The 55,934-nt window shown below is 67.8% G+C and carries 52 protein-coding genes (1 of these 52 running past the window's edge); 19 read left to right on the top strand and 33 right to left on the bottom strand.

All coding sequences use genetic code 11. The annotated features are described in order from the left end of the window. A protein-coding gene (locus tag VPH47_RS19825) for a TonB-dependent receptor (protein WP_368851631.1) crosses the window boundary here: on the bottom strand, positions 1–1,758 show its 5' portion. 1,068 nt of this gene lie to the left of the window's left edge; the window shows 1,758 of its 2,826 coding nt (coding positions 1–1,758); it begins with the start codon at positions 1,756–1,758; the stop codon falls past the left edge of the window. 357 nt (positions 1,759–2,115) lie between these two features. Between VPH47_RS19825 and VPH47_RS19820 the strand changes: the two genes are divergently transcribed. After that, positions 2,116–2,415 (top strand): YrhB domain-containing protein, encoded by a 300-nt coding sequence (locus VPH47_RS19820; RefSeq protein WP_180855227.1) that lies wholly within the window; start codon positions 2,116–2,118, stop codon positions 2,413–2,415. Between the two features lie 73 nt (positions 2,416–2,488). Here the strand turns inward: VPH47_RS19820 and VPH47_RS19815 are convergent, their stop codons facing one another. The 4 genes from VPH47_RS19815 to VPH47_RS19800 form a co-directional block, all read right to left on the bottom strand. After that, a complete protein-coding gene (locus VPH47_RS19815; protein WP_368851630.1) occupies positions 2,489–3,811 on the bottom strand; it encodes an ABC transporter permease in 1,323 nt (440 codons plus the stop codon). 13 nt (positions 3,812–3,824) lie between these two features. Next, the gene (locus VPH47_RS19810) at positions 3,825–4,982 is read right to left on the bottom strand and encodes an ABC transporter permease (RefSeq protein WP_368851629.1); all 1,158 of its coding nucleotides are present in this window, start codon (positions 4,980–4,982) and stop codon (positions 3,825–3,827) included. A 14-nt stretch (positions 4,983–4,996) separates the two neighbouring features. Further along, positions 4,997–5,686, bottom strand: coding sequence for an ABC transporter ATP-binding protein (locus VPH47_RS19805; protein WP_071229387.1), 690 nt, complete (start codon positions 5,684–5,686; stop codon positions 4,997–4,999). A gap of 102 nt (positions 5,687–5,788) precedes the next feature. After that, positions 5,789–7,042: an efflux RND transporter periplasmic adaptor subunit gene (locus VPH47_RS19800; RefSeq protein ID WP_368851628.1), complete on the bottom strand. Its 1,254-nt coding sequence runs from the start codon at positions 7,040–7,042 to the stop codon at positions 5,789–5,791. Between the two features lie 202 nt (positions 7,043–7,244). On the opposite strand from VPH47_RS19800, the gene VPH47_RS19795 reads away from it, so the two are divergent. The 4 genes from VPH47_RS19795 to VPH47_RS19780 are packed head-to-tail and all read left to right on the top strand — an operon-like array spanning position 7,245 to position 10,734. Continuing rightward, positions 7,245–8,141, top strand: a complete 897-nt coding sequence (locus VPH47_RS19795; RefSeq protein WP_368851627.1) for an ABC transporter ATP-binding protein — start codon at positions 7,245–7,247, stop codon at positions 8,139–8,141. Then, positions 8,138–8,914, top strand: a complete 777-nt coding sequence (locus VPH47_RS19790; protein ID WP_368851626.1) for an ABC transporter permease — start codon at positions 8,138–8,140, stop codon at positions 8,912–8,914. Before VPH47_RS19795 ends, VPH47_RS19790 begins: the two co-directional genes overlap by 4 nt. A gap of 6 nt (positions 8,915–8,920) precedes the next feature. Beyond that, entirely contained in the window at positions 8,921–10,135 is a 1,215-nt protein-coding gene (locus VPH47_RS19785; protein ID WP_368851625.1) for a sensor histidine kinase, read from the top strand. Further along, positions 10,132–10,734 carry a response regulator transcription factor gene (locus tag VPH47_RS19780; protein ID WP_014035676.1) on the top strand — a complete coding sequence of 201 codons (603 nt, stop codon included), beginning with the start codon at positions 10,132–10,134 and terminating at the stop codon, positions 10,732–10,734. The genes VPH47_RS19785 and VPH47_RS19780 overlap by 4 nt, the downstream gene beginning before the upstream one ends. A 558-nt stretch (positions 10,735–11,292) precedes the next feature. On the opposite strand, the gene VPH47_RS19775 is transcribed toward VPH47_RS19780, so the two are convergent. The 9 genes from VPH47_RS19775 to VPH47_RS19735 form a co-directional block, all read right to left on the bottom strand. Continuing rightward, on the bottom strand, positions 11,293–11,829 hold the full coding sequence (locus tag VPH47_RS19775) for a cytochrome b (protein WP_012509795.1): 537 nt from the start codon (positions 11,827–11,829) through the stop codon (positions 11,293–11,295). Next, positions 11,826–12,929: a catalase family peroxidase gene (locus tag VPH47_RS19770; protein WP_368851624.1), complete on the bottom strand. Its 1,104-nt coding sequence runs from the start codon at positions 12,927–12,929 to the stop codon at positions 11,826–11,828. Before VPH47_RS19770 ends, VPH47_RS19775 begins: the two co-directional genes overlap by 4 nt. 135 nt (positions 12,930–13,064) lie before the next feature. Continuing rightward, complete coding sequence (locus VPH47_RS19765) at positions 13,065–14,432, bottom strand: M17 family metallopeptidase (RefSeq protein WP_368851623.1); 1,368 nt, start codon at positions 14,430–14,432, stop codon at positions 13,065–13,067. Positions 14,433–14,435: 3 nt separating this feature from the next. Continuing rightward, entirely contained in the window at positions 14,436–15,155 is a 720-nt protein-coding gene (locus VPH47_RS19760) for an HAD family hydrolase (RefSeq protein WP_110710790.1), read from the bottom strand. Between the two features lie 31 nt (positions 15,156–15,186). Next, positions 15,187–16,296, bottom strand: coding sequence for an AI-2E family transporter (locus VPH47_RS19755; protein WP_110710791.1), 1,110 nt, complete (start codon positions 16,294–16,296; stop codon positions 15,187–15,189). Positions 16,297–16,363: 67 nt separating this feature from the next. Then, positions 16,364–16,819 carry a protein sip-5 gene (locus VPH47_RS19750; protein WP_110710792.1) on the bottom strand — a complete coding sequence of 152 codons (456 nt, stop codon included), beginning with the start codon at positions 16,817–16,819 and terminating at the stop codon, positions 16,364–16,366. After that, positions 16,816–17,286, bottom strand: coding sequence for a phage holin family protein (locus tag VPH47_RS19745; RefSeq protein ID WP_004153834.1), 471 nt, complete (start codon positions 17,284–17,286; stop codon positions 16,816–16,818). Before VPH47_RS19745 ends, VPH47_RS19750 begins: the two co-directional genes overlap by 4 nt. 8 nt (positions 17,287–17,294) lie before the next feature. After that, positions 17,295–17,660 carry a hypothetical protein gene (locus tag VPH47_RS19740; protein WP_004153835.1) on the bottom strand — a complete coding sequence of 122 codons (366 nt, stop codon included), beginning with the start codon at positions 17,658–17,660 and terminating at the stop codon, positions 17,295–17,297. A 101-nt stretch (positions 17,661–17,761) separates the two neighbouring features. After that, positions 17,762–19,195, bottom strand: coding sequence for a Do family serine endopeptidase (locus VPH47_RS19735; RefSeq protein WP_110710793.1), 1,434 nt, complete (start codon positions 19,193–19,195; stop codon positions 17,762–17,764). A gap of 491 nt (positions 19,196–19,686) precedes the next feature. Here VPH47_RS19735 and VPH47_RS19730 point away from each other — a divergent pair, with 491 nt between their 5' ends. Together VPH47_RS19730 and VPH47_RS19725 are read left to right on the top strand one after the other, a co-directional pair. Continuing rightward, positions 19,687–20,580, top strand: a complete 894-nt coding sequence (locus VPH47_RS19730) for a histone (protein ID WP_094002342.1) — start codon at positions 19,687–19,689, stop codon at positions 20,578–20,580. Positions 20,581–20,687: 107 nt separating this feature from the next. After that, positions 20,688–21,374 carry a hypothetical protein gene (locus VPH47_RS19725; RefSeq protein ID WP_368851622.1) on the top strand — a complete coding sequence of 229 codons (687 nt, stop codon included), beginning with the start codon at positions 20,688–20,690 and terminating at the stop codon, positions 21,372–21,374. A 15-nt stretch (positions 21,375–21,389) separates the two neighbouring features. On the opposite strand, the gene VPH47_RS19720 is transcribed toward VPH47_RS19725, so the two are convergent. Beyond that, positions 21,390–21,749: a DUF1428 domain-containing protein gene (locus tag VPH47_RS19720; protein WP_049455507.1), complete on the bottom strand. Its 360-nt coding sequence runs from the start codon at positions 21,747–21,749 to the stop codon at positions 21,390–21,392. A gap of 91 nt (positions 21,750–21,840) precedes the next feature. Then, positions 21,841–24,243 carry a DPP IV N-terminal domain-containing protein gene (locus VPH47_RS19715; RefSeq protein ID WP_368851621.1) on the bottom strand — a complete coding sequence of 801 codons (2,403 nt, stop codon included), beginning with the start codon at positions 24,241–24,243 and terminating at the stop codon, positions 21,841–21,843. A gap of 210 nt (positions 24,244–24,453) precedes the next feature. On the opposite strand from VPH47_RS19715, the gene VPH47_RS19710 reads away from it, so the two are divergent. Both VPH47_RS19710 and VPH47_RS19705 read left to right on the top strand, forming a co-directional pair. Beyond that, positions 24,454–25,026 carry an Ax21 family protein gene (locus tag VPH47_RS19710; RefSeq protein ID WP_032130335.1) on the top strand — a complete coding sequence of 191 codons (573 nt, stop codon included), beginning with the start codon at positions 24,454–24,456 and terminating at the stop codon, positions 25,024–25,026. Positions 25,027–25,215: 189 nt separating this feature from the next. Next, the gene (locus VPH47_RS19705) at positions 25,216–25,887 is read left to right on the top strand and encodes a response regulator transcription factor (protein WP_049448702.1); all 672 of its coding nucleotides are present in this window, start codon (positions 25,216–25,218) and stop codon (positions 25,885–25,887) included. A 12-nt stretch (positions 25,888–25,899) separates the two neighbouring features. Here VPH47_RS19705 and VPH47_RS19700 read toward each other — a convergent pair whose 3' ends face one another. After that, entirely contained in the window at positions 25,900–26,289 is a 390-nt protein-coding gene (locus VPH47_RS19700; RefSeq protein ID WP_368851620.1) for a DUF6165 family protein, read from the bottom strand. Positions 26,290–26,468: 179 nt separating this feature from the next. On the opposite strand from VPH47_RS19700, the gene VPH47_RS19695 reads away from it, so the two are divergent. After that, the gene (locus VPH47_RS19695) at positions 26,469–27,167 is read left to right on the top strand and encodes a TorF family putative porin (RefSeq protein ID WP_197612369.1); all 699 of its coding nucleotides are present in this window, start codon (positions 26,469–26,471) and stop codon (positions 27,165–27,167) included. Here VPH47_RS19695 and VPH47_RS19690 read toward each other — a convergent pair. Then, complete coding sequence (locus VPH47_RS19690) at positions 27,164–28,312, bottom strand: MFS transporter (protein WP_153856794.1); 1,149 nt, start codon at positions 28,310–28,312, stop codon at positions 27,164–27,166. The two genes, VPH47_RS19695 and VPH47_RS19690, sit on opposite strands and share 4 nt — an antisense overlap. A gap of 144 nt (positions 28,313–28,456) precedes the next feature. Here VPH47_RS19690 and VPH47_RS19685 point away from each other — a divergent pair, with 144 nt between their 5' ends. Further along, positions 28,457–29,344 (top strand): LysR family transcriptional regulator, encoded by an 888-nt coding sequence (locus VPH47_RS19685; RefSeq protein WP_368851619.1) that lies wholly within the window; start codon positions 28,457–28,459, stop codon positions 29,342–29,344. Here VPH47_RS19685 and VPH47_RS19680 read toward each other — a convergent pair. Further along, entirely contained in the window at positions 29,313–29,780 is a 468-nt protein-coding gene (locus tag VPH47_RS19680) for a DUF1456 family protein (RefSeq protein WP_005411992.1), read from the bottom strand. The two genes, VPH47_RS19685 and VPH47_RS19680, sit on opposite strands and share 32 nt — an antisense overlap. Before the next feature lie 116 nt (positions 29,781–29,896). On the opposite strand from VPH47_RS19680, the gene VPH47_RS19675 reads away from it, so the two are divergent. Further along, positions 29,897–30,649 (top strand): SDR family NAD(P)-dependent oxidoreductase, encoded by a 753-nt coding sequence (locus VPH47_RS19675; RefSeq protein WP_110710800.1) that lies wholly within the window; start codon positions 29,897–29,899, stop codon positions 30,647–30,649. Positions 30,650–30,806: 157 nt separating this feature from the next. Here VPH47_RS19675 and VPH47_RS19670 read toward each other — a convergent pair whose 3' ends face one another. The 4 genes from VPH47_RS19670 to VPH47_RS19655 all read right to left on the bottom strand — a co-directional run bounded on the left by VPH47_RS19670 (position 30,807) and on the right by VPH47_RS19655 (position 34,923). Further along, positions 30,807–31,697, bottom strand: coding sequence for an SPOR domain-containing protein (locus tag VPH47_RS19670; RefSeq protein WP_368851618.1), 891 nt, complete (start codon positions 31,695–31,697; stop codon positions 30,807–30,809). 21 nt (positions 31,698–31,718) lie between these two features. Further along, entirely contained in the window at positions 31,719–33,407 is a 1,689-nt protein-coding gene (argS, locus tag VPH47_RS19665; RefSeq protein ID WP_110710802.1) for an arginine--tRNA ligase, read from the bottom strand. Between the two features lie 114 nt (positions 33,408–33,521). Then, positions 33,522–34,226, bottom strand: a complete 705-nt coding sequence (gene radC, locus VPH47_RS19660; RefSeq protein WP_110710803.1) for a DNA repair protein RadC — start codon at positions 34,224–34,226, stop codon at positions 33,522–33,524. 70 nt (positions 34,227–34,296) lie between these two features. Next, the gene (locus tag VPH47_RS19655; protein ID WP_110710804.1) at positions 34,297–34,923 is read right to left on the bottom strand and encodes a response regulator transcription factor; all 627 of its coding nucleotides are present in this window, start codon (positions 34,921–34,923) and stop codon (positions 34,297–34,299) included. Between the two features lie 228 nt (positions 34,924–35,151). Here VPH47_RS19655 and coaBC point away from each other — a divergent pair, with 228 nt between their 5' ends. Genes coaBC through VPH47_RS19640 form a run of 3 tightly spaced genes read left to right on the top strand, consistent with a single transcriptional unit; the run spans position 35,152 to position 39,239 of the window. Continuing rightward, positions 35,152–36,414, top strand: coding sequence for a bifunctional phosphopantothenoylcysteine decarboxylase/phosphopantothenate--cysteine ligase CoaBC (gene coaBC / locus VPH47_RS19650; protein WP_164162253.1), 1,263 nt, complete (start codon positions 35,152–35,154; stop codon positions 36,412–36,414). Continuing rightward, positions 36,411–36,884 (top strand): dUTP diphosphatase, encoded by a 474-nt coding sequence (gene dut, locus VPH47_RS19645; protein ID WP_110710806.1) that lies wholly within the window; start codon positions 36,411–36,413, stop codon positions 36,882–36,884. The genes coaBC and dut overlap by 4 nt, the downstream gene beginning before the upstream one ends. A gap of 12 nt (positions 36,885–36,896) precedes the next feature. After that, the gene (locus tag VPH47_RS19640; RefSeq protein WP_368851617.1) at positions 36,897–39,239 is read left to right on the top strand and encodes a phosphomannomutase/phosphoglucomutase; all 2,343 of its coding nucleotides are present in this window, start codon (positions 36,897–36,899) and stop codon (positions 39,237–39,239) included. Between the two features lie 95 nt (positions 39,240–39,334). Here the strand turns inward: VPH47_RS19640 and VPH47_RS19635 are convergent, their stop codons facing one another. The 8 genes from VPH47_RS19635 to pyrE all read right to left on the bottom strand — a co-directional run bounded on the left by VPH47_RS19635 (position 39,335) and on the right by pyrE (position 48,774). Further along, on the bottom strand, positions 39,335–40,048 hold the full coding sequence (locus VPH47_RS19635; protein WP_004153862.1) for a response regulator transcription factor: 714 nt from the start codon (positions 40,046–40,048) through the stop codon (positions 39,335–39,337). Next, entirely contained in the window at positions 40,029–42,689 is a 2,661-nt protein-coding gene (locus VPH47_RS19630) for an ATP-binding protein (protein ID WP_368851616.1), read from the bottom strand. Before VPH47_RS19630 ends, VPH47_RS19635 begins: the two co-directional genes overlap by 20 nt. A gap of 36 nt (positions 42,690–42,725) precedes the next feature. Beyond that, a complete protein-coding gene (gene kdpC, locus VPH47_RS19625) occupies positions 42,726–43,376 on the bottom strand; it encodes a potassium-transporting ATPase subunit KdpC (RefSeq protein WP_368851615.1) in 651 nt (216 codons plus the stop codon). After that, positions 43,373–45,430: a potassium-transporting ATPase subunit KdpB gene (gene kdpB, locus VPH47_RS19620; protein ID WP_368851614.1), complete on the bottom strand. Its 2,058-nt coding sequence runs from the start codon at positions 45,428–45,430 to the stop codon at positions 43,373–43,375. The genes kdpC and kdpB overlap by 4 nt, the downstream gene beginning before the upstream one ends. Positions 45,431–45,440: 10 nt before the next feature. Next, on the bottom strand, positions 45,441–47,147 hold the full coding sequence (gene kdpA / locus VPH47_RS19615; RefSeq protein ID WP_153856768.1) for a potassium-transporting ATPase subunit KdpA: 1,707 nt from the start codon (positions 47,145–47,147) through the stop codon (positions 45,441–45,443). Positions 47,148–47,159: 12 nt separating this feature from the next. Further along, positions 47,160–47,252 (bottom strand): potassium-transporting ATPase subunit F, encoded by a 93-nt coding sequence (locus tag VPH47_RS19610; RefSeq protein ID WP_005407770.1) that lies wholly within the window; start codon positions 47,250–47,252, stop codon positions 47,160–47,162. A gap of 174 nt (positions 47,253–47,426) precedes the next feature. Further along, the gene (locus VPH47_RS19605; RefSeq protein ID WP_368851613.1) at positions 47,427–48,095 is read right to left on the bottom strand and encodes a hypothetical protein; all 669 of its coding nucleotides are present in this window, start codon (positions 48,093–48,095) and stop codon (positions 47,427–47,429) included. Positions 48,096–48,114: 19 nt separating this feature from the next. Further along, positions 48,115–48,774, bottom strand: a complete 660-nt coding sequence (gene pyrE, locus VPH47_RS19600; protein ID WP_010486876.1) for an orotate phosphoribosyltransferase — start codon at positions 48,772–48,774, stop codon at positions 48,115–48,117. Between the two features lie 162 nt (positions 48,775–48,936). On the opposite strand from pyrE, the gene VPH47_RS19595 reads away from it, so the two are divergent. The 3 genes from VPH47_RS19595 to VPH47_RS19585 all read left to right on the top strand — a co-directional run bounded on the left by VPH47_RS19595 (position 48,937) and on the right by VPH47_RS19585 (position 51,347). Further along, entirely contained in the window at positions 48,937–49,737 is an 801-nt protein-coding gene (locus tag VPH47_RS19595; RefSeq protein WP_032128444.1) for an exodeoxyribonuclease III, read from the top strand. Continuing rightward, entirely contained in the window at positions 49,734–51,038 is a 1,305-nt protein-coding gene (locus VPH47_RS19590; protein WP_180855591.1) for an MFS transporter, read from the top strand. The genes VPH47_RS19595 and VPH47_RS19590 overlap by 4 nt, the downstream gene beginning before the upstream one ends. A gap of 78 nt (positions 51,039–51,116) precedes the next feature. Beyond that, positions 51,117–51,347 carry a hypothetical protein gene (locus VPH47_RS19585; protein ID WP_088023589.1) on the top strand — a complete coding sequence of 77 codons (231 nt, stop codon included), beginning with the start codon at positions 51,117–51,119 and terminating at the stop codon, positions 51,345–51,347. Between the two features lie 70 nt (positions 51,348–51,417). On the opposite strand, the gene VPH47_RS19580 is transcribed toward VPH47_RS19585, so the two are convergent. Both VPH47_RS19580 and VPH47_RS19575 read right to left on the bottom strand, forming a co-directional pair. Then, a complete protein-coding gene (locus VPH47_RS19580) occupies positions 51,418–52,545 on the bottom strand; it encodes an anhydro-N-acetylmuramic acid kinase (RefSeq protein ID WP_368851612.1) in 1,128 nt (375 codons plus the stop codon). 65 nt (positions 52,546–52,610) lie between these two features. After that, positions 52,611–54,083, bottom strand: a complete 1,473-nt coding sequence (locus tag VPH47_RS19575; protein ID WP_368851611.1) for a peptidoglycan DD-metalloendopeptidase family protein — start codon at positions 54,081–54,083, stop codon at positions 52,611–52,613. A 167-nt stretch (positions 54,084–54,250) separates the two neighbouring features. Between VPH47_RS19575 and tyrS the strand changes: the two genes are divergently transcribed. Then, positions 54,251–55,462 (top strand): tyrosine--tRNA ligase, encoded by a 1,212-nt coding sequence (gene tyrS, locus VPH47_RS19570; protein ID WP_049431058.1) that lies wholly within the window; start codon positions 54,251–54,253, stop codon positions 55,460–55,462. Positions 55,463–55,934: the final 472 nt, after the last annotated feature.

The raw sequence follows: 55,934 nt of genomic DNA, 5'->3' as shown, positions 1-55,934 counted from the left end.
GCTGTTGGTGGTCGAACCGAAGTTGTTGTAGTCCGAGTAGCGGCCGGCCACGTCCAGCGACAGCTCGCGGGCGAACGGCAGGTCGGCCAGCAGCGGCACCTGCAGCTCCAGGTAGACCTCGTTGAGCGAGTAGTCGCCACGCGTCGGCTGGCCGCTGGTGCCGGCGATCTCGCCCTTCTGCACCTTCATGTCCGGCGTGTAGCTGGCTTCTTCGCTGCGATGCTCGAAGCCCATCGCACCCATGATGTCGCCGGCCGGCAGGGTGAACAGCGAACCGGAGATGTTGGCGCTGGCGACCTTGGTGGTGCTCTTCATCTTGTCGACGAAGCGGGCGAACAGGTAGTCCTGCACGTCCTGGTTGCTCAGCGAGCCCGGGCCGGTGTAACCCATCGGTGCAGCCGGGTTCCACGGCACGCAGCCGGCGATCACCGCGCCCGGCGAACCGCAGCGGGCCACGCTGCCATCCATGAAGGACGGGCCGACGGCCTGGTTGACGTGCGGCTGGTACATGCTGCCGGTACCGATGCGCTCGCCTTCATTGCGGTTGTACATGTAGCTGACGTTCCAGTCCCAGTACCGCGAACCGGTTTCGAAGCTGCCTTCCAGGCCGACGCTGGCGCGCTTGGTTTCCAGATTGTTCTCGGTGCCGCGCGGCAGCTCCTCGGAGCGGTGTGCGAACAGCACGTCCTGGCCCCACAGGTTGAACGTGCTGTCCTTGGACAGCGCGGCACGGCTACCGTTGCGTGCCTGCGCGGCACTGACCGAGTACGGGTAACCGGCCAGGTGCTTGGTCGATTCGCGCTTGCTGTACAGCGCGTCGGCGACGATGCGCAGGTTGTCGGTGATCGAGAAGCCGCCGTTGGCGAACACCGAGGTGCGCTCCAGGCCGGTCAGCAGGCTCATGTTGGTCTTGCTGTTGGCACCATCGGCCGGATCCGGCGCATGGAAGTTGCCGGCCTTGCCCGGGTCTCCGCCCGGGCCCACGGTCAGGTTCTTGCCACCGACGGTGACGTAGCCCCACGGGGTGTTGCCGTTGAGGCCATCGGTCGGGTGGCGCGGGCCGTTGGTGTAACGGCTGAACTCGCGGTCCTTGCCCAGCACCTCGTCTTCCTTGGTGCGTTCGGCACCCACGGTGAACCAGCCGCGGTCGAAGGTCTTGCCGAAGGTTGCGCTGTAGGAGCGCTTCTGGCCGTCACCCTGGCCGTACTGGCCGACATAGACGCTGGCTTCGCCACCGTCGAAGTTCTTGCGGGTGATGATGTTGACCACGCCGGCGATGGCGTCCGAGCCGTACAGCGCGGACGCGCCATCGGTCAGCACTTCCACGCGCTCGACGATGGCCGACGGAATCGAGGCCAGGTCGGAGTAGCCGCCGGCGCTGACGCCCATGCGGCGGCCGTCGATCAGCACCAGGCTGCGTTCCGGGCCGAGGTTGCGCAGGCTGACGTACATGCCGCCGAAGTCGCGCGAGGAGGTCAGCGAAGACGCGCGGCTCATGCTCGGCGAACCTGCAGCGGGGATGTCCTGCAGGATGTCGGCGACGTTGACGTAGCCCTTCTTCTCGATCTCGGCGCGGTTGAGCGCGATCACCGGCTGTGCGGTCTCGACACTGGCCTGGCGGATGCGCGAGCCGGTGATTTCGATGCGGTCGAGGGTGGTGGTGGCGTCGCCGGTGCTCTGTGCGAAGGCGGGGGTGGTGCAGCTGGCGGCCAGCGCGATGACGATCGCGTTGCGCAGCGGAGTGGTTTTCAGGGACATCCGTGAAATCTCGTGTTTCATGAAAAACATGCGCCCGTTCTATGGGCGCGTGGGGTGCTGCAAACCAACGTGGGGGGCGCGATTCTAGAATGTTTCCATTCGTAACTGTTTGTCTCTGCGCCACGGATGTGCGCGAAAATGAATCGCAACCAACAATCCACAGATGCGCTGTGCGCAGCGTCACGCGCGCTGCGTTTGCGATGGGCAGAGGCATCGATAGCGGCGCGAACCCGGCATGCTTGAGTGGTTGCGACAACACGTCGCAGAGCGCGGCGATGCGCAGGTGCTCTTCCGTTGTGATGCGCCTGCGTGCATGAAATGCTCTTCGCGATTTCGTCGAACGCAGGAGATGAAGGAATGATCCAGCTCGAAGAAGCACGCCGCCGCGTGGAGGCTGCACTTGCCAGCGACGATGAGCCGGTTGCCATCACGCACGAGCATGAAGTGGTTGAAGGCTGGCTGTTCTGCTTCCAGTCGCTGCGCTACCTGCAATCCGGCGAGATCTCGGATGCGCTGGCCGGCAATGGACCGATCTTCGTCGACCGGCATACGGGCGAGCAGCACGCGTTGGGCACGGCGTGCGCGCCGGAGGAGGCGCTTCGCCAGCATCTGGCCCAGCGGCGCCCGCCGTGTGATGTCGCGGCCGTGGATTGCTGAGTCCGGCAACGAAAAAGGGACGGAGCCTTCGCTCCGTCCCCTGCTTGATGCGCGGTCTGTCGCTGCGTGATGCTCAGGTTTCGCGCAGCGCCGTGGTGATGGGCAAACGTGCCGCGCGCAGTGCCGGGAACAGGCCACCGACCAGGCCGATGCCCAATGCCCATTTCAGTCCGGTCCACAGCAGTTCCGGCGATACGTGGAACTTGAACACCACTGCGCTGAAGTTGCTGCCGATGGTGGACACGCTGTAGCCATTGAACAGCAGCCATGCCACTGCGCAACCGAGCAGGCCGCCGAGCAGGGCCAGCAGCATCGTCTCCAGCATCACCGCCGTCACCACCGGCAGGCCGCGGAAGCCGATCGCGCGCATGGTGGCGATCTCGCGCGCGCGCGTGGCCACTGCTGCATACATGGTGTTGAGCGCACCGAACACCGCACCCACCGCCATGATGGTGCCGATCACCTTGCCGAGGATGTCGATCAGCTTGGTCAGGCCACCGCCCTGCTTGCTGTAGTAGACGCGGGTGGTTTCCACGTCCAGTTTCAGGCGCGGGTCGGCAGCGACGGCGGCCTTGAACTGCTCGAAGCCGGGCTTGCCATCGGTGCGCACGCTGATCGACTGCCACGCACTGCGCTGGTAGGTGGTGGCCAGCGTGTCGGCGTCGGTCCACAGTTCCGAATCATGCGCGTCGCCGGTGGCGAATACGCCCACAACGGTCCAGGTCTGGTTGCCCAGGGTCAACGTCTTGCCCACCTCCATATCGCGGAACTGGCCCTTGGCGCCCTGGCCGACCACGATCTCGCGCAGGCCGGTGGCGAACTTGCGGCCTTCGACGATCTTGACCTTGTCATGCACCGCCCACGCCTGCGGGCCGACGCCGCGGAATTGCGCATTGACGTCGGTGCCGTCGGACTTCGACACCAGGTTGACCACCTGCGACAGCTCCGGTGACAGCAGCGGCCGGCCTTCGGCATCGCGGCTGATGCCGGGCAGGGTGGACAGCGTGGGTACCTGTTCGCGGGTGATGACCGAGTTGGTTTCGGCCTGCGAGCCGCCGCGCAGCACGATGGCGGTGGTGTCATCGCCGGTGTTGTTGAGCGTGGCCTGGAAGCCTTCGCCCATCGCCAGCATCGCCACCAGCACGCCCACCACGCCGGCGATGCCGACCACGATCACCGAGGATGCGCCCCAGCGCTGCGGCAGGCTGGCCACGCCGATACGGGTGGCGGCCAGCGCCAGCCGTCCGCCACGGGTCAGCAGCAGCCACAGCGCTACCAGCACGGCCACGGCCAGCACGCCAAACCACGGCAGGCTGATCCACAGCACCAGGCCGATCACCAGCAGCAGCGCCGTCACGCCGTTGCCCAGCCACTTCTTGAGTTTGCTCTTGAACATGTGGGTGTCCTCCTCAGCGGCCGGCCAGTGCGTCGACGATCTTCAGGCGCTTGGCACGCAGCGCCGGCAACAGGCCGACGATGATGCCGATCACCACGATCAGGCCCAGCCCCATCAGCCAGGTCGGCGTCGGCACGTGCGGCGGCAGCATGCCCATGCTCTTCGGCCCGATCGCCGGCAGGATCAGCGCAGCCAGGCCCATGCCGATCAGGCCGCCCAGGCCGATCAGCAGCACCGACTCCACCATCACCAGGGTGAGCACGGTGCTGTCCTTGAAGCCCAGTGTCTTCAGCGTGGCCAGTTCGGGTACGCGCTCGCGCACGGCCTGCGCCATGGTGTTGCCGGTCAACAGCAGCAGGGTGAAGAACACCGCGCCCATGATCGAGGTGACGATCATGCCGATGTCCGCGAACTGCTTGACGAAGGCCTGCTGGAACGCCGATTCGGTCTGGGTCTTGGTCTCGTGGTCGGAGTTGGCCGAGATCGCGTCGATTGCCTGCGCCACCCGCGAGGACTGGTCCGGGTTGTCCAGCGTCACCGTGTACCAGCTCACCTGGTTCTTGATGTAGTCGTTGGATTCATCGAAGTACTTCCAGTTCATCATCAGCTGGCGTTCTTCGTTGGCGGCCAGCGCACGGTCCTTGGAGCGGTAGATGCCCTTCAGTTCCAGCGGCCAGTCGTTGCTGCCGCCACGCGGGAAGATCGTTGCCTGCAGCGGGATGGTGTCGCCGATCTTCCAGCCGAACTGCTTGGCCAGGGTCTCGCCGACGATGGCGCCGGTGCGGGTCTGCTTCCAGTCGTCCAGCTGTGCCGGATCGATCTGCAGCTCGCGGTAGACATCGAAGTAGTTGGGTGAGACCGAGAAGTTCGGGAAGAAGTTCTTCGGGTCCTGGTAGATGCCGCCGAACCACATGCCGTAGGCCACGTCACGCACGCCGGCTACCTGCCGCACCTGGGCTTCCAGGCGGATCGGCAGCGACTGGGTGATCGACAGGCGCGAGGCGACCACCAGCCGGTTGGCGCCTTCCACGCTGCCGCCGGAGGTGAATGCCACGCGTACCGAATCGAGCATGCCGAACAGCAGGAACGCGGCCACCACCGAAAGCAGGGTCAGCAATGTACGGGTGCGGCTGCGGAACAGCTGCGCCCACACCAACGAGAAGTATTTCATCGCCGTGGCCTCCGTCAGTGGGCCAGCGGCGCGTCGGCCAGCTCGCCCTTGTCCAGGTGCACCGTGTGCGTGGCGTACTCGGCGGCCTTCGGGTCATGGGTGACCATGATGATGGTCTTGCCATGCTCGCGGTTGAGCTGCTGCAGCAGGCCGAGGATCTCCTCGGCGGACTGGCGGTCGAGGTCGCCGGTGGGCTCGTCGCAGATCAGGAAGGTCGGGTCGGAGACGATCGCCCGGGCGATCGCCACGCGCTGCTGCTGGCCGCCGGACAGCTCATTCGGGCGGTGGTTGCGGCGGTCGGCCAGGCCGACCAGGGTCAGCGCGATCTCGGCATTGCGGCGGCGCTGCGCGGCATTGAGATGGGTCAGCAGCAGCGGCAGCTCCACGTTCTTCTGCGCGGTCAGCATCGGCATCAGGTTGTAGAACTGGAACACGAAGCCGACGTGGTGGCTGCGCCAGGTCGACAGCTGGCCGCCGCTCATCTGGTCGATGCGCTCGCCTTCGATGCTGATCTCGCCGCCGCTGGGGTTGTCCAGGCCGCCGATCAGGTTGAGCAGGGTGGTCTTGCCTGAGCCGGACGGACCCATCAGTGCGACGAAGTCGCCGCTGGCGATGTCCAGGTCGATGCCGTGCAGCACCTGCACTTTCTCGGGGCCACGCTGGTAGGTCTTGGTGATGTTGCGCAGTGAAACCAGGGTCGACATGGGTGGTTCTCCACGGAAGGCGGGAAACGGGGAAGCGCCACGGCGGGGGCCGCAGGCGTGCGTCGAGCGGTGCTGCCGGCGGCGCCCGTGGGCGCCAGGCCGCTACTGCGCTTGTTTCTGTTGCACCTTGGCGCCATCGCGCAGGGTGTCGGGCGGGTTCACCACCACCGACTCACCCGCGCTGACGCCCTTGAGGATCTGGCGATCCTTGCCCATCGCCTGGCCGGCCTCGACCGTGCGCTGCTGCACGCGGTTCTGGTCGCCCAGCACGAAGGCCACCGAGGCGCCCTCGCGCTGGACCACGGCGCCCGCCGGCACGCGCACGCCCTGCGGTTTGGCCGCCGCCTGCGGCTGCGCCTGCTCCAGGAAGCTGACCCGCACGCCCATCTCCGGCACGATGCGCGGGTCCTTCACCTTCAGTGCCACGCGCACCTTCACCGTGGCCTTGCCGCGGTCGGCGGTGGGGATGATGGCGATCACCTCGCCGGGAATTTTCCACTCCGGATAGGCGTTGAGCGTGGCTTCCACCGGCATCTTCGGCTGCACGCGGCCGATGAAGGCTTCGCCCACCTCGACTTCGATCTCCAGTGAGTCCATGTCGACGATGGTGCCGATGCCGGTACGGGTGAAGCCGCCGCCCGCCGACAGCGGCGAGACGATTTCACCCGGTTGCGCGGCCTTGGCGGTGACCACGCCGGAGAACGGCGCACGCACGATGTTGTTGTCGACGCCCAGGTCGGCGATGGCCAGCTGGTCGTTGGCAACCTTGACGTTGCGCTGCGCGGTATCCAGCTGGGCACGCAGGCTGTCGCGCTGGGCCACGGCCTGGTCGTACTGCGAGCGCGACACCAGCTGCTGGCCGACCAGCGCCTGCAGGCGGCTGGCTTCGGCGGCGGCCTGCTTCTGCTGTGCCTCCAGACCGGCCACCTGGCTGCGTGCGGCCTGCAGCTGCGAGGCATACAGGCTGCGCTGCGCGTCGGCATCGATCGGGTCCAGCGTGGCCATGATCTGGCCCTGCTCCACGCGCATGCCTTCCTCGATCATCACCTCACGCACCTTGCCAGTGATCTTGGCCGAGACCGTGGCCATGCGCCGGGCGACCACGTAGCCGCTGGCATCGAGCACCGAACTGCTGGCGCTGCCCTGCTGGATGGCCACGGCGGGTGCGGTTTCCACTTCCACCGCTGGCGTACGCCCGAACAGGGCGAAGGCAGCAGCGGCCAGCAGCAACACGATCACGATGATCGCGATCCACAGCCAGCGGCGGCCACCACCACTGCCACTCCCTCCGGAGGCGGGCGGCGGGGACTTGCGGTCGATACGGAGTTCCTTCAACAGCTCGGCAGAAGCGTTCATTCGTTCCATCACAGACGTTCGGGCGGGTGTGGCCGGAAGAGCGGACGGCGGCGGTTCCGGCGGTGGAGCGTGCGGCACAGCATGAAGGCAGGCACAGCGATGACGGCAGTGACAGCTGTCACCCGATGACACTGACGGCGGCAACTGCGAAACGTGACCACGGCGGCACAGGATGGCAACGTCCCCGCTACCGGTACCGCCCATGGATCCGATCACCCCGTCGCTGGCCCGCCTGCAGCAGGTGCAGGTGCGCTACCGCGACCATACCGCCCTGCATGGCATCGACCTGCAGGTCCGCGCTGGCCAGGTGCTGGCATTGCTGGGCCGCAACGGTGCCGGCAAGAGTACCGCGATCAGCGTGCTGTTGGGCCTGCGCCGCGCCGACGCCGGCCAGGTCGAACTGCTTGGCGGTGACCCGCAGCAGCGCGCCAGCCGTATCGGCCTGGGCGTGATGCTGCAGAGCACCAGCCTGCCGCCGATGCTGCAGGTGGGTGAACTGGTGGCGCAGGCCAGCGCCTGCTATCCCGACCCGATGCCGTTGCAGGAGGTGCTGCAGCGCGCTGGCCTGCAGGCGCTGGCGCGCCGCCGCTACGGCCAGCTGTCCGGCGGCCAGCAGCGTGCCGTGCAGTTCGCCATGGCCCTGTGTGGCCGCCCGCGCGTGCTGTTCCTGGATGAGCCCACCACCGGCCTGGATATCCAGGCGCGGCAGGCGATGTGGCAGGCAATCCGGCAGCTGGTGGCCGAAGGCTGCGGCGTGCTGCTGACCACCCATTATCTGGAGGAGGCCGAAGCGCTGGCGCAGCAGGTGGTGGTGCTGGAGCAGGGCCGGGTGCTGGCCGATGCCCCGCTGAGCGAGCTGCGCCTGGCCGACCGGCCGCGTCGGATTCGTTGCCGCAGCGGGTTGCCCATTGAGGACGTGCAGCAGTGGCCGGGCGTACAGGACGTGCAGCGCGACGGCGAGCATCTGCAGCTGCTGGCGAGCCCGGCCGAGCCGGTGGTGGCCCGCCTGCTGGCCGCCGATGCGCAGCTGCGCGAACTGGAAGTACAGGGCGCGGCGCTGGCCGACGCCTTCCTCGACATGACCCGGGAGGCCGCATGAACACCCTGATCCGTACTGCCGGGCAACCGCTGTCTGTGTGGCGGCAGGTACTGTGCCCCTACCGTGCCGAACTGGTGGCCGAACTGCGCCGCGCCTGGCGCACGCCGGCGTTCGCAGTGCCCTCGCTGCTGTTCCCGGTGCTGTTCTACCTGCTGTTCGGCGTGCTGCTCGGGCGCGGTCACGCGCCGCTGTACCTGCTGGCCACCTACTGCGTGTTCGGTGCGATGGCCCCGGCCCTGTTCGGCTTCGGCGTGCAGCTGGCGCTGGACCGAGAAGGCGGCCTGCTGACCCTCAAGCGCGCGCTGCCGATGCCGGCGGCGGCACCGCTGCTGGCGCGGCTGGCGATGGCGGTGATGTTCGCGCTGCTGGTGGCGTTGCTGCTGATCGGCGTGGCGCATGTGCTCGGTGGTGTGCAGCTGCACACCCTGCAGGTGCTGCAGCTGCTGGCGGTGGCGGGCCTGGCGGCGCTGCCGCTGGGGGCGATCGGCCTGCTGATCGGCAGCCATGTCAGTGCCAGCGCGGCACCGGCGATGGTCAACCTGGTCTACCTGCCGCTGGCCCTGCTGTCGGGCCTGTGGCTGCCGCTGTCGGCGCTGCCCACGCTGTTCTCGACGATGGCCCCACTGTGGCCGACCTGGCATCTGGCGCAGCTGGCGCTGCCGGTGGTCGGGCTGCCGTCGGTGGGCAGCGTGGCCGGCCACCTGCTGGTGCTGCTGGCGGTCACGGTGGTCGCGCTGCTGCTGGCGCGCCGTCGCCTGCGCCGGATCGGCTGAACTGGCATGATCGGCAGCGATCGTCCCCGCCTGGATTCTCCCGTGTCGTCGAGCTGGCTTGCGTCCCTGCTGCGCCCCGCACCGGATTCGGCGGTGGCCGAGCTGCTGCGACGTGGCAAATCGCCCTGGAGCGGTGCGATCCACCTGCTGTGGTCGGTATGGATCTTCCTCACCCCGGTGCTGGGGAACGGCTTCACCCTGCGCTGGCTGTTGCTGACCCTGGTCAGCTATCCGATGTTCCTGCTGTTCTACGCCAAGGTGATGCTGGCGCCACGGCACCATGCATGGCGCTACGCGCTGGGCATGATCGTGATGGCCCTGGTACTGCTGCCGTGGTATCCCTCGGGACTGAGCTATTTCGTGTTCGGCTGCGTGATGATCCGCATGAGCAGCCGGGGCGGCTGGTGGCACTACCTGCTGCAGCTCACCGGGCTGAACCTTCTGTTCTGCAGCACCGCGCTGTACTTCGGTTATCCGTGGCAGGCCATGGTGTGGATGCCGGCGGTCTCGTTCATCGTCGGGCTGGTGGTGAACGTGGAGGCCTTGAGCCATCAACGGGACGTTGCCCTGCAGCTGTCCCAGGACGAGGTGCGGCGGCTGGCGACCACCGCCGAGCGCGAGCGTATCGGCCGCGACCTGCACGACCTGCTGGGCCATACCCTGTCGCTGATCACGCTGAAGCTGGAACTGGCGCGCAAGCTGCACGACCGCGGTGATGCGCGCGCGCGGCAGGAGATCGGCGAGGCCGAGGACATTGCCCGCGAAGCGCTGGCACAGGTGCGCAGTGCGGTGACCGGCATCCGCGCCAGCGATCTTGCTGGCGAGCTGGCATCGGCGCGTCTGCTGCTGGAATGCCAGCAGGTACATCTGCAGTACACGACGCCACCTGCGATGCCGGTGGACGTGGAACGTGGCCTGGCGTTGGTGTTGCGCGAGGCGGCAACCAACATCGTGCGCCATGCGCAGGCGACCCGGGTACAGGTGGATTTCATGCTTGAGGAACGACAGTTGGCGATGCAGATACGCGATGACGGCCGTGGCGGCGTGCAGGCCGAGGGCAATGGACTGTGCGGCATGCGTGAGCGGGCCGCAGCACTGGGTGGCCAGTTGACGCTGCAGTCGCCGCGCGGGGCGGGCACCGTGCTGACGGTGCGCGTGCCGTTGATGGCCGCGACCACGCCGCTGTCGCCTACGTCGTTGGCGCAGGACGGTGCCGCATGATCCGCATCCTGCTGGCCGAAGACCAGGCCATGGTGCGCGGTGCGTTGTCGGCGCTGCTCGGCCTGGAGCCGGACATCGAAGTGCTGGGCAGTGCTGCCGATGGCGAAACCGCGTGGCGGATGCTGCAGCAGCTGCAGCCGGACATCCTGGTCACCGACATCGAGATGCCCGGCTTGTCCGGTCTGGAACTGGCGCAGCGCATCGCCCGCCAGGAACTGCCGATCAAGGTGGTGATCGTGACCACCTTCGCCCGTGCCGGCTTCCTGCGCCGCGCGCTGGAGGCGGGGGTGCTGGGCTACCTGCTGAAGGACGCACCGGCCGAGAACCTGGCCGATGCCCTGCGCAAGGTGAAGCAGGGCATCCGCGCGATCGACCCGCAGCTGGCACTGGATGCGTGGTCGCAGGCCGACCCGCTGACCGACCGTGAGCGCCGCGTGCTGCGGCTGGCGGGCGAGGGCCGCACCGCCAGCGAGATCGCCGAGCAGCTGGGGTTGTCGCACGGTACGGTGCGCAACTACCTGTCCGAGTGCATCGGCAAGCTGGGCGTGGCCAATCGGATCGAGGCGTATCGGCTGGCGCGACAGAAGGGGTGGTTGTAGGGGCGGCCTGCCTTTCCCGGTGATGTCATTTCCGCGACCGCGGGTGGGTGTTACTTTCTTTGCTCGTGCAAAGAAAGTAACCAAAGAAACGCTCCGCCGGCCGCGAGCCGGCGTGCTGCGCACGCCGGTGCCCTGCGCTCCTCGGTCCGTCGAGGGACGGCGCGGGAACTCGCTGCGCTCAGACACCCGCACCTCTTCGCCCTCGCCGGACCTGCGGTGCTCGGCTCGCTCAAGGCGGACTTGAAGGGCAAGATCAACAGCTAGAGCATCCACGCATGGCGTGGATCTACTGGGTGCAGCTGTGGCATTTGACCTTGGGTCCGCCTTGAGCGAGCCGAGCATCGCAGGGGAATCAGGGGCGAAGAGGCGCCGGTGTTTGAGCGCAGCGAGTTCGGCGCCGTCCCCTGATTCACCGAGAAGCACAGGGCACCGGTGCGCAGCACCGGCTCGCGCTCTGGCGGCGCGTTTCTTTTGGTTACTTTTCTTTTCGCGCGAAAAGAAAAGTGACACCCCCCGCGGTCGCGGAAACAATCCGCCGGGAACGCCCGGCGAACCCGATCAATCCTTCCCGCGCGCCATCGCCTGGAACACGCCATCACGGCGCACCCACAGGTGGAACAGTGCCGCACCCACATGCATCAGCACCGTGGCGAACAACACATATGCCAGCAGGCTGTGCGCGTTACGCAACGCGGCATACAGCGCCGGGGTGTGCGGCACGATCGGCGGCAGGTGCAGGCCGCCCCACAGCACGATCGGGTAACCGCCGGCCGACAGCATCGCCCAGCCGATCAGCGGCATCGCCAGCATCAGCGCGTACAGCATCCAGTGCGAGGCCTTGGCCGCCATCACCTGCCACACCGGAAGATCCGCCGGCAGCGGTGGCGGACGATGGCGCAGCCGGTTGTACAGGCGCAGCAGCACCAGTACGCCGATCGCGATGCCCAACGGGCGATGCAGATCGATCAGCATCGGCCGCAGGTGCAGCGAGGCGACCATGGTCACGCCGATGAACAGCATGGCGATGATCATCAGCGCCATGGACCAGTGCAGCACCCGCGCCAGCAGGTTGAAGTGGCCGTTGCCGGTGCTCATCGTGCGACCTCCTTCGGTTGCTCGACGTTGCCGGTGGCGCGCTCGCGTTCGCGGCGGTTGAAGGATTGCGAATACACCGCCGAGCGGGCCGCCAGGATCGGATCGTCACTGCCACGCACGCCACTGGGCAGGATCAGCGGATCGAAGTTGATCTGGCCGCACGCGCCTTGTTCCTGCGACTGCATGCGGTCCAGGCTGAGTACGCCGGCCACCACCTGATCACGCGATTCGGGCCACGGTACCGACGGATCATCGATGGCATCGCCAGGCTCGGCGGTGGTCACGACCAGGTTCCAGCGCACCGGGCCGCTGGCCAGGCGCTGCTGCAGTTCCTGGCTGAGGAAATCGACGCTGGCCTGCTTGCGGGTTTCCGCATCCATCTCGACCACCGGCGCCTGCGGTTGCCAGCGCCAGCGCACCGCGCGCTTCTGGCCCTGCGCGTTGGTGAACCAGAAGCTGTTGACGCTGTTGAAAGTGGTGTCGGCCCAGCTGCTGGTCCACGGCGCGGTCTTGGCCCACTGCTGGAAGGCCTGCGCACTGGGGTACTTCGCCAGCACCGCGGCCATCTTCTGCGGGTCGGGCTTGCCGGTGGCCGGGTCGGGGATGGAGGCGTGCGTCTGCGCGTAGAACGCCTCGGCGTTGGGCACGGCGAAGAACGGGAAGCTGTTCATCGCCATCCGCCATTCCTGGCCGTCATCGCTGACCATCTGCACCGCGAGGCTGCGCACGCGTGCGGTGTTGTCGGCGCCGTAGGGATCACCGCCGCCGATCGACAGGCGGCCCATCACCGGTACGCGTGACTGCGAGAACACGCGGGCGCTGGACAGGGTAGGGGCCTGCGCACTGGGTTCGAACCAACCGCTTACGCAGATGCCCTTGCTGTGCGCACGACGGAACCCGGGATGGGCGGGGCCGGTAGCTTCGATGGTGTCGGTGAAGCGCTGCGCGGTCAGGCGGTCGCCAATCCAGCCGGCCAGCCAGGCGAAGGCCAGCGCCACCGCACCCAGAATGAGTGCGATCAGTGCGATCCAGGGCAGCGGCGAATGCCTGCGCGGTGCGCCCGGCGTCTGGCCAGCGCGGGTGTAGCGGAAGAGCGACATGGTCGGAGTCCTGCCTTCACGGAGCGTGTGGGTGGTCGACCCACACATCCTCGCAGAACCCTTCCAGGCCCGGTATTCAATTTTTCGTCAAGTTTGCCGGGGACGGCGTGCCGACCAAGGTCGGCACCCACCCGATCAGCTGTAGCGCTGCTTCAGCATCGCCCACGCCGAACGCAGCGCCAGCGCTTCGCCACCGGCCGGACGGCCCGGGCGTTCGCCGTCGTTCCAGGCGTACACGTCCAGGTGCGCCCAGCGCTGGCCGTCTTCCAGGAAACGCTCCAGGTACAGCGCGGCCGTCACCGAGCCGGCCATGCGCGAACCGGCGTTGGCCAGGTCGGCGATGCCGCTGCTCAGGTAACGCAGGTAGGGGCGCCACAGCGGCATGCGCCAGACCGGGTCGCGTGTCGCGTCGCCGGCCTGCAGCCACTGCTGGGCCACGCTGTCGTCGTTGCTGAAGAGCGCCGGCAGGTCCGGGCCCAGCGCAATGCGCGCGGCGCCGGTGAGGGTGGCGAAGTCCAGCACCAGGTCCGGTTTCTGCTCGCTGGCGAAGGTCAGCGCATCGCACAGGATCACGCGGCCTTCGGCGTCAGTGTTGTCGATCTCCACGCTCAGGCCCTTGCGGGTGGCGATCACTTCGCCCGGGCGGAAGGCATCCGGTCCGATCGCGTTTTCCACTGCCGGCACCAGCAGGGTCAGCCGCACCGGCAGGCCGTGCGCCATCACCAGGCCGGCCAGGGCCAGCGCGTGTGCCGCACCGCCCATGTCCTTCTTCATGTTGCGCATGCCGTCGGCGGGCTTGATGTCCAGGCCGCCGGTATCGAAGCACACGCCCTTGCCGACCAGCACCAGCGCCGGATCGGTGTCCTTGCCCCAGCGCAGCACGATCAGGCGCGGTGCGCGGTGCGAGGCGCGGCCCACGGCGTGGATGGCCGGGAAGTTCTGCTTCAGCAGTTCATCGCCGGTGATCGCATCGACCTGCGCACCATGTGCATCGGCCAGCGCGCGCGCGGCATCTTCCAGCTGCTGCGGGCCCATGTCTTCGGTCGGGGTGTTGACCCAGTCACGCACGCGCAGGCTGGCGGCGATAAGGTCGGCCACTTCACCGGACGGTGCAGCCACCAGCTGCGCCGGTGCACGGTTGCGCTTGCGGTAGCGGTCGAAGCGGTAGCTGCCCAGGCCCCAGCCCAGCTGCAGCAGCGCTTGTTCGGCGGCCGGCAGTTCGCTGGCCAGCTGCCACACGCTGCCCTCCGGCAGCGCGTGCGGGGCATGCGCATAGCTGTACGCATCACCACGATCACCCACACCCATCACCGCACCGGCCAGGCCATCGGTGCCGGGCAGCAGGGCCACGCTGTGCGCGCCGGCGGTGAAACCCTGCGACGCCAGCCATGCCTGGGTGGCGGCCGGCTGGCCTTCCTTCCAGGACGCGAACTGCTCGCGGTCCAGCACGTACAGCGGCAGTGCTGCGGCGGTGTCGGCGGTGAAGCCTGTGATCTCGCTCATGCGTCAGATACTCCGGGGTGCGGCGGCATCGAGGTTGGCATCCAACCAGTCGGCCAAACCGGTGAGGGTGTCGAACTGCAGGTCCGGCTGCAGCTGCGGATGGGTCCAGGTGGCTGCTTCGCGGTTGATCCAGCACCCGCGCAGGCCGGCGGCGATCGCCCCGGCCACGTCCATTTCGGCATGGTCGCCGACGTGCAGTACCTGTGCCGGCGCCACACCCAGGCGGGTGCAGGCGGCATGGAAGATGCTCGCCTCCGGCTTGGCTGCGCCGTGTTCGCGCGCGCCCAGCTGGAAGGCGAAATGATGGGCCAGACCGATCCGCTCCAGATCGGCATTGCCGTTGCTCAGCGCCGCCACCGGCACCCGCGCGGCAATCCGCGCCAGTGCGTCGATCGCATCGGGGTAGCACTCGACCTGGTTGCGCGCGGCGTAGAACACGTCATACGCCGGTTCCAGCAGCTCCAGGCTGGCACCGCTGGTGTGCAGCGCTTCGTGCAGGGTCAGCCGGCGCAGTGCGCTCAGGTCGTGATGGAGGTGCGGATGGGCGTGGTACAGGCGCTCGCGCAGTTCGCGCATCGCCGCCACCGGATACATTTCGGCAGTGGCGGGGCTGTGTTCACGCATCCACTCGTGCAGGACCAGGTCGATGCGGGCGCCGATCGGAGCGAACGGCCACAGCGTGTCGTCAAGGTCGAGGGTGATGGCTTGGACTGGGAAATTCACCCCGCCATTCTACCCCTGCCCGCACGGGCTTTCATTCCAGCAGCCGCGCCCAGCCCTGCATGCCGTCCAGCCGTGCCAGCACCAGCTTGATGCAGACCAGCAGCGGCACCGCCAGCAGCAGGCCGATCATGCCCCAGGCCCAGCCGAACACCATCAGCGCCAGGATCAGCACCAGCGGTGACAGCTTCATGCGCCGGCCCAGCACGATCGGGGTCACCATCTGCCCTTCCAGGGTGTGCAGGCCCAGATAGGCGGCGGCCGGCAGCAGGGCCTGCAGCGGGTCGCGGAACTCGACGAAGCCCATCAGCAGCATCAGCGCCACGCCGATCAGCGGGCCGACATACGGGGCGAAATTCAGCAATGCAGCCACCGTGCCCCACAGCAGGGCTTCCTGCAGACCGATGCCGAACAGCATCAACACACCGGCGAACACCAGCCCGACCAGGGTGTTGATCACGCTGATGGTCAGCACGTAGCGAGAGACCTCGCGCTCGATCGACCGCAGGATGTCGCTGGTGAAGCGCTGCTGCTGGCGGTTCGGGAACAGGGCGATCGCTGCGCGTTGCAGGCTCTGCCCGTAGATCATGAAGAACAGGGTCAGCAGCACCACCGCCAGTACCGAAGCCGCCAGCCGCGGCGCGCGGGTCAGCATGCGGTACGGGTCGTCCAGCTGGGTGCGGATCACCTGCACCTTGTGGTTGCTGTCACCACCGGCCACGCGGGCGAAGTTTTCCGCGGCCTGGTTGGCCTGCTGCACCGGCTTGGTCAGGTCCTGCACCTGACGGGCGACCTTGCGCAGCTGCTGTGGGGCTTCCTGCGCCCATTCCATCGCCGGGCCGATCAGCTGCACGGCCAATGAACCGGTCACGCCCAGGCCCGCACCGAGGATCAACAGTGCGCCCAGCGCGCGCGGAATCCACAGCTTCTGCAGCAGGCGCAGGATCGGGTTGCCGACCAGCGCGAAGAACATCGCCAGCAGCACCGGCAGGATGATGTCCTGTGCGGCCCACAGCGTGTAGCCCACCGCCAGGGTCGCAAGCACCACCAGCGACATCGGCCCGCGCGGGCGCGACGGCGGTGGCAGCGCTGCCTCTGGCTCGTCGGGGCCGGCCGGTGGCGGGGACAGGAGGGACTCGCTCATCGACGCATCAACCGGAAAGGGGAGCGCATTATCCGCCGGCCGCGATCGGCGCGGCGGATTTCGTGGATCAACGTTCGGACAGCTCGGTGGCGGCCTCGGCCGGGCGCGGTTCGCGCAGTTCCGGTTCCGCGGCGGATTGCGCCGCTGGTGCCGGCCGAGCGGTGGATGCCGACGCGGTCGCCTGCACCTGCTCACTGGCTTCGTCGGCTTCTTCGGCCGCGTCGTCGGCGCTGGCTGCCGCCTGCGCCGCCATCGCCGTGGCGAACGCGGCCTGGGCACTGGCGAACAGGTTCGAGACCGAACCCACCATCTGCAGCCAGCGGGCACCGTTGACCTTGCCGGGTACTTCCAGCTTGCCGGCAATGAAGCCACCGGCCAGACCGACCACCACGATGCGCAGCGGTGACCAGCCCTGTCGCCAGACCTGGCTGAGCGTGGACCAGTGGTCCTGGGTTTCAACCAGGCGCACGGTCACCACCTGTTCGCAGCGTTTCACCCGCCGTTGCAGCGCACCGAACTTCATGGCTTGCCCTCCGGCAGCTGCACATCGGCATCGGGATCGTCTTCGCTGGGCTCGTCGAACAGGCCCAGGCGTGACAGCTGGCGCCGGGTGGCGTGCATGCCGGTGTGGTGGAAGAAGTAGGACACCCGCCAGATCGCATAGCCCGTGACGGCCAGGCTGAGCAACGAGGTGATCAGCAGGGCCTGCAGCCAGCTCAGGCCCCAGCTCTGCAGCAGGGCGATGAGGGTGGCGGCCATCAGCAGCCAGGCCGAGGCACCGAACACGATCGCCACGCCGGCCCAGGCCAGCGCACGGCCGAACGCGCTGCGTGCCAGCGCGAAGTCGGCCGAGGCCAACCGGCGCAGCGAACGCAGCGAATGCTTGGCCGAATCGGCAGCGGCACGACCGGCCGCGCCGACCTGGCGGATGCTCTCATCCAGCGGCGGGGTGGCCGCCGGATCAGGGGCTTGCGCGTTGTCTTCGCTCACGCCGCGGCTTACTTGTCGCTGCTGCCGCGGGCCAGCTTGGCGATGATCCAGCCGGCAGCGAAGGCGACGCCGAACGAGGCCAGCGGACGCTCACGGATCAGCTCGGCGGCGCTGTCGATCAGGTCCTTGCCCTTGTCCATCAGGGCGTCGACCTGTTCCTTGGCAGCGGCACCACCGAACTCGGCGGCGGCCAGGCCGGACAGCGCGCTGTCGGACAGTTCGGCCTTGACGTTGGCCTTGCCGATGCGCAGTTCGTCGGTCGCGGCACCGGTTGCGCCCTTGATCGCACCGCCGGCGGCCGTGGCGGCCTGCTTCAGGTGGGAACCGGCTTCACCCAGGTGTTCCTTCAGGTTCTCGGTATTGGTGGGGCTCATCGAATCACTCCTGTTGCGATGGGGGAACGGGTGTCGGCGGTGCCGACCTGGACTGATAGCAATAGCATTGCCGGGGTATAGGGGGTGTTACGGCTGGGCGATCAGCGCATCACGAGCTGGCCCTGCTGCTGGCCATTGTTGCGCAGTACGCGCACGACCAGCGTTGGCGGGCGCTGCTGGAAATTGGCGCGCCAGCTGGCGAGGTCGGCGAATTCACCCACCGTTGCATCGGTGATGATGTCGCCCTGCTGCAGGCCGTTGGTGGCGGCGCGGCTGCCGCGCTTGACCTCGCTGACCAGTACGCCGCCAACGCCCGATTGGCGCAGCGACTCCGGCAGGTCGACGAAGGTGGCGCCGCCCAGGCGCGGATCCAGGCTGTCGCCGGTGACTGCGCGGGCCTGTTCCTTCAGCGTTGCCTTGATCTGCAGCGGCTTGCCTTCGCGGCGCACGTCCAGCGTCAGCGGGCTGCCGACCGCGGCCAGGCCTTCCACGTTGTGCAGGGCTTCAGCGCTGTCCACGCGTTGGCCGTTGGCCGAGACCACCACATCGCCCGGCTTCAGCCCGGCTGCGGCAGCGGCCGAACCGGCCAGTACCCGGGTGATCAGCGCACCACGGGTTTCACCCAGGCCCAGCCCCTGCGCGATCTGTGCGGTCAGGTTCTGGCTCTCCACGCCCAGCGTGCCACGCACCACCACACCGTGCTTGACCAGCTGGTCGACCACGCTGCGCGCCAGGTTGGACGGAATCGCCAGGCCCAGGCCGATGTTGCCGGCCATGCTGCCCTGTGGGTTGAAGCTGGCGGTGTTGATACCGACCAGCTGGCCCTGCAGGTCGACCAGAGCGCCACCGGAATTGCCCGGGTTGATCGACGCATCGGTCTGGATGAAGTTCTGGTAGCCCAGCCCTCGGATGCCGCTGCGGCCCACCGCCGAGACGATGCCCGAGGTGACCGTCTGGCTGAAGCCGAACGGGTTGCCGATCGCCACCACGAAGTCGCCCACCCGCAGCTGGTCGCTGTTGCCGAGCTTGATGTCGGTCAGGTTCTGCGCCGGGATGCGGATCAGTGCGATGTCGGTATCGCGGTCCGAACCGAGGAACTCCGCCTTGACCGTGCGCCCGTCGGCCAGTGTCACCTGCACGTCATCGGCGTTGTCGATGACATGGTGGTTGGTCAGTACCAGGCCTTCCTTGGCGTCGATGATCACGCCGGAGCCGAGCGATTCGTTGATGCGTTCCTGCGGGATGTCCGGGAACAGGCGGCGGAAGAACGGGTCATTGAAGAAGGGGTTGCGCACGCGCACCACCTGCTTGGTGTTGACGCTGACCACCGCCGGCATTGCCTTTTCCAGCATCGGTGCCAGCGACGGCACCGCCTGCCCGGCTACCGAGGCCGGCAGTGCGGCGCTGGTCGGCAAGACCGCTGGCAGCGGTGCGGCATCGGCCCGGTTGTCCAGGTGCGCATTGATGCCGGTGGCAACGAAGCCACCGAAGGCGGCGGCGATTGCGAGCGTGAGCAGGGTGGGAAGCGGTCGCATGGGAGTCGGTTCGCTGGCGTGGGTGGGGGCGGTTCGGCCCTACGGTAAAACAAGCTGAATGAGTGTGTCGCGATCTGGATAAATGCGCCATGAAAACCGGTTGCCCGGAGCGCCGACCGCGCGCGCCGCGAATGAGCCGTTGGCGACAGCGCGATCCGTGCGCCACGCACCGTGGATACGCGCCCGGGCGTGGCGCGATACAGGCCGATACTTGCGCAGTTCTGCGCATCCCGGTGCCGCGATGCGCCATATCGCACGCCTTCGGCTGCAATTGAGCAGGCGCATGCGACGAACGCTTCCGCCTGCCGTGACCTTGCGGCGCAGCACTGAAAAGAAGGGGTTTCGTGCACGACGGCAGCGTTGATGAGGGTGGTGGGCTACACCATTGCCGTCGCATCAGATGCGATTGCGGGCGCATGCCCCGTTCCACGATCGTCAATGTCGGTATAGCATCGCCCCGTTTTGATACTTAAGGCCCCCAGGAGGGCAACATGAGCAACGGTAATGGTGTGTCGGTCGTGACCGACGCCGTCGAGAACGTGAAAGAAACCGCCACCAACGTCGGCGAGACCATCGCCCACGCCGCCGAAGACGCCGTGAAGTCGGTCAAGAAGACCGTCAAGCGCGCCACCAAGGCTGCCGGTACCCGCGTTGCCAAGGCCAAGAAGGCTGTGGCCAAGGTCGAGAAGACCGTTGCCAAGAAGGCCGAGAAGGCTGCCAAGTCGGTTGGCAAGACCGTTGCCAACGCCAAGAAGAAGCTGGAAGCCGCCAAGAAGAACGCCAAGGCCGAAGCCGCTGCCCTGAAGAAGGAAGTGGCCAAGAAGAAGGCGGCTGCAGGCAAGGCCGTGACCAAGAAGGCCGCTGCTGCCAAGAAGACCACCAAGGCCGCCACCAAGGCTGCCGGCAAGAAGGTCGCTACCGTGAAGAAGGCTGCCACCAAGAAGGCCGCCGTCGCCAAGAAGACCGTTGCCAAGAAGACCGCGGCCGCCAAGAAGGTTGTCGGCAAGAAGGTCGCTACCGCCAAGAAGGCCGTGGCCAAGAAGACCGTCGCCGCCAAGAAGGTCGCTGGCAAGAAGGCCGTGGCTGCCAAGAAGGTTGTCGGCAAGAAGGTTGCCGCTACCAAGAAGGTCGCCACCAAGAAGACCGCGGCCGCCAAGAAGGTTGTCGGCAAGAAGGCTGCTGTCGCCAAGAAGGCCGTCGGCAAGAAGACCGCTGCTGCCAAGAAGGTTGTCGGCAAGAAGACCGCCGTTGCCAAGAAGGCGGTGGGCAAGAAGGTTGCCGCCACCCGCAAGACGGTCGCCAAGAAGGCTGCGCCGCTGAAGAAGGTCGCCGCCAAGAAGGCTCCGGCCAAGAAGGCCGTGCGCAAGGTCGCCAAGCGCAAGTAATCGCGCCGTGACCGAAGGCCCTGCCACCCAACGGGTGGTGGGGCCTTTCGCGTTTCTGGGACACCCCATGGGGCAAGATGCAGGTTCTTCCCGCCGGAGCCCCGGGCATGCGTGGTATCGACTTCAGTTCCTGGCAGGGCGTGCTGTCCACGTTGGCTGGTCTGGTCCTGATCACCCTGCTGGGCGTGGGCATCCGCCTGCTGGTGATGCAGACCCTGCAGCAGCGCCGCGAGCGCGAGAACCGGCAGATCAATGAGCGGCTGCGCACGCTGATGGCGGCCTACAAGACCCTGGGCGGTTCCTTCACTGGCGAACTGGGCGTGGATCCCAGCCATCGCCGCGACCTGCGCCAGCGCGAAGATGTCGAAGGCATCGCCGAACCCCGCTCGGATCGCGCGCGCCGCATCCGCGATGCCGTCGAGGCCGCGTTGTCGGACATCCTGTTGCTGGGCACCGACGAACAGGTGCGGTTGGCCGCGGGCGCGGCCAACGAACTGGCACAGGGGCGGCCGGTGCACACCCACGAACTGGTGGTCTCGCTGCGCGACTTCGTACGCGAAGCGCTGGATCTGGCCCCCATCCCGGCCGACCTGAAGATTCCATCGCAGGGACCAACCCGACCCGCCGCCAGTGGTGGCGGCAAGGGCCGCAACGACGGCGATGCCAAGGGCGGTCGTGCGGGTGGTGGTGGAGGTGGCGGAATGGGGGCCGGCATGGGCGGTGTGGGCCTCGGCGCCGGCGCCGCTCTGGGCGCCGGCCATGCGTCTGTCAGCGATGACACGGACGCGCGCTGAGCACGTCCGCCGGATTCAGCGCGTCAGCTCGTAGAGCGGTACGAACCCACCGTAGATCATCCGCGCGCCGTCGAACGGCATCGGATTCTTCGCCGGATCAAACCGCGGGTCTTCCATCATCTTCTTCATGCCGGCGTCGCGGGTCGGCTTGTCCGGCCATTCGATCCAGGAAAACACCACCGTCTCATCCGGCGTGGCTTTCACCGCGCCGAAGAAGTCGGTGGTCTTGCCGTGCGGTACGTCGTCACCCCAGCATTCGACCACACGCAGCGCGCCGTACTCGATGAAAACGGGATCGCCTGTGCGTGCATGGGCGAGGAACTTCTCCTTGTTGGCGGTGGGCACCGCCAGGACGAAACCATCGATGTAGCTCATTGCCTGCCTCCGGATGGACCGTGCCACATGCACGGCCTTCAAGTACCCGACGAACCAGGGCGCCGTGGATCGACATCCTGTGTGCGCCCGTTCAGCCCGGACCACCGGGCAGCGGCGCCAGCACCGTCTCCGGTGGCTGCTGGCCGGCCAGGTGGCGCACGAAGTAGTCCCACATGCGGTGCGTGTAGGTGGCGTCGTTGCGGAACAGTTCGTGGTCCTGCCGGGCCAGGTACAGCAGGTCGTAGCTGCGCTGGGCCTTGTTCAGGGCGGCGGCCAGCTGCAGGGTCAGCGCCGGCGGCGCGTTCTCGTCCAGTTCGCCATAGACCAGCATCAGATGCCCACGCAGGTTGCCGGCCAACGCTGCATTGTCGAGTCCGGCAAAGGGCGCCGGCACGCCATCGGCCAGGGGTGTTGGCGGCAGCACGCCACCGAACAGCCGGTCCATGCCGTGCAATGCACCGCCGTACATGCCCTGGAAATTGTGGCTGCCGGCCGAGGCCACGCCCACCTTGTAGAACGCCGGATAGCGCAGCAGGGCGCGCGCTGCACTGTAACCACCGAACGAATGCCCGTAGATACCGACCCGCTGCAGGTCGATGCCCCGGTAGCGTTCGCCCAGCTGGCGCAGCGCAGCCACATGGTCATCCAGCTGGACATCTGCCCCGTGCAGGAAGCTGCTGTCATGGAACGCCTTGTCGCGGCCACCGGTGCCGCGCGCGTCGATGCTGACCACCACGAAGCCCAGTTCGGCCAGGCTGGCGCGTGACACCGGATTCAAGGCGGACACCGCCTCGGCGTAGGTCACCGGCGCATTGCTGACGAAGGAGCCACCGTACATCGCGTCGATCACCGGAAAGCGGCCGTCGTCGCGATAGTCGCGGGGCAGGTAGACGGTGGCGAAGATCGGCGTTCGCCCATCGGCGGCCAGCAGCCGTTCGCGCCGTGGTGGGCGCCAGCCGGCAGCAATGATTGCGCCGTCATCCGCTGTTTCCAGCACCATCACTTCACGGCCGTCATCGCTGGCCCGCAGCACGGTGCGTGGTGGCTGGTCGAGACGGGAAACGGTATCCACCAGATAGCCACCGCCAGGCGACAGCGCCTGGGGGGCGCGCCCGCCGAACAACGCACCGGTGCCGGCATCGGCCAGATGGTCGTTGCCATCGGCGGCCAGGCGCTGGACCGGTCCACCCTGCAGCGATACACGGTACAGGCCGCGTACGTAGGGGTCGCCACCGTCGACGCCGCCGGCGCTGAAGTACGCCCAGCCACCCGCAGCGTCCACGCCCAGCAGGTCGCGCACCGCCCATTGGCCGCGGGTGAGCTGGCGCAGCACCTTGCCGTCGGACAGGCGGACCCGGTACAGATGGCCCCAGCCATCGCGCTGCGAGAACCACACAGCCGTGTCCTGGCCGGGCAGGATGGCCACCGCTGGCCGGTTGTAGGAATACACGTTGAGCTGCAGGCGGGTGTCGCTGGCTTCTTCAAGAACGGTGCGCACTGCACCGCTGTTGGCATCGATCTCCAGCAGGCGCAGCCTGCGCGGTGCGCCGAAGTGCGCGATCACGGCATACAACCGGTTGCCGTCCCAGCCGAGTACGCCGGCTTCGCTGAGGGTGTTCCAGCCTTCTGGCAGGGGAATGTCACGCTGCTGGCCGTTGCGGGTGTCGACCACATACACGCTGTCGCGCACCTGCTGGGTGTCACCCAGCACCCCCAGCTTCACCGTATGCACGCGCGGCCGCGCGCTGTTGGCCGGGCTGCTTTCCAGATAGGGGTAGTCCTGCAGCGCGCGTTCGTCGTAGCGGATGCCGGCCACGTAGCGACCGTCCGGTGACCAGCCGACCGCGAACGGCCGCGTCGTCATCCGGCCCTGACGGCGTGGAATGCCGCGCAGGGTGAAGTCCGGCAGCACGCCATAGCCATGATTGGGTTCACCGCCGCTGGTCAGCGCTCGTGCTGCCGTTCCGGGCGAGTGCAGCCACAGGTTGTGATCGCGTACCTGCAGCCAGGCATCACCGCCGGGCGATGGCAGTGCATCGGCCGCTGGCACTGCATCCTGCGAACGCACGCACTGCACGTTGGGCCATTGGCAGTTGATCGCCGCCTCGCCGTTGAACTGCAGGCGCAGGCCTTCATCCAGTACCTGCACGCTGTTCAAGCGCAGGCGTGGTCCGCTGGCACCGAGAGAGGCAACCGCAGCGTCCAGCGCAGTGGGTTCGAACAGGACCTGGCGTGTGGCCTGGACTGGATCGACCAGTACCGCCTGGCGCCGGCCCTGCGCGTCTTCACGTTCGTACCAGAAGCGGCCGTCGGCCAGCCAGTTGGGCAGGATCGAGGCATTGCGCAGCGCACCGCGCAGATGACTGTCATGCACGCGTTCGGCGCGTTGGTAGTCAGCCGCCTGCAACGCGTGCGCAGGGGGCATCGGGAACAGGGCCGCGCAGGCCAGGAGGGCGGCGCGAACAGGCATCAGCAGCGGATCGGAAACGTGCAAGGCAACCTCCTGTTGCAATCGACGACGAATCACAAATGCACGCGCGCCGCGCGCGTATGCCAGACGCAGCCTGAATCAAGCCAAAAAATTCAGCAATGCGAAGACCGCTGTTTTCAGGGAGCGTTGTGGCGAATAACGGAGAATTTACATTCCCGATGCGATGGCGCCCTGGCGCTGCTGCACACCATAAGAAAGTAAAGGTGTACCCCCATGAAGAATTCGCTGATTGCTCTGGCCCTGGCCGCTGCCCTGCCGTTCACCGCCTCGGCTGCTGAGAACCTGTCGTACAACTACGCCGAAGCTGACTACGCCAAGACCGACATCGACGCGTTCAAGGCCGACGGCTGGGGCGTGAAGGGTTCCTACGGCTTCCTGCCGAACTTCCACGCCTTCGGTGAGTACAGCCGCCAGGAAATCGACCACACCAACATCAAGCTGGACCAGTGGAAGATCGGCGCTGGCTACAACGTCGAAATCGCTCCGACCACCGACTTCGTTGCCCGCGTTGCCTACCAGAAGCGCGATCAGAAGCACGGCCTGGACTTCAACGGCTACAGCGCTGAAGCCGGTATCCGCACCGCTTTCGGTGCCCACGCCGAAGTCTACGGCATGGTCGGCTACGAAGACTTCTCGAAGAAGCACGGCATCAATCCGGAAGGCCAGTGGTACGGTCGCCTGGGCGGTCAGGTCAAGCTGAACCAGAACTGGGGCCTGAATGGCGAGCTGAAGATGAACCGCGACGGCGACAAGGAATACACCGTCGGCCCGCGCTTCAGCTGGTAATTGCTTCCTCGGCGCGCCTGCGCGCTGAAGATGCCTCGACAGGCCCGGCTTCTGCCGGGCCTGTTGCGTTGTGGGGAAACGAAACCGCGCCTGACCACACGCCCCGGTCGTGCTCTGTTGCAATAAATTGGATTCCGCTGACCGCAGCACCGACCTACGGTGGGTACTTCGTATTGCCGGATCTGTGTGATGCCGCCTGCCGTTCCCGCTCTGTGTCTCGACCGGCCCTGCCGCCTGGCCATGCTGGCGCCGCATCCAGTACTTCGGCTGGGGGTGGAAGTCGTACTGCGCCGGCACGCTGGCGTGCAGGTCTGTGCCAGCTTCACCTGTGAGCGCGAACTGTTCGACCTGCTGCAGCGCCAGCCCGGCGACATCGACCTGTTGCTGGTCGATCTGCTGGCACCGCATGGGCCCGGGGAAGGATTGTCCCTGCTTCGCCTGCTGTCACGGCGCTGGCCGCTGCTGCCGGTGCTGGTGCTGTCCGCACACTGCAATGCCAGCACGGTGACCCTGGCGATGCAGGCCGGCGCGCGCGGCTTCCTGTCCAAGGAGACTTCGCCGGACATGCTGCGACGCGCGGTCGATGTGTTGGTCCGTGGCGGACGCTTCGTACCGCCGGAACTGCGCACGCCGTTGAGTCGATCACGGATGCGGCGGACACCGGAGCCGCTGCTCGCAGCATTGAGCCGACGTGAGCGCGAAGTGCTCCGGCTGGTCCTGCAGGGCTGCAGCACCGGCGAGGTCGCACGGCGTTTCGGCCGTACGGCCAGCACGGTCAGTACGCAGAAGCGGACCGCCTATCGCAAGCTCGGCATCCGCAGTGACGGCGAACTGTTCCGCATCCGGCATCTGCTCGAATGAGGGTGAGCCGGCTTATTCGCCCTGGTACTGCTTTTCTTCCACCAGCGCCGAACCGGCCACGCGGTTGATCTCGTTCTTCACCTGCACGCGCTCGCCATTGGTGCCATAGACACCACGCGCCAGCTGGATGAACGCATCGTCGAACACCTGGGCTGCTTCCTTGTCGCGCAGCTGGTCCTGGATATCCCACATGCGCTCGTTGATCGCCTTCAGCTGCTGCTTCAGCACGGCCAGTGCCGGCTGTGCCTGCAGCTGCTGCTGCAGCATGGGCAGCAGGCCGTCCAGTTCGGTGCGGACGTTGGCCAGCTTGGCCACATCGTCGATGCGCTCGGCCTTGATCTCGAGAATGGTGATCTTGTCGATCAGCTCGCCGATCGATACCGGGGTCAGGATGGCGTCCACGCGGTTGGTTCCTGGAAACAAGGCGCCATGATACCGCGCCGCTGGCACGCGGCCCCCGGTCCACGGGATTTACGCCGAATTTGCGCCATGGGCCCGGCAGCACCCTCGATCCGTTACGGCCACCGCCTCGACACTGCGTTCCCGGCGGCGTGACCGCCTTCGACGAGGAACACAGTGCAGTGAACAGCAAGGGGATGATGGCGGCGATGGTGGCCGCCCTGGCAGGGCTGCTCGGCATCGGCAGCGCCCAGGCACAGGTGCAGGTCAGCGGCAGTGCCGCACTGACCAGCGACTACGTGTGGCGTGGCAGCTCGCAGAGCGATGGCGACCCGGCGGTGCAGGCGGGCGCGAAGATCTCGGTTGCATCGGGCTGGTATGCCAGCGTGTGGGGCTCCAACGTTTCGTTCAAACCGGACAATGGCGCGCGCAGCGAGTTCGACCTGGTGGCAGGCTGGTCCGGCGCGCTGGCACCGGACTGGACACTGGATGCCAACCTGACCCGCTATGTGTATCCAGGTACTGGCCGCGCGCTGGACTGGACCGAACTCAATACCACCGTGACCTGGAAGCAGCGCGCCTGGTTGCAGATCGCGCATTCCAACGACGCGTTGGCCGGTGGCCATCGCGGCACCTATGCCCAGCTGGGGGTGCGGGTGCCGCTGCACGAGCGGTTCCGCCTGGAAGCGGCGGTAGGCCAGTACTGGCTGGCCACCGCACAGGGGCCTGATTACCTGCATGGCCAGCTCAGTGCCATCGCCTCGCTGACCCCGGCATGGGAGCTGCGGGCCACCGTGCATGACACCGACAACGCAGCGAAGCGGCTGTTCCCGGGCAATGCCGGTGGGCGGTGGGAGCTGGCGCTGCAGGGCAGCTTCTAGTCAGTCACCGAAGCCTGGCGTGCGCGCAGCGCGCCGGGCATCCACAGCAGCAGGGCCAGCACGGCCACTGCAGCACCGGCCACGCAGACCCCGGTCCAGCCGAAGCGCTGGTAGACCTGCGCCGACAGCAGCGAGCCCAGCGAACCGCCGATGAAGTAGCCGGTCATGTAGCCGGCGTTGAGCCGGTTGCGCGCCGCCGGTTGCAGTGCGTAGATCAGGTTCTGGTTGCTGACATGCAGCAGCTGCGCGGCCAGGTCCAGCACCACCACACCGGCCAGCAGTGCCAGCAGCGAGTGTGCCGACAGTCCCAGCGGCAGCCATGACAGCAGCAACAGCACCAGCGCGATGGCGGTGGCGCGTCCGGTCTGGCCGCGGTCGGACATGCGCCCGGCCAGGCCCGCAGCCAGCGTGCCGGCGGCACCGACCAGCCCGAACAGGCCGATGGTGGCGTCGCTGTAGGCGTAAGGTGGCTGCGCCAGCAGGAACGCGAGCGGGGTCCAGAAGATCGCGAACATGGCGAAGCTGCAGGCGCCCAGCAGGGTGCGCTGGCGCAGCACCGGCTCCTGCACGAACAGCACGCCGATCGAGCGCAGCAATGCGAAATAGCCGAGGCCGGCGCTGTGGTGGAATCGCGGCAGGCCGCGCTGCAGCGCCAGCGCGGTCAGCACCAGGGTGCCGGCGGCGATGGCATACACCAGGCGCCAGTCGCCCAGGCTGGAAAGCAGTCCGGCCACGGTGCGCGCCAGCAGGATGCCCAGCAGCAAGCCACTCATCAATGTGCCGACCACGCGGCCACGATGTTCCGGTGCGGCCAGCGTGGCCGCGAACGGCACCAGTACCTGTGCCACCACCGAGAACAGGCCGGTGATCGCGGTACCCACCAGCAGCCAGGCCAGCGACGGCGCACAGGCACTGATCACCAGCCCGCCGGCGGACAGCAGGCTCATCACCACGATCAGGCGGCGGCGTTCGAACAGGTCACCCAGCGGCACCAGCAGGATCAGTCCGGCGGCATAGCTCAGCTGTGCGGCGGTGACCACCATGCCGACCTGGCCGAACGGCACACCGAAGGCATCGGCGATGGTGTGCAGCAGCGGCTGCGCATAGTAGTTGCTGGCCACGGCCACGCCGGTAGCCACCGACATCAGCAGCACCTGCCAGCGGTGCAGAGGGGGAAGGGACGGACTCACGCGGTGTTCCAGGAAGCGGGGGAGCACAGTGTCCGCCTGCTGCAGTCATGATGGAAATGAATCATCATCATCCCTGTCATCTGGAAATGAGATGGTTGCGTGAATCTCAAGCAGCTCGAGTTCGCCGTCGCCCTGGCCGAGGAGGGCAACTTCACCCGCGCCGCTGAGCGCTGCCACGTGGTGCAGTCCGCGCTCAGTCACCAGATCGCCCATCTTGAGCAGGAACTGGGCACAACGCTGTTCGAGCGCCTGCCGCGCCAGGTGCGGGCCACCGCCGCCGGCGAGGCGCTGCTGGTGCATGCACGCCAGGTGCTGGCCAGCCTGCGCCACCTGCGCGCCGACGTGGCCGCCGTCACTGGCGAGGTGCGTGGCCTGCTCGCGATCGGGCAGATCTCCTCGCTGACCGACATCGATGTGGTGGCGATGCTGGCGGCCTTCCAGCAGGCGCACCCGCAGGTGGAGTTCCAGCTGCGGGTCGACAAGAGCGAGGACCTAATCGCGCAGGTGCAGTCGCGAGAGCTGGACGTGGCACTGGTCGGATTGGCGCCGTCGGCGGGGTTGGACGGGGTCTGCCACCAGATGCTGCAGGAAGAAGACCTGGTGGCGGTGCTGGCGCCGTCGCACCGCTTGGCCCGCCACAAGCGGCTGCCATTGACCGAACTGCAGGACGAGGCGCTGGTCGACTTTCCGCGCGGCACCGGTGCACGCCGCCAGACCGACGATGCCTTCGCCGGCGCTGGCCTGCCGCATACGGTGCGCTTCGAGGTCAATCTGATGGAACTGATCGAGCGCTTCGTCCGCCATGGGTTGGCGGTTGGCATCGTGCCAGCGTTGATCGCCGACGGGTTCCAGGGGGTGGTACAGATTCCGCTGCAGCCGACCCCGACCCGCCGCGTGCACCTGGTCTGGCAGCGACTGCCAACACCGGCGGCGCGGGCGTTTGTCGAAGCTGTGCTCAGCCGCGCAGGCGCAGGCTCAGGCCCTTGAGGAAATTGCGCAGCATCTGGTCCAGGCAGCGCCGGTAATTGGTGTGCCCGGGCTGGCGGAACAATGCGCCCACTTCCGACTTGGAGACGTTGAAGCCGGCGCTGGCGAAGATCTCCATCAGATCGACGTCGCGCAGCTGGAAGGCGACGCGCAGCTTCTTCAGCACCAGGTTGTTGTCGATGCGGGTTTCCACCGCACGCTGAGGCTGGCTCTCATCGCGACCGCGCAGGTGCACGATCAGGCCGTCGAGGAAGTGCGCCAGCGCGCTGTCGCTCATCGCTTCGAAACCGGCTTCGTCCTCGCGGCGCAGCCAGGCTTTCACCTGTTCCGGATCCACGGCGAAGGCGGGGTCGGCCATCTGGCACAGAGTCACCACGTGGTGGTCGCCCAGGTCCAGGGAGTAGCGCACGCTGCGCAGGACATCGTTGTTGATCATGGCCCCAATTGTACCGGTCACCCCGACAGGCGGGGCCGGATCTGGCCGATCAGGCAACGCAACCCCCGGCCGACGGTGCCAGAATGGGGGTCTGGTTTTTCCCCTGGAGTTGCCTGATGACCCGCACTGTCCTGATTACCGGCGCCACGTCCGGCTTCGGCGCCGCCGCCGTCCACCGCTTCGCCCAGGCGGGCTGGAAGGTGATCGCCACCGGCCGCCGCGGCGAACGCCTGCAGCCGCTGGTCGAGCGCTACGGCAAGGACGTGGTGCATGCCGCCGCCTTCGACATCCGCGATCCGGTGGCGATGGAAGCGGCGCTGCTGGCACTGCCGCCGGCCTTTGGCGAGATCGATCTGCTGGTCAACAACGCCGGCCTGGCGCAGGGCACTGCGCCGGCACAGAGCGCCAAGTTGTCGGACTGGACCACGATGATCGACACCAACATCACCGCGCTGGTGACCCTGACCCACCGCCTGCTGCCGCAACTGGTGGAGCGCAAGGGCGCAATCATCAACATTTCGTCGGTGGCCGGTGTCTACCCGTATCCGGGCGGCAATGCCTACGGTGGCACCAAGGCTTTCGTCAGCCAGTTCTCGCTCGGCCTGCGTTCGGACCTGCACGGCACCGGCGTGCGCGTGACCACGATCGAGCCGGGCATGGCCGAAACCGAGTTCACCGTGGTGCGTACCCATGGCGACCAGGCAGCGTCGGACAAGCTCTACACCGGCGCCAACCCGATGACCGCCGAAGACATCGCCGAACAGATTTTCTGGGTGGCCACGCTGCCGCCGCACCTGAACATCAATCGCCTGGAACTGATGCCGGTCAGCCAGTCCTTCGCCGGTTTCCAGGTCGCCCGCGAAGGCTGACCGCCGTCTGTAGAGTCGAGCTTGCTCGACTGCTCTTCGCCCTTTGTAGCGTCGAGCCATGCTCGACTGTTGCTCTACTCCCAGTCGAGCATGGCTCGACGCTACAGAAACAAAAAAAGCCGGGCAGTGCCCGGCTTTTTCATTCACTTCGGCAGGCTCACTGCGCCTTGATCGCCATCGCCTGCAGGCCGGTGCCATCCAGCTTCTGCTTGGCTTCGGACAGTTCGCCGGCGCTGCCGTACGGCCCCATGCGCACGCGGTACACGGTCTTGCCGTTGATCTGCGCCGATTCCACGCGTGCCGCCAGGCCCATCATGGCCAGCTTGGCCTTGGTGGCTTCGGCGTCGCCGGAGGCACCGAACGCACCCGCCTGCAGGATGTAGCGGGCGTTGTCGGCAGCAGCCGGTGTCGCAGCGGCCGGGGGAGTGGCCGCGGTCGGCGCGGTTTCCGCACGCGCTGCCGGAGTGGCGGCGGCGGTGCTGGTCGACGCCGGCGGCGTCGCCGCAGCCGGTCGTTCGCTCAGCGGTGCCGGCAGCGGACGACTGGTGGCGGTCACCGGTGCGGTGCTGGCCACGCTGGCCGTGGCCGTCGGTGCTGGCGCGGTAGCCGCTGGCGGCGGAACCGGCTTGCCTTCCAGTGCCGCCTGCGCGCGCTGCGCTTCGACCTTGGCCCGGCGCTGGTCCTCGGCACGCGCGCTGGCGGCCAGTTCGGCGTCGGACATTTCAACTTCCTTGCCCGGCAGCAGGGTATAGAAGTCGTACTGGGTGGCGGCCGGCTTTTCCGGTTCGGCCGGCTTCGGCGTGGTCGGCTGCGCGGCCGGCTGGGTGCCGACATCGCTGTCGGCATCAGCAACCGGGGCCGGCTGCGCATTCGGGTTCGGCTGCGGACCGGCGCGCAGGAAGCCATCGCCTTCGCCCTTGAACAGGTTCGGCGCCGCCAGGAACACCACGGCCGCGATCGCTACACCGGCCACCAGCCACACCCATCCGGGTGTGCCCTGGCTGCCGCTGTTGCGTCGTGCCTGGCTTTTGCCGCGTCGTGCTGCCATGAGTACTGCGTCTCCTGATGCTTACATTTTTTCCGGGGCGCTGACGCCCAGGAGGTCGAGGCCATTGGCCAGCACCTGGCGTGCCGCGCAGGCCAGGGTCAGCTTGGCATTGCGGTCGGCGGTGTCTTCCACCAGCACCGGCGTCCCGTGATACCACGTGTGGAACGCGTGCGCCAATTCACGCAGGTACTGCGCCACCAGATGCGGCTCCAGCGCCACGCCGGCTGCTTCCACCACTTCCGGATACCGCGAGATCTCGTTCATCAGCAGCAGCGAGGCGTCGTCGGCCAGGCGGCCGAGGTTGGCCAGGCCGTTGCCCTGTTCGTACACCAGGCCCTTCTCCTGTGCCTGGCGCAGCAGGCTGCAGACGCGGGCGTGCGCATACTGCACGTAGAACACCGGGTTGTCGTTGCTCTGCTGGCGGGCCAGGTCGATGTCGAAGGTCAGCTGCGAATCGGGCTTGCGCGCGATCAGGAACCAGCGGGTCGCATCGCGGCCGGCTTCCTCGATCAGGTCGCGCAGGGTGAAGTAGCTGCCGGCACGCTTGGACAGCTTCACTTCCTCGCCGCCGCGCATGACGGTGACCATCTGGTGCAGCACGTATTCCGGCCAGCCCTGCGGGATGCCCACTTCCATGGCCTGCAGGCCGGCACGCACGCGCGCCAGCGAGCCGTGATGGTCGGCACCCAGCTCGGTGATCGCACGCTCGTAGCCGCGCTGCCACTTGGACAGGTGGTAGGCCACGTCCGGTACGAAGTAGGTGAAGGTGCCGTCGGACTTGCGCATCACGCGGTCCTTGTCGTCACCGAAGTCGGTGCTGCGCAGCCACAGCGCGCCGCCTTCCTCATAGGTGTGGCCCGAGGCCTGCAGCTTGGCCACGGCTTCGGCAACCTTGCCGTCGGCGTACAGCGAGCTTTCCAGGAAATAGATGTCGAAGTCGACGCCGAACGCGGCCAGGTCCAGATTCTGCTCGTTGCGCAGGTAGGCCACGGCGAAGCGGCGGATCGCCTGCATGTCGTCCGGGTCCTTGGCACCGACCACGGTGCTGCCTTCCAGATCGACACTGGCGCCGGCCATGTAGGCGCGGGCGACGTCGGCGATGTATTCACCGCGGTAGCCACCCTCCGGCCAGCCATCCTGGTCCGGCGCGATACCCTTGATCCGTGCCTGGGTGGACAGCGCCAGGTTCTCGATCTGCACGCCGGCGTCGTTGTAGTAGAACTCGCGCTTGGCGTTCCAGCCGTTCGCATCGAGCACGCGTGCCACGCAGTCGCCGATCGCCGCCGCGCGGCCATGGCCGACATGCAGCGGGCCGGTCGGGTTGGCCGACACGTACTCCACACCCACCGTGCGGCCATTGCCGGACAGGTTGCGGCCGTAGTCGTGGGCTTCCTTGATGACCGAGGCGGTTTCGCGCTGGTACGCGGCCGGGGCCAGGTGGAAGTTGATGAAGCCGGGGCCGGCGATCTCGACCTTGCTCACGTCCTCGCTGCGCGGCAGCGCCTCGACCAGCGCCTGTGCCAGTGCGCGCGGATTGCTGCGCGCGGCCTTGGCCAGCAGCATCGCGGCATTGGTGGCGAAGTCGCCGTGGTCACGGGTCTTCGGGCGCTCGACCACGAAGTCCGGCGGCAGGGAGTCGGCGGGCAGGGTGCCATTGGCGCGCAAGGCTTCGATGCCTTGGCTGATCAGGGCGCGGAGGAGATTTTTCACGAGGCCTGCTGTGAGAATGAGCGGCGGAATCGCCCATTTTAGCGCAGATACCAGCGGCCACGCTGACCGAAACCTGCCTGTGGGGGCGACCGATGGCGCCTGGAGGGCGGGCGCTCAGCCGAACAGGCGGGGCTGGGGCGGCGACAGCAGGCCTCGTTCAGCAAACGAAACGGGGCGGCCCTCACCGACCACGAAGTGGTCCAGCAGGCGGACATCCACCAGCGCCAGCGCCTGCTGCAGTTCGTCGGTGATGCGGGTATCGGCACCGGAGGGTTCCGGGTCGCCGGAGGGGTGGTTGTGGCTGAGGATCACCGCCGCCGCGTTGTGCAGCAGGGCGCGCCGCACCACCTCGCGGGGGTAGACCGGGGCGGCGTTGATGGTGCCGTGGAACAGTTCCTCGCAGGCGATCAGGCGGTGGCGGTTGTCCAGGAACAGCGCCATGAAGATTTCCCGCGCCTGCCCGCGCAGGCGGTGCTGCAGGTAGCGGCCGACCGCGGCCGGGTTGTTGCCGACCGCTTCGCCGTGCTCCAGCTCTGCCGCCAGGTAGCGGTGGGCCAGTTCCAGCCCGGCGGCCAGCGTACAGCTGCGCGCCGGGCCGAGCCCGGGCAGACGGGCCAGGTCGCCTGCGGAGCGGTCCAGCAGCACCCGCAACGGGCCATGCGCCTGCAGCAGGTCGCGCGCGGTCTGCACGGCATCGCGGCCACCGAATCCGGAGCCGAGGAACAACGCCAGCAGTTCGGCGTCGGAAAGTGCGGTGGGCCCACGTGCGATGAGCTTCTCGCGGGGGCGTTCCTGTTCGGGCCAGTCATGGATGGGCATGCCTGCATCATCGCCAGCCCGCGTGGCGGCTCCCATCGGTGCACACCGCAGCACCGGGTCGGGCGATGCCTCACCCGCGCCGGGTCTGCAGATAGTCGAACAGTTCCTGGTTGTTCTGCAGGCCCAGCTTGCGCTTGGCTTCGGCCTTCTGCCGGCTGATCGTCTTGGGGCTGCGCCCGCAGCGTTCGGCGACGGCATTCACGCTGAGCCCGGCCGCCAGCAGATCCAGCACTTCCTGTTCCCGCGCCGACAGCGGCGCCGGTTCGCGCGGGAACAGCAGGTCGCGGGCCTGCAGGTGGTGGCGCAGTTGTTGGGAAACGAACACCTGGCCGGCCAGTGCCGCGCTCAGCGCCTGCGGCAGCTCGGTGAAATCGGCGCATTTGTCGACCAGGCCGCTGATGCCCTCGCGCAGCAGGCCGTCAAGCAGTCCAGGATGACGAGCTCCGGTGAGCACCACCACCGGCAGCCCGGGATGGCGCTCGCGCAGTGCATCGATCAGTTCCGGGCCATCCGGGCCGTCGCCCGGCATCGACAGATCGGTCAGCACCGCATCGCAGTCATGCCGATCCAGCAGCTGCAGCAGCTCCGCGCCGTCACTGGCGCTGCCGACGATCTCCATCAGGTGGGTCTGCAGCACGATGCGGATGCCGTGCAGAACCACCGGATGGTCGTCGGCAATGATGATGCGCGGGTGCACGCGGCTCCTCGGGGATCGGACGGACCGCAGCACACAGCGGCCAACGCCTGATTCTGCAAAAGGGCAGGGCCGCAGAGGTATAGGAAAGGTCCGAAACCGATGCCCGGCAAACCCCGGGTCAAGCGCAGCGCGCTCCATCTGCTGATAGCTGTCCGCTATGTGCACCGTGCACCGGGACATTACCGACCATCGGGTAAGCTAACGCCCTCGTTTGCACAGGAATTCCAGGTGGCTGACTCCCCCAACGCTTCCCCCGCGCCGGCCCGCGCGCTGGAAGGTCAGAAACTGCTGTTGTGCGTCGGAGGCGGGATCGCGGCCTACAAGGCCCTGGAGCTGGTGCGGCGCCTTCGCGACGCCGGTGCCCAGGTGCAGGTGGCGATGACCGCCGGTGCCCAGCAGTTCGTCACTCCGCTCAGCTTCCAGGCCCTGTCCGGGCAGCCCACCCGCACCACGCTGTGGGACAGCGCCGCCGAACAGGCCATGGGCCACATCGAGCTGGCGCGCTGGGCCGACCGCATCGTGGTTGCCCCCGGTACCGCCGATCTGCTGGCGCGGCTGGCCCAGGGCCACGCCGATGACCTGGTCAGCACGCTGTGCCTGGCCAGTACCGCGCCGCTGACCCTCTGCCCGGCGATGAACCACCGCATGTGGCTGCATCCGGCCACCCAGGCCAACATCGCCCTGCTGCGCCAGCGCGGCGCACAGGTGATCGGCCCGGTCGACGGCCCGCTGGCCGAAGGTGAATCCGGTCCCGGCCGGCTGGCCGAACCGGCCGACATCGTTGCCGCGCTGGCCGCCAACGGCGGTGCCGCCGCTGCGGTTGCCGCACCGGAAACCCGCGCGCTGCAGGGCCTGCGCCTGCTGATCAGTGCCGGCCCGACCTATGAAGACATTGATCCGGTGCGCTATGTCGGCAATCGCAGCAGCGGCAAGATGGGCTTTGCCCTGGCCGCTGCCGCCGCCGCGATGGGTGCTCAGGTGGTGCTGGTCAGCGGCCCGGTACAGCTGCCGACGCCGCCCGGCGTGCAGCGCGTCGACGTGCGCTCGGCCGCGCAGATGCGCGATGCCGTGCTGAAGTCGCTGCCGGCCGACATCTATATTGGTGCCGCAGCGGTGTCCGACTACACGCCGCGCCAGGTGGCCCAGCAGAAGCTGAAGAAGACCGCCGACAGCCAGTCGCTGGTGATCGAGCTGGTGCGCACGCCGGACATCCTTGCCGAAGTCGCCGCGCAGACGCAGTCGCTGAAGCTGGTGGTCGGCTTCGCCGCCGAGACCCACGACGTGGAGAAATACGCGCGTGGCAAGCTGGTCGACAAGCGCCTCGACCTGGTGATCGCCAACCAGGTCGGCATCAGCGGTGGCGGTTTCGAGAGCGACAACAATGCCGCCACGGCCTTCTGGCAGGACGGTGAACAGGTATTCCCGGCCACCTCCAAGCGTGAGCTGGCCGAACAACTGCTGGCGCTGATCGCGCGGAGACTACAGGCATGACCCAGGCTTTCACTTCCCAACCGCTGCAGGTCAAGCTGCTCGACCCGCGTTTCGGCGACAGCTGGCCACTGCCGGCCTACGCAACCGAGGCCAGCGCCGGCATGGACCTGCGCGCGGCGCTGGATACCGCGCTGACGCTGCAGCCGGGCGACACCGCGCTGGTGCCCAGCGGCCTGGCCATCCACATCGCCGATCCGCACCTGTGCGCGGTGATCCTGCCGCGCTCGGGGCTGGGCCATCGCCACGGCATCGTGCTCGGCAACGGCACCGGCCTGATCGATGCCGATTACCAGGGCCCGCTGCTGATCAGCGTCTGGAACCGTGGCCGTGAGGCCTTCACCATCGAGCCGGGCGATCGCATCGCGCAGCTGGTGGTCGTGCCGATTGCCCGCGTCAACCTGCAGGTGGTGGATACTTTCACCGACAGCGTGCGGGGAACGGGTGGATTCGGCCATACCGGGGTGCGTTGACGGGGGACATCGATGAGCGGCATCGGGGAAGGACAGCGGGGACGGTCGTTGGGTCGCAGTGCACCACTACTGGGAGTGCTGCTGATCCTGCTGGCCGGCTGGTTCGGATGGAGCGCGGTGCAGCAATGGCGCCAGGAGGCCAACGGCCAGGCGCTGGAAGAAGCACGTGACCAGGCCGTGCAGGGCCTGCAGGACGCGGCCGCCGGCCAGCTGAAGCAGCTGCAGCAGCAGCTGAAGAACGAACGCGTGCAGCAGGCGTTGCAGGCCGGTGATGCCGCGGCAGCGGCGCTGGCCGTGCGCGAGAGCTGGACCGGCGTGGAGCAGGCTGACGTGCTGACTGCCGATCTGGCCAACGCCTACGCCGACCCGGCCGCTTTTGGCTATGCCCGATTGGCGCTGCTGGAAGCGGCATTGGCCGAAGGCAAGCCCAGCCTGCGCGTGGTCCGCGATGGCGGTGGCAATCGCTTGGGCCTGGCAGCGCCGGTTCAACTGGGCAGCCTCGGCCCGGCGGTGCTGTATGTGCGCCAGCCGTTGCTGCGGCTGACCTCACCGCTGGATCAGGTCAGCGCGCCGTCCACGGGTTTCCTCGGATTGCGCCAGGGCGCGCACGACCTCGTCGCCCAAGGCGATTCCGGCCTGGCGGAAAGCGCCGAGGCACTGGCACGGCCGGTCGCCGGTACACCGCTGCGGCTGGTCGCCGCGGTGCCCAATGTTGAAGCCGGCCCGCTGGGCCTGGGCGCGCTGGCCAGCGCCATCGTCGCGCTGCTGCTGGCGTTCATCGCCGTGCTGCTGGTGGTCGGTCGTGGCCGACTGCCGAAGACCCTGCCACTGCCGCGCCGTGCCGCTGCAGCGGAGGCCGACCATGGCCCGACCCTGAGCGAGAGCCTGCAGTTGGCGCCGCCCCCGCTGGCCGCCGCCAGCGAGGAAAGCACGCCACCGCCGCCGCCGCCGGTGCCGGCCGAGGAACTGGCCGCCGGCATTTTCCGCGCTTACGACATCCGCGGCGTGGTCGGCAGCGAACTGACGCCGAAGACCGCTGCATTGATCGGTCAGGCCATCGGCACCGTGGCCCTGGAACAGGGCCTGCGCGAGGTGGTGGTCGGCCGTGATGGCCGCCTGTCCGGGCCGGAGCTGGCCGCAGGCCTGGCCGAGGGCCTGCGTCGGGCCGGTTGTGCGGTGATCGACATCGGCCTGGCACCGACGCCGCTGGTGTACTACGCCGCCTTCCACCTGCGTACCGGCACCTGCGTGGCAGTCACTGGCAGCCACAACCCGCCCGAGTACAACGGTTTCAAGGTGGTCATCGGCGGCGAGACGCTGTCCGGCGATGCCATCACCGATCTCTACCAGCGCATCATTGAAGGCCGGTTGGTGCAGGCCGCCGAACCGGGCGATTACCAGCAGCGCGATGTCAGCGCCGACTACATCCAACGCATTGCCGACGACGTGCAGCTGGATCGCCCGTTGAAGGTCGTGGCCGATGCCGGCAACGGCGTGGCCGGCGCGCTCGCGCCGCAGCTGCTGGAAGCGATCGGTGCGGAAGTCATCCCGCTGTACTGCGATGTCGACGGCAGCTTCCCCAACCATCATCCCGACCCCAGCGAGCCGGCAAACCTGGAAGACCTGGTGCAGACGGTGAAGCGCTTCGGTGCCGATCTCGGCGTCGCCTTCGATGGCGACGGTGACCGCCTGGGCGTGGTCACCGGCGAAGGAAAGATCATCTATGCCGACCGCCTGCTGATGCTGTTCGCCGCCGACGTGCTGATGCGCAACCCCGGCGCGATGGTGATCTACGACGTGAAGTGCACAGGCAAGTTGTCCGACCACGTGCTGCGCAATGGCGGCAGTCCGCTGATGTGGAAGACCGGGCATTCGCTGATGAAGGCGAAGATGCGCGAGACCGATGCTGAGTTGGCCGGCGAGATGAGCGGCCACTTCTTCTTCAAGGAACGCTGGTTCGGTTTCGACGACGGCCTGTATGCCGCTGCGCGCCTGCTGGAGATCCTGGCCCAGCGCGAGGAAACGCCGGATGAGGTGTTGGCCGAGCTGCCGGAGATGGTGGCCACGCCGGAACTGAAGGTGCCGGTGGCCGAAGGCACGCCGCATGCGCTGGTGGCGATGCTGGTGGCGGCGGCGCAGTCGCCGGACAACCCGTATGTGGGCGGTCGCCTGTCGACCATCGACGGCCTGCGCGTGGACTTCCCCGATGGCTGGGGCCTGGTGCGCGCTTCCAATACCACGCCGGTGCTGGTGCTGCGTTTCGAGGGCAATGACGAGGCGGCGCTGGAACGTATCCAGGCGCTGTTCCGCAGCCAGCTGCAGCCGGTGCTGGGCGACACCCCGCTGGGGTTCTGATTGATCGGGATTGGATCGATCGGGTAGTGCCGGCCGCTGGCCGGCAACCACAGGATGGTTCTGGGGTTCAGGAGGTTGCCGGCCAGCGGCCGGCACTACCCCTTGAACCGCAAACCCACGCCCGGTTCGGTGAACAGGTAGCGCGAATCCAGCGCTGAATCGCCCAGCTTGTGCCGCAGCTTGCCGACCAGGATGCGCAGGTAGTGGGTGTCGTGCTGGTGGGTCGGTCCCCAGATCTCCTGCAGGATCTGCGGCTGGGTCACCACCCGCCCGGCGTTGCGCAGCAGCAGCGACAACAGCGCGTACTCCTTGCGGGTCAATGCGACGGGCTCGCCGTCGAGCGCCACTTCACGGCGCACCAGGTCCACATGCAGGTGGCCGTCGTCGAACACCGGCGGCGTGCCGTCGCTGGGCACGCTGCGCGTGCGCAGCAGCGCCCGCACCCGCGCCATCAGCTCCTGCGTGCCGAACGGCTTGGTCACGTAGTCGTTGGCGCCGGTGTCCAGCGCCCGTACCTTCTCGGCTTCGCCGGCGCGCACGGTCAGCATGATCACCGGCACCTGGCTCCACTGCCGCAGCTGTTCCAGCACCTCGTGGCCTTCCATGTCCGGCAGGCCGATATCCAGGATCACCAGATCCATGTCCTCGCTGGCGGCCAGTTGCAGGCCTTCCTGACCGGTGGCGGCCTGCCGTACCTGGTAGCCCTGCGCGCGCAGGCTGATGTCCAGGAACCGGCGGATCTGGGTTTCATCATCGATCACCAGCACGCGCGCGGCCGGCACGCTGGCATCAATCGGGGTCGGGCTCATCGTGGGAGGCTGGCTTGAGCAGGGGCAGGGTGATGCGGATCAGGGTACCGCGACCGTCGCGCCCGGGCAGCGCCTGCACGCTGCCGCCGTGCGCGCCGATCATGCCCTGGCAGATGGTCAGGCCCAGGCCGGTGCCGTGGCGGCCACGGTCACCGCGCTCCACGCTGTAGAACATGTCGAAGATGCGCGCACGCTCGTCGTCGGGAATGCCGGGGCCGGCATCGATCACGTCGATGCGCAGCTGGCCGTCCAGCTCGCGCGCCTGGACCTGCACGGCGGCATCGGGCGGTGAGAACTTGGCCGCGTTTTCCATCACGTTGAACACCGCCTGTTCGACCAGCGCCGGGTGTACCCAGATCGGCGCCAGCGTGGCCGGAATGTCCAGCTCCAGCCGCACCCTGGGCTGGTAGCGCTGCAGGCGCCGTGCGGCCGAGCCGATCAGTTCGTCCACGCCGATCCAGTCGCGGTTGATCTTCAATCCCTCGTGGCCGAGGCGGGTCATGTCCAGCAGATTCTGGATGTAGCGGTCCAGCCGCTCGCCCTCGACCAGGATGGTGTCGAGCAGGGCGCGGCGATCGGCCGTATCCATTGCCGCACCGTAGCTGGCCAGGCTGTCGGCCGAGCCGATCATCGCCGCCAGTGGCGAGCGCAGGTCGTGCGACACCGAAGAGAGCAGCGCCGAGCGCAGTCGCTCGGTCTCGTTGCTGACGTGCGCCTGCTCCAGTTCGGCCACCAGCCGCGTGCGCAGCGCGGCCTGCGCGATGTCGTCGACCATTGCTTCGGCCAGCTGCCGTTGTTCGGGCAGCAGGCGCGCCTGTGCGCCGGGCAGGTACAGGCCGGCCACGCCGATCGCGCGGTCCTCGCCATCCAATAGCGGCAGGAACCACCACTGCGCACCGGCCAGGGTATCGGTGAAGCGTCCACTGGGCTGGCCATGGCGCAGCGCCCAATCGGCGGCGGCCAGGTCGGTGTCGCCGGGCTGGCTGCGGCCACCGGTTGCGGTGTCGGCGCCGATCCGCAGCCACGCCGGCACGTCCATCGCCTGTTCCAGCGCATGTCGACCCGCCTGTGCCACCTCGCCGTTGCCGGCGGCACTGGCCAGCTGCCGGCCCAGCTGCTGGCGCGCACGTGCATGGCGATTGGCCGCACGCAGCGCGATCACCTGCATGCGCAGGCGCGAGGCCAGGCGTCCGGCCACCAGTGCGGCGGCCAGGAACAGGAAGACGGTGATCACGCCCTGGCGTGCGCCGATGGCGAAGGTAAAGCGCGGTGCGATGAACAGGAAGTTGTAGGCGAGGAAACACAGGATCGCCGCCATCACCGCCACGCTGGCACGGGTGCGTGCAGCCACCAGCACCACCGCCACGATGAACACCATCGACAGGTCGGCCATGCCCACCCAGCGTTCGGCCAGCCAGGCAACCACGCACGCCAACGCCGTGGCGATCAGGGCCTGCACGGGTTCATGGCTGAAACCACGCACCGGTGCCATCAGCCCCTCGCGGCGCGAGCGTGCGCGTGCCTGCGGCGTGCTGATGATGGTGATCTCGTAGTGCGCGCCGCGCTGGATCAGCTGCTGGGTCAGGGTGCGGTTGAACATCCGCGCCAGCGGACGTTCTCGGGTCCGGCCGAGCACCAGGGTCGACACGCCGTTGTGCGCGGCATGGTCGAGCAGGGCATCGGCGATGCTCGATCCGTGCAGCAGTTCGGCGTCGCCGCCCAGGCGCCGTGCCAGTGCGAAGGCCGCATCGATTTCGCGCCGGGTCGCCTCGTCCTGGCGTCGGCCCTGCACGGTCACCACCGTCCACGGCGCATCGCGGCGTTCGGCGATGCGACGCGCCACCCGCACCAGGTATTCGCTCTGACCGCCGCCATCAATGGCCACCAGCACGCCGCGACGCAGCGGCAGGTTGCTCTCGCCGCGTGCGGCGCGTGCTTCACGCAGACTGCTGTCGACGCGGTCGGCGGCTTCCTGCATCGCCAGTTCACGCAGCGCGGTCAGGTTGGCCGGCGAGAAGAACGCCTGCAGCGCCTGCGCAGCCTGTTCGGGCACATAGACCTTGCCCTGCTGCAGGCGCGCGATCAGTTCGCGTGGCGGCAGGTCGACCAGCACGATGTCATGCAGGCGGTCGAGCACGCCGTCCGGCACGGTCTCGCTCACGCGTACGCCGGTGATCCGCATCACCACGTCGTTGAGGCTTTCCAGGTGCTGGATGTTGACCGTGGTCCAGACGTCGATGCCGGCGTCCAGCAGCTCCATCACGTCCTGCCAGCGCCGCTCATGGCGGCTGCCCGGCGCATTGCGATGGGCCAGTTCGTCCACCAGCACCAGCGCCGGATGCCGTGCCAGCACGGCATCCAGGTCCATCTCCTGCAGGGTATGGCCGTGGTAGGCCACTGCCTTCAGCGGCAACTGCGGCAGGCCCTCCAGCAGCGCCTGGGTATCGGCGCGGCCGTGGGTTTCCACCAGGCCCACCACCAGGTCGACACCGCGGCGCAGCTGTTCCTGTGCGCGGGTCAGCATGGTGTAGGTCTTGCCCACGCCCGGCGCCGCGCCGAGGAACACGGTCAGCTTGCCGCCGGCTTCGCGTTGCAGGCCTTCGACCAGGGCATCGGCCTGGCGGGTACGCGCATCAGTCATGGGTGCCATTGTGCGCGCAGCCGGTGCAGGCCGGCATCACGGTGCCTTGGCCGCATGGTCCAGCGCGAAGTTCAGCGTCACCACGTTCACCCGCGGCTGGCCGAACAGGCCCCACTGGCGACCTTCGGTATGCGCCTGCACCAGTGCCTGCACGCGTTCCACCGGCAGGCCACGGGCGCGCGCCACGCGTGCCACCTGCAGCTGCGCCGCGGCCGGCGACAGCTGCGGATCCAGGCCACCCGCGGACTGCGTGACCAGGTCTGCCGGTACCTGCGCCGGGGTGACGCCTTCGCGCGCGGCCACCGCAGCGGTGCTGGCTGCAACACGCTCGGCCAGGGCCGGATTGCTGCGCGCCATGTTGGAACCGGCCGCGGCCATCGGGTCGTAGTTGGCTGCCGACGGACGTGCCTGGAAGTAGCCGTCACCGGTGAACGGCTGCGACAACCATGCCGAGCCGCGCACCTGGCCGCTGCCATCGCGCAGCAGGCTGCCCTCGGCCTGGGTCGGGTAGGCCAGGCCGGCAAAGCCGGTGGCGATGCCGGCATAGACCGCGCCGGCCAGCAGCAGGGTGGCCAGGCCCAGGCCGATCGCCGGGCGCCAGCTGGCGCCATCCTGCAGGCTGGCCACGCGGGCCTCGGCTTTTGCTTCGCGCGAAAGGGAGGTGGAGGTGGAAGCGGAACGGTTCATGCGCCGAATACCAGGACAAGAAGGAGGTCGATTGCCTTGATCGCTGCGAACGGCAGCAGCACGCCGCCGAGGCCGTACACCAGCATGTTCCGGCGCAGCAGCGCGGTTGCAGTGGCCGGGCGGAAGCGCACGCCACGCAGGGCGAGCGGGATCAGGGCGGGAATCACCAGGGCGTTGAAGATCAGCGCTGCCAGCACCGCATTGCGCGGGCTCGACAGCTGCATCACGTTCAGTGCGGCCATGGTCGGAACGGCCGCGGCGAACAGCGCCGGCAGGATCGCGAAGTACTTGGAGACGTCGTTGGCCAGCGAGAAGGTGGTCAGCGCGCCGCGGGTGATCAGCTGCTGCTTGCCTACTTCCACCACCGCCAGCAGCTTGGCCGGGTCCGAATCGAGGTCGACCATGTTGCCGGCCTCCTTCGCCGCCTGCGTACCGGAGTTCATCGCCAGGCCGATGTCGGCCTGGGCCAGTGCGGGGGCGTCGTTGGTCCCGTCACCGACCATCGCCACCAGGCGGCCGCCGGCCTGCTCCTGGCGGATGCGTGCCAGCTTGTCCTCCGGGCGAGCCTCGGCGATGTAGTCGTCGACGCCGGCTTCGGCAGCGATCGCGGCGGCGGTCAGCGGGTTGTCGCCGGTGATCATCACCGTGCGGATACCCATCGCCCGCAGCTGCGCGAACTTCTCGCGCATGCCGTGCTTGACCACGTCCGACAGTTCGATCACGCCCAGCACGTGGCGGCCCTCGGCCACCACCAGCGGGGTGGCACCATTGCGTGCGACCTGCTCGACGCGACCGGCCAGTTCCGCCGGCACGTTGCCGCCCAGCGCCTGCACGTGGGTGCGGATCGCATCGGCGGCGCCCTTGCGGATCTGCCGCCCATGTTCCAGATCCACGCCGGACATGCGGGTCTGCGCACTGAACGCCAGGTAGTCGGCGTGGTCCGGTTCGGCGGTGGCGCAGCCCTGTTCGCGCGCCAGGCGCACGATCGACTTGCCTTCCGGGGTCGGGTCGGCCAGCGAGGACAGCAGTGCCGCCTCGCGCAGCTGGCTGGCATCGATGCCGGCCAGCGGATGGAAGTGGCTGGCCTGGCGGTCGCCGTAGGTGATGGTGCCGGTCTTGTCCAGCAGCAGCACGTCGACGTCGCCGGCCACTTCCACCGCCTTGCCCGACTTGGCCAGCACGTTGGCGGCCAGCGCACGGTTCATGCCGGCGATGCCGATGGCCGGCAGCAGGCCGCCGATGGTGGTCGGGATCAGGCACACCAGCAGCGCGATCAGCAGCAGCGGATCGACCTTGACGCCGACCGCGGCACCAATGGCCGGCAACGTGGCCACCACCACCAGGAAGGTCAGCGTCATCGCCGCCAGCAGCAGGGTCAGCGCGATCTCGTTGGGGGTCTTCTGGCGGTTGGCACCTTCCACCAGCGCGATCATCCGGTCCAGGAAGCTGTGGCCCGGCTCGGCGGTCACCCGCACGATGATCTGGTCGGACAGCACCTTGGTGCCACCGATCACACCGGAACGGTCGGTACCGGCCTCGCGCAGTACCGGTGCCGATTCGCCGGTCACCGCCGCTTCGTTGATGGTGGCCAGGCCTTGCACGATCTCGCCATCGGCCGGCACCAGCTCACCGGCACTGACGATCACATGGTCGCCCGGGCGCAGTTCGGCGGCCGGTACCTGGGCTTCGGCCGCGCCTGGCTGCGGCGCCGCCAGCCGGCGTGCCACCAGGTCCTGGCGGGCACGCCGCAGCGAGGCGGCCTGGCCACGGCCACGCGCTTCGGCCACCGCTTCGGCGAAGTTGCCGAACAGCACGGTCACCAGCAGGATCACGGTCACTGCCAGGCCGAAGCCCAGTGGCGCATTGCCGGTCAGGGTGACGATCGCGGCCACGATCGTGCCGGCCATCACCACCGCCATCACCGGGCTGCGCACCAGATGCATCGGCGACAGCTTGCGCACTGCGTCGACCAGCGCACGGCGCAGGCCGGCGCCATCCAGCAGCGCAGGGCGCGCTGCATGGGTACTACGGGTTGAACTTGCTTGGGTACTCATCAGGGTGTCCTTAGTGCAGTCCCAGGCTCAGGTGGTCGGCGATCGGGCCGAGTACCAGCGCCGGCATGAACTGCAGCACGGTCAGGATGACGATCACCGAGACCAGGGTCAGGGCGAAGGTCGGGGTTTCGATCTGCAGGCTGCCGGCAGACTCCGGGGCCTGGCGCTTGGCAGCCAGCTGTGCGGCCACCACCAGCGGAATGATCAGCAGCGGGAAGCGGCCCAGCAGCAGTACCAGCGAGCAGCTCAGGTTCCACCACAGCGTGGCGTCGCCCAGCCCTTCGAAGCCCGAGCCGTTGTTGGCGTAGGCCGAGACGTACTCGTAGAAGACCTGGCTGATGCCATGGAAGCCGGGGTTGGAGGTCCCTGCCAGGCCGGGCACGGCCAGGGTGATCGCGGTGAACACCAGCAGGGTGATCGGCTGCAGCAGCACCAGCAGGGCCAGCAGGCGCACCTGTGGCGTCTCCAGCTTGCGGCCGAACAGTTCCGGCGTGCGCCCGGTCATCAACCCGGCCAGGAACACACCCAACAGCAGATAGACGATGAACTGCTGCAGGCCACAACCGATGCCGCCCCAGATCGCGCTGACCAGCATGTTGACCATCGCGATGCCACCGCTCAGCGGCGCCAGCGAATCGTGCATGCCGTTGACCGAGCCGTTGGAGACCTGGGTGGTCACCGCCGCCCACAGCGCCGTGCCGTCGGCGCCGAAGCGCACTTCCTTGCCTTCCATAAGCAGCGGGGTGGCGGCGCTGGCGCTATGCCCTTCGCTCCACATCATCGCGCCGGTGGAAAGCAGCGACATGCCCAGCATGCAGCTGAACACCAGGGCGCCGAAGCGACGTCGGCCGGTGAACGCACCGATCATGAAGATCACCGCCATCGGCACCAGCAGGATGCCGACGATTTCCAGCGCGTTCGACAGCGGGGTCGGGTTCTCCAGCGGGAAGCTGCTGTTCGGGCCGTACCAGCCGCCACCGTTGGCGCCCAGCTGCTTGGCTGCGACCATCGCCGCGACCGGGCCCAGCGGCAGCTTCTGTTCGGCCAAGCCGGCGCTGGCGTCGATCGGCGTGGCCTGCGGCCCACCGGTCATCGTCGACGGCACGCCCTGGCTGGTCAGCAGCAGGGTCCACACCAGGCACAGCGGCAGCAGGAAGCGCACGCACAGGCGCACCACGTCCACGTAGTAGTTGCCCACCGCCACCTGGCGGTCATCGCCGGTACCCGTCGCCGCCGCCTGCGGCGCACGCGAGAACAACGCCCGCAGCGTCGCCACCGCCAGCGCCAGGCCCATCATCGGCGTGACCACCTGCAGGCCGGTGATGCCGGTCATCTGCGAGAGGTAGGACAGCTGCGCCTGGCCCGAATAGTGCTGCTGGTTGGTGTTGGTCAGGAACGAGATCATCGTGTGCAGCGCGGTGTCCCAGCGCATGTTCGGGATCTGGTCCGGATTCAGCGGCAGCCAGGCCTGCGTCATGAACACCGCCTGGGTCAGTACCGCGACCACCACGTTGCTCAGTACGAAGGCCAGCACGTAGCCGCGCCAGGACATCGAGCGCGACGGATCGACCCCGAACACCCTGTACAGCGGCTTCTCGATCCAGTGGAACAGCACGTCGACCTTCATCGGCGTGCCACGCATCACGCGGGCCAGGTACAGGCCCAGCGGCCACGCCAGCAGCAGGCTGGCGGCAATAATCACAAGCATCTCAGTCATGGCCGGCTCCGCTCAGAACGACTCGGGCCGCAGCACGACATAAAGAAGATAGGCGGCGGCGACCAGCACCAGCACGCCACACAACAACGACAGCCAGGGGGACATTGCAATAGCGTCCTGGTGGAACCCCTCCACCTCAGGCCGTCATCGTCGTCCTGCCCCCCATAAACGCACTACGCGCCGGACCGGGCCGACGCGTAAAGAGTGCATAAATTCCGTGGGCCAATCCGTAACCAGGCCCTGGGTAGCGCCGGGCCATGCCCGGCGACGGGAGCGTGGTCAGCCCGCCGGAGCCTGGCTCGCCGGCGCCAGCCCCTTCAGCTCGCGATAGCGCTGCAGGGTGCTTTCAATTTCCACCTTCAACGCCTGCTGCTGCTGCAGGAACCCGGCCTGCAGGCGTTGCTGCGACTGCAGTTGCACGTGCCGCTGGCGGATCGCCTCGGCCTGCTTGTCGGCCACCTTGCCACCGGCCAGTTCGCGGTCACCTGCGGCCGCCAGCAGCGCCACCAGCGACTCACGCAGGCTGGTGACGTTGTATTCGGCGGTCTTCAGGTTGTTGTCCAGCACTTCCTGGCGCTCGGCGAACACCCGGCGCAGGTCGTCCTCGCTGCCATAGGTGGTCAGCATCGCCTGCTCGGTGCGCTGGCGGGTCTGCGCGGCCATCAGGTCCAGCTGCTGCTGCGCCGCCTCCGTGCTGGCGGCGGCGCGCTCTTCGTCGGTCAACGCGCGCTGGACCTGCGCATTGCGCAGGCCGCTCTTCGCGTTGAACTCCTCGCGGGCATGGTTGACCGCGTCGGCCGGCAGCGAATCACTGCAGATCCGCTCCTTGCCCTCGTTCCAGCAGTACAGCTTCTTTTCCGTCTTGCCGCTGTCGCGCGACTGCGCCGGTACGGTGAACGGCACGGCCAGCAGCAGGCCGGCAAAGAGGACAGCAGGAACTCGGGACATGACCTTTCCCCTGGGTCGGTCAGCGGATCGAACGGACGCCGTACTGGGCCCGGTAGGCTTCCAGCGGCTGCCGGTAACCCACAAGTTCCGGGTTGCCGGAGGCGAAATCAAGCAGGTCGGCCAGCGACGCCACGGCGATCACCGGAATGCCGGCCTCTTCGGCCACCGACTGTGCCGCCGAACGGCGATCGGTTTCCGAAGCGATCTCCTGGCGGTCCAGCGCCACCACGATGCCGGCCGGGGTGCCACCGGCGGCGCGGATGATGCCCAGGGCTTCACGGATCGCGGTGCCAGCGGTGATCACGTCGTCGACGATCAGCACGCGCTTGCCGTTCATGTCGGCGCCGATCAGCTGGCCGCCTTCACCGTGGTCCTTGGCTTCCTTGCGGTTGAACGACAGCGGCAGGTCGCGGCCACGCTGGGCCAGTTCGCAGGCCATCGCGGTGGCCAGCGGAATGCCCTTGTAGGCCGGGCCGAACACCACGTCGTACTTGATCCCGGTGGCATCGATGGCATCGGCGTAGCAGGCGCCGAGCTGCGACAGCAGCGAACCGGAGTCGAAACGACCGGCGTTGAAGAAATAGGGGCTCAGCCGGCCGGACTTGAGGGTGAACTGGCCGAAGCGCAGGGCGTCGGCGGTCAGGGCCAGCTGCAGGAAACGGTGGCGGTGGTCGCTCATCAAAACTCGATTCATCTTCATTTGGAGCACAAATCCTAATCCAGCTGGGCGTTTCGCGCTCGTCCGGACCCTCGTGAAGGCCGTCGCGGCCCGTCGCGGCGGACTGCGCAGCCCCGCGGGCAACCGGTATGCTTGCTCGGTTTCCCGCCGCAGGTCCCCCGCATGCGCATCATCAGTTTCAACGCCAATGGCATCCGCTCCGCCGCAACCAAGGGCTTCCTCGACTGGTTCCGGTCCCAGGACGCCGACGTCCTGTGCATCCAGGAGACCAAGGCCCAGGAAGACCAGCTGACCGACCCGATGTTCCGCCCGGACGGCCACCACTGCTTCTACCGCGACGCCATCACCAAGAAGGGCTACAGCGGCGTGGCGATCTACAGCAAGCGCGAGCCGGACCAGGTGATCACCTCGCTGGGCTGGGCCCCGTTCGACGACGAAGGCCGCTACATCGAGGCGCGCTACGGCAACCTCAGCGTGGTCTCCTTCTATATCCCGTCGGGCAGCTCGGGCGACCTGCGCCAGGGCTTCAAGTTCGAAGTGATGGAATGGCTGCGGCCGATCCTCGAGGAATGGGCGCGCAGCGGCCGCGACTACGTGCTGTGCGGCGACTGGAACATCGTGCGTTCGGCGCTGGACATCAAGAACTGGAAGTCCAACCAGAAGAACTCCGGCTGCCTGCCGGAAGAGCGCGACTGGCTCAACGCCCTGTGCGCCGACCATGGCCAGGCCACCGATGTCGCCGCCGGCCGTGGCTGGGCTGACGCCTACCGCCTGCTCAACCCCACCGGCGAGGACTACACCTGGTGGAGCAACCGCGGTGCTGCCCGCGCCAACAACGTCGGTTGGCGCATCGACTACCAGTTCATCACCCCGGGCCTGCGCGACCGCCTGCGCAGCTGCTCGATCTACCGCGACGAGCGCTTCTCCGACCACGCGCCGTTCATCGTGGACTACGACCTGTGACCGAGGCGGCCACGCCGGTCAGCTACAAGGGCTGGGCAGGAATCAAGCGTGCCTTCGGTACCCCGTCGGCGCTGACCATGGCCATGCTTGGCTTCGGCAGCGGCCTGCCGTTCCTGCTGATCGCTTCGCAGACCCTGTCCACGCGCCTGCGCGACGTCGGCCTGGACCTGGGCAGCATCGGCCTGATCAGCCTGGCCAGCTTCTTCTACCTGCTCAAGTTTCTGTGGGCACCATTGCTGGACCGCTATGCCTTCCCGTTGCTGGGTGGGCTCGGCCGCCGTCGTTCGTGGCTGCTGGTGTCGCAGGCGCTGGTGCTGGTCGGCCTGGTGGCACTGGCCTTCGTGCGGCCAGAACAGGGTGTCTGGCCGCTGGTGATGTGGGTGCTGGTGGCGTCGTTCGCCGGCGCCACCCAGGACTCCGCCGTCGATGCCTATCGCATCGAGATCGCGCCGCAGGCCGCCCAGGCTGCGCTGGCTGCGACCTATACGCTGGGCTACCGGATCGGCTTGATCCTGGCGGGCGCTGGCGCACTGTACCTGGCCCAGTTCGAAGGCTGGATCGTCGCCTATCTGGCGATGGCGGCACTGATGCTGCTGCCGATCGTCACCACCCTGCTGTGTGCCGAGCCGGAGCGCCCGGTCACCGCCGTGCAGCGCCGCATCGATATCGCCGAAGCCTTCATCCAGCCCATTTCCAGCTTCTTCAGCCGCAATGGCGTGGCGCTGGCACTGGTGCTGCTGGCCTTTGTCGGCCTGTTCAAGTTCCCCGACCAGGTGATCGGTGTGATGGCCGGGCCGTTCTATCTCGATTCGGGGTTCGACAAGGCCGACATCGCCACCGTCTCCAAGCTGTTCGGCGTGTGGATGGGGATCGGTGGTGCGTTCCTGGGCGGCATCGCGGTGGCCGCGTTCGGCTTCCGCCGCATGCTGCTGGTGGCCGCACTGGGCGTGGCGCTGTCCAACCTGGCCTTCCTGCTGATGGCGCACAACCCGGGCAAGCTGTGGGCGTTCTATGCCGCACTCAGTGCCGACAACCTGTTCCAGGGCTTTGCCGGCACCGTGCTGGTTGCCTTCATGTCGTCGCTGACCGACCGCAACTTCACCGCCACCCAGTACGCGCTGCTGGTGTCGCTGGCCAACCTGCCCGGCAAGTTCGTCGGCGGTGTCTCCGGCTACATCGTCGAAGCCACGTCCTATAGCACGTTCTTCATCCTCAGCTCGATCACCGTGGTGCCGACCCTGTTGCTGCTGGCGTGGCTGTGGCCGCGGATCGCCGACCGCGGGCCGCCGCCGGTCGCCTGATTGCCTGCCCGCCCGGTCTGCGGGATCATCGCCCCCGACGCGCCGAGGGGGCGGTGCCTTGCGAACGGGGAAGTGAGCATGGCCGACGTTGTGCTGCGGGACCTGGACCCGCTGCTGCTGGAACGTATCCGACGCGTCGCGGTCGCCCGCGGCTGGACCCACGAACAGACCTGCACCGCCTTGCTGGAGCAGGGCCTGTTCAGCAGTGAACTGGAGGTCCGCTCCGGCTTCGGTGATCCCGAAGTGGACGCGCTCTCCGACGCCATCGCCGCCCTGCAGGCCCTGCCCGCAGGGCAGGGCTTCGATTAGTGCCCATGTAGCGTCGAGCCACGCTCGACCGCCGTTCCCGGTAGATCCACGCCATGCGTGGATGACCACCTCACGCCAGGTGGATCGCACCCAGGATCCGCGGGCCCGTCGCCCCGGTCACGCTCGGCAGGTTGCCGGCCAGCCCGTCCATCGTCCGCTGCGCCAGCCACGCAAAGCCCATCGCCTCCACGTACTCCGGGTCCAGCCCATGCACCGCGCTGGACTCCACCTGCACCTCCGGCAGCCGCGCCGCCAGCCGCTTCATCAGCTGCCGGTTGCGCACCCCGCCGCCACAGACCAGCAGGCGCCGGGTCTGCGGCTGCTGCGCCAGCAGCGCATCGGCCACCGTCGCCACGGTCAGCTCCAGCAGGGTGGCCTGCACGTCGGCGGCGCTGTACTCGCCTTCGCCCATATGTGCCTCGGCCCAGGCCAGATGGAACTGCTCGCGCCCGGTGCTCTTCGGAGGCGGCAGGTCAAACCACGGCTCCGAACGCCAGCCGGCCAGCAGGCCCTCGTCCACCGCGCCACTGGCGGCATACGCGCCATCGGCATCGAAGGTGCGGCCGGTGTGGCGCTGGCACCAGGCATCCATCAGCGCGTTGGCCGGGCCGGTATCGAAGCCACGCACCGCGCCTTCGCGCGGGATCAGGGTCAGGTTGGCGATGCCGCCCAGGTTCAGCACCGCGCGGTCTTCGTCGGCGGTGCCCAGCATGCCGAGGTGGAAGGCCGGCATCAGCGGCGCACCATGGCCTCCGGCTGCCACGTCGCGGCGGCGGAAATCACACACCGTGGTGATCCCGGTCAGCTCGGCGATGCGGTTGCCGTCGCCCAGCTGCACGGTGAAGGCGGGGTTGGCCAGCGGACGATGGCGCACGGTCTGGCCGTGCGAGCCGATCGCGCGCACCTGGCTGCGGTCCACCCCGGCCTCGGCCAGCAGCTGGTTGGCGGCCTCGGCGAAGTTGATCGCGATCCGCGCGTCCAGCTCGCCCAACTCCTCCAGCGAGTCCAGCGGGCCACCTTCGCCCAGCGCCACCAGCCGCGCCCGCAGCACCGGCTCCCAGCGGGCAGTCAGGCCGTGCACGAAGCGGCAGCCGCCACTGCTCGGGAACTGCACCAGTGCGGCATCGATGCCGTCGGCGCTGGTGCCCGACATCAGGCCAAGGTACAGGGGGGCGTCAGCGTCGGCAGTCGTGTTCATGGCGGGCATAAAAAAAGGACGCGGCAAGCTTGGGCTGCCGCGTCCTTCTTCGTCAACGCAGGGGCTCAGCCGCGCTTGCGGCCGGTCGTCTGCTTGTCCCTGGCGCTGGCCACCTCGGGGGCGGCTTCGTCGCGGCTGGTCGGTGCCGGGCTGGCGTCGGCGTAGATCAGCTTCTCCATGCCCTGGATGCGGGCCATCGCCGGTGCGGTCTGCGCGCGGAAGGCGACCAGCTCGGCGCCCTTCAGCGGCTCCGGCGGCGGCATGGTCACGGTCAGCGGGTTGCGGTGCTCGCCGTTGACGCGGAATTCGTAGTGCAGGTGTGGGCCGGTCGCCAGGCCGGTGGAGCCGACATAGCCGATCACCGTGCCCTGGGCCACGCGCTGGCCGGTCCTGATGTTCGCAAAGCGCGACATGTGGCCGTACAGGGTGGTGTGGCCGCGGCCGTGGTCGAGGATCACCACATTGCCGTAGCCGTTCTGCACGCCGGCGAACTGCACGCGGGCGTCGCCGGCGGCCATGATCGGGGTACCGGTGCGCGCGGCGTAGTCCACGCCCTTGTGCATGCGCATCTTGCCCAGCACCGGGTGCTTGCGCGCGCCGAAGGTCGAGCTCAGCCGCGCGAACGGGATCGGCATGCGGATGAAGCTCTTCTTCAGTGAACGGCCGTTGATGTCGTAGTACTCGGACTTGCCGTTGCGGTCGAAGCGGAAGCCGGAATAGGTCTTGCCACCGGTGGTGAAGGTCGCCGCCAGGATCTTGCTGGTGTCCACCTTCTCGCCTTCGCGCCAGGTTTCATCCATCACCACGCTGAAGCGGTCGCCCGGCTGCAGGTCCTTCGAGAAGTCGATGTCGTACTTGAAGATGTCGTCGGTCATCGTCGCGATCGCCGACGGCGACAGCCCGGCCCGACGGGCGGCGGCATACAGCGAGCTGGTGATCTCGCCGCTGGTGACCACGGTGCGCGTGGAGGTCTCGCGCTGGGTCACCTTCTCCTTGATGTCATCGCCGGCCAGGCTCAGTTCCACCCGGTTGTCCGCATCGCGGTCGAAGCGGATGCTGCGCAGGTCACCGGACAGCGGCATGTCGAAGGCGATCTCGGCCCCCGGGCGCAGCTTGGTCAGTGCCTCGCGCGCGCCGGGATGGTCCAGCACCCGGTGCAGGGTGGTGGCCGGAATGCCGGCCTTGTCGAACAGGTCGCTCAGGGTCTGGCCGCGCTGCACCCGCAGCACCTGCCAGCTGTCGCCGGGCACCTGCTGCTGGCGGGCCATGGTCAGCGGCGGCAACGGCAGCGCCAGGCTGGTGTGGCTGTCGGCGAAGGGCGCGTCGATGGTGTGCGAGAAGCCCGGGACGATGGTCGCCACCAGGGCGCCGATGGTCACGAACAGGCTGGCGTGCATCCAATGGCGGCGGGTCCAGCGCTCATTGAAGGCGGCAGGAAGATGTTGCCTGAGCTTCCGATGCAGGGCGTTGTCGTGCAGGACGTGGAGGCGTTCCTGGAAGCGCTGCTTGCGTGCGCGCCCTTGTTCGGAATTGTGCATCGGCGGTTTTTTCCTGGCGGCCCGGGAGCGCGGGCCTGATCGCCGGTTACCATAGACACCTGAGAAAACCGCGTCAAACCCTTGTGCCCATTGGCTTTTGTGAAGCCAATCGGGTTAACTTTGCTTTAACACCCCACACAAGAATCGGCGTTGCCGGGAGTAGTCACGTGTCCTCGATTGAAGAAGCCCTTGCCCTGATCGGCCGCGGTGCCGACGAGATCCTCAAGCTCGAGGATCTGCGTGCGCGCCTGCAGGAAGGCCGTCCGCTGCGGATCAAGGCCGGCTTCGACCCCACCGCGCCCGACCTGCACCTGGGCCATACGGTGCTGCTGAACAAGATGCGCCAGTTCCAGGACCTCGGCCACCAGGTCATTTTCCTGATCGGCGACTTCACCGGCATGATCGGTGACCCGTCCGGCAAGAGCCTGACCCGCAAGCCGCTCAGCCGCGAGGACGTGCTGGCCAACGCCCGTACCTATGAGGAGCAGGTGTTCAAGGTGCTGGACCGCAGCCGTACCGAAGTCCGCTTCAACTCGGAGTGGTTCGGCAAGATGGGCGCGGCCGACATGATCCGCCTGGCCGGCCAGCACACCGTGGCGCGCATGCTGGAGCGCGACGACTTCGCCAAGCGCTATGCCGCCCAGCAGTCCATCGCCATCCACGAGTTCCTGTACCCGCTGGTGCAGGGTTACGACTCGGTGGCCCTGGAGGCCGACGTCGAGCTGGGTGGTACCGACCAGAAGTTCAACCTGCTGATGGGCCGTGGCCTGCAGGAGCACCATGGCCAGAAGCCGCAGGTGGTGCTGACCATGCCGCTGCTGGAGGGCCTGGACGGCGTCAACAAGATGTCCAAGTCGCTGGGCAACTACATTGGTATCAGCGAGCCGGCCATCGACATCGTCACCAAGACCATGAAGGTGGACGACACCTTGATGTGGCGCTGGATCGAGCTGCTGTCCTTCGACATCAGCCAGGCCGAAGCCGTACAGCTGCGCGAGCAGGTGGCCAATGGCGGCCTGAACCCGCGCGTGGTGAAGCTGCGTCTGGCACGTGAACTGGCGACCCGTTTCCACGACGCCGCGGCGGCCGAGCAGGCCATTGCCGGCTGGGAAGCGGCGGTGACCGGGCAGGGCGACATCACCCAGCTGCCGCTGCAGGACGTGGCGATCCCGGCCGAAGGCCTGCGTATCGCCGCACTGCTGACCGCGGCCGGCCTGACCCCGAGCAACTCCGAAGCCAACCGCAAGCTCAAGGAGCGCGCGGTGAAGGTGGACGGCGAAGTCGTGGAAGATGGTCAGCAGGTGCTGCAGCCGGGCTTCGAAGGCCTGCTGCAGGTCGGCAAGCGCACCTTCGCCCGCGTGCGCCTGGTCGCTGCCTGACACCAGGGAAGGGCCGGCGCAGCCGGCCCTTCCTTTTGTAGAGTCGAGCGCTGCTCGACTGCTCTTGCTCTTCGCGGGGTCCTCCCGCAGCGGGATGGATGAACGGATGCAACATCCGTTGAAAAAAATCGCCACACCCCCTTCACAAATGATGCGAATGGGGACATACTTCTCCTCCCCCGTCGCAGGGGGCGCCACCAAGGGGCTTCAGCGACAACAGGGCGCCCACCACCGCCGAACGAGATGATCGAACGAGGGTGTTGACGGACTGAAAAAGTCTGGCATAATGTGCGGCTCGCTACGAAGGAAACTTCGCAGCACACGGGAATGGCGCTGAGGCCGCTTCCCAGGATCTTTGAAAGTATGCGCAGGTATCTTGTGAAGGCGCCTGCAGGAAGGATGATTGTCCATCTTGCAGACGTTTGATCAAGCAACTATTAATTGTTTTAAAGCAAGCGATACGTTGCCAGAA

The organism is Stenotrophomonas sp. WED208 (genome assembly GCF_040984485.1).
Taxonomy (GTDB): Bacteria; Pseudomonadota; Gammaproteobacteria; order Xanthomonadales; family Xanthomonadaceae; genus Stenotrophomonas; species Stenotrophomonas riyadhensis.
The sequence above is the reverse complement of the archived record's forward strand: the minus strand, read 5'-3'. Positions and strand labels throughout refer to the sequence as shown.

What these genes read in the sequence shown, in the direction of transcription:
- VPH47_RS19815 (WP_368851630.1), bottom strand. Translation starts at nt 3,811, where the DNA reads ATGTTCAAGAGCAAACTCAAGAAGTGGCTGGGCAACGGCGTGACGGCG.
- kdpC (WP_368851615.1), bottom strand. Translation starts at nt 43,376, where the DNA reads ATGAACCGTTCCGCTTCCACCTCCACCTCCCTTTCGCGCGAAGCAAAA.
- VPH47_RS19820 (WP_180855227.1), top strand. Translation starts at nt 2,116, where the DNA reads ATGATCCAGCTCGAAGAAGCACGCCGCCGCGTGGAGGCTGCACTTGCC.
- kdpB (WP_368851614.1), bottom strand. Translation starts at nt 45,430, where the DNA reads ATGAGTACCCAAGCAAGTTCAACCCGTAGTACCCATGCAGCGCGCCCT.
- VPH47_RS19730 (WP_094002342.1), top strand. Translation starts at nt 19,687, where the DNA reads ATGAGCAACGGTAATGGTGTGTCGGTCGTGACCGACGCCGTCGAGAAC.
- VPH47_RS19810 (WP_368851629.1), bottom strand. Translation starts at nt 4,982, where the DNA reads ATGAAATACTTCTCGTTGGTGTGGGCGCAGCTGTTCCGCAGCCGCACC.
- VPH47_RS19710 (WP_032130335.1), top strand. Translation starts at nt 24,454, where the DNA reads ATGAAGAATTCGCTGATTGCTCTGGCCCTGGCCGCTGCCCTGCCGTTC.
- VPH47_RS19680 (WP_005411992.1), bottom strand. Translation starts at nt 29,780, where the DNA reads ATGATCAACAACGATGTCCTGCGCAGCGTGCGCTACTCCCTGGACCTG.
- radC (WP_110710803.1), bottom strand. Translation starts at nt 34,226, where the DNA reads ATGCCCATCCATGACTGGCCCGAACAGGAACGCCCCCGCGAGAAGCTC.
- VPH47_RS19805 (WP_071229387.1), bottom strand. Translation starts at nt 5,686, where the DNA reads ATGTCGACCCTGGTTTCACTGCGCAACATCACCAAGACCTACCAGCGT.
- VPH47_RS19630 (WP_368851616.1), bottom strand. Translation starts at nt 42,689, where the DNA reads ATGACTGATGCGCGTACCCGCCAGGCCGATGCCCTGGTCGAAGGCCTG.
- VPH47_RS19800 (WP_368851628.1), bottom strand. Translation starts at nt 7,042, where the DNA reads ATGAACGCTTCTGCCGAGCTGTTGAAGGAACTCCGTATCGACCGCAAG.
- VPH47_RS19580 (WP_368851612.1), bottom strand. Translation starts at nt 52,545, where the DNA reads ATGAACACGACTGCCGACGCTGACGCCCCCCTGTACCTTGGCCTGATG.
- VPH47_RS19790 (WP_368851626.1), top strand. Translation starts at nt 8,138, where the DNA reads ATGAACACCCTGATCCGTACTGCCGGGCAACCGCTGTCTGTGTGGCGG.
- VPH47_RS19705 (WP_049448702.1), top strand. Translation starts at nt 25,216, where the DNA reads ATGCCGCCTGCCGTTCCCGCTCTGTGTCTCGACCGGCCCTGCCGCCTG.
- VPH47_RS19720 (WP_049455507.1), bottom strand. Translation starts at nt 21,749, where the DNA reads ATGAGCTACATCGATGGTTTCGTCCTGGCGGTGCCCACCGCCAACAAG.
- VPH47_RS19675 (WP_110710800.1), top strand. Translation starts at nt 29,897, where the DNA reads ATGACCCGCACTGTCCTGATTACCGGCGCCACGTCCGGCTTCGGCGCC.
- VPH47_RS19765 (WP_368851623.1), bottom strand. Translation starts at nt 14,432, where the DNA reads ATGAGCGAGATCACAGGCTTCACCGCCGACACCGCCGCAGCACTGCCG.
- VPH47_RS19585 (WP_088023589.1), top strand. Translation starts at nt 51,117, where the DNA reads ATGGCCGACGTTGTGCTGCGGGACCTGGACCCGCTGCTGCTGGAACGT.
- VPH47_RS19575 (WP_368851611.1), bottom strand. Translation starts at nt 54,083, where the DNA reads ATGCACAATTCCGAACAAGGGCGCGCACGCAAGCAGCGCTTCCAGGAA.
- VPH47_RS19755 (WP_110710791.1), bottom strand. Translation starts at nt 16,296, where the DNA reads ATGAGCGAGTCCCTCCTGTCCCCGCCACCGGCCGGCCCCGACGAGCCA.
- VPH47_RS19795 (WP_368851627.1), top strand. Translation starts at nt 7,245, where the DNA reads ATGGATCCGATCACCCCGTCGCTGGCCCGCCTGCAGCAGGTGCAGGTG.
- VPH47_RS19775 (WP_012509795.1), bottom strand. Translation starts at nt 11,829, where the DNA reads ATGAGCACCGGCAACGGCCACTTCAACCTGCTGGCGCGGGTGCTGCAC.
- VPH47_RS19780 (WP_014035676.1), top strand. Translation starts at nt 10,132, where the DNA reads ATGATCCGCATCCTGCTGGCCGAAGACCAGGCCATGGTGCGCGGTGCG.
- dut (WP_110710806.1), top strand. Translation starts at nt 36,411, where the DNA reads ATGACCCAGGCTTTCACTTCCCAACCGCTGCAGGTCAAGCTGCTCGAC.
- VPH47_RS19690 (WP_153856794.1), bottom strand. Translation starts at nt 28,312, where the DNA reads ATGTCGGTGGCTACCGGCGTGGCCGTGGCCAGCAACTACTATGCGCAG.
- VPH47_RS19740 (WP_004153835.1), bottom strand. Translation starts at nt 17,660, where the DNA reads ATGAGCCCCACCAATACCGAGAACCTGAAGGAACACCTGGGTGAAGCC.
- kdpA (WP_153856768.1), bottom strand. Translation starts at nt 47,147, where the DNA reads ATGACTGAGATGCTTGTGATTATTGCCGCCAGCCTGCTGCTGGCGTGG.
- VPH47_RS19635 (WP_004153862.1), bottom strand. Translation starts at nt 40,048, where the DNA reads ATGAGCCCGACCCCGATTGATGCCAGCGTGCCGGCCGCGCGCGTGCTG.
- VPH47_RS19595 (WP_032128444.1), top strand. Translation starts at nt 48,937, where the DNA reads ATGCGCATCATCAGTTTCAACGCCAATGGCATCCGCTCCGCCGCAACC.
- VPH47_RS19605 (WP_368851613.1), bottom strand. Translation starts at nt 48,095, where the DNA reads ATGTCCCGAGTTCCTGCTGTCCTCTTTGCCGGCCTGCTGCTGGCCGTG.
- VPH47_RS19640 (WP_368851617.1), top strand. Translation starts at nt 36,897, where the DNA reads ATGAGCGGCATCGGGGAAGGACAGCGGGGACGGTCGTTGGGTCGCAGT.
- VPH47_RS19785 (WP_368851625.1), top strand. Translation starts at nt 8,921, where the DNA reads ATGATCGGCAGCGATCGTCCCCGCCTGGATTCTCCCGTGTCGTCGAGC.
- VPH47_RS19670 (WP_368851618.1), bottom strand. Translation starts at nt 31,697, where the DNA reads ATGGCAGCACGACGCGGCAAAAGCCAGGCACGACGCAACAGCGGCAGC.
- VPH47_RS19750 (WP_110710792.1), bottom strand. Translation starts at nt 16,819, where the DNA reads ATGAAGTTCGGTGCGCTGCAACGGCGGGTGAAACGCTGCGAACAGGTG.
- pyrE (WP_010486876.1), bottom strand. Translation starts at nt 48,774, where the DNA reads ATGAGCGACCACCGCCACCGTTTCCTGCAGCTGGCCCTGACCGCCGAC.
- VPH47_RS19725 (WP_368851622.1), top strand. Translation starts at nt 20,688, where the DNA reads ATGCGTGGTATCGACTTCAGTTCCTGGCAGGGCGTGCTGTCCACGTTG.
- VPH47_RS19770 (WP_368851624.1), bottom strand. Translation starts at nt 12,929, where the DNA reads ATGTCGCTCTTCCGCTACACCCGCGCTGGCCAGACGCCGGGCGCACCG.
- VPH47_RS19610 (WP_005407770.1), bottom strand. Translation starts at nt 47,252, where the DNA reads ATGTCCCCCTGGCTGTCGTTGTTGTGTGGCGTGCTGGTGCTGGTCGCC.
- VPH47_RS19735 (WP_110710793.1), bottom strand. Translation starts at nt 19,195, where the DNA reads ATGCGACCGCTTCCCACCCTGCTCACGCTCGCAATCGCCGCCGCCTTC.